This is a genomic window from Azospirillum sp. OGB3, from assembly GCF_014192915.1.
GTDB lineage: Bacteria > Pseudomonadota > Alphaproteobacteria > Azospirillales > Azospirillaceae > Azospirillum.
Window position 1 is genome coordinate 506,182 of the sequence record NZ_JACHYN010000003.1, and the last position, 56,101, is coordinate 562,282.

General features: G+C 69.6%; 52 protein-coding genes (2 of these 52 running past the window's edge). 13 read left to right on the forward strand and 39 right to left on the reverse strand.

All coding sequences use genetic code 11. The features are described 5' to 3' along the window. Nucleotides 1-788, forward strand: partial view of a DMT family transporter gene (locus FHW79_RS09810; RefSeq protein WP_183178730.1) — the 3' portion only. The gene continues 184 nt to the left of window position 1, outside the view; only the last 788 of its 972 coding nucleotides appear in the window; its start codon lies off the left edge, out of view; its stop codon occupies nt 786-788. On the opposite strand, the gene hutU is transcribed toward FHW79_RS09810, so the two are convergent. Genes hutU through hutI form a run of 4 tightly spaced genes read right to left on the reverse strand, consistent with a single transcriptional unit; the run spans nt 766 to nt 4,424 of the window. Next, entirely contained in the window at nt 766-2,466 is a 1,701-nt protein-coding gene (gene hutU, locus FHW79_RS09815; protein WP_183178731.1) for a urocanate hydratase, read from the reverse strand. The genes FHW79_RS09810 and hutU overlap by 23 nt on opposite strands. 43 nt (nt 2,467-2,509) lie before the next feature. After that, nucleotides 2,510-2,938: a type II toxin-antitoxin system VapC family toxin gene (locus tag FHW79_RS09820; protein ID WP_183178732.1), complete on the reverse strand. Its 429-nt coding sequence runs from the start codon at nt 2,936-2,938 to the stop codon at nt 2,510-2,512. Then, complete coding sequence (locus tag FHW79_RS09825) at nt 2,935-3,171, reverse strand: Arc family DNA-binding protein (RefSeq protein WP_183178733.1); 237 nt, start codon at nt 3,169-3,171, stop codon at nt 2,935-2,937. The genes FHW79_RS09820 and FHW79_RS09825 overlap by 4 nt, the downstream gene beginning before the upstream one ends. A gap of 38 nt (nt 3,172-3,209) precedes the next feature. Continuing rightward, on the reverse strand, nt 3,210-4,424 hold the full coding sequence (gene hutI, locus FHW79_RS09830) for an imidazolonepropionase (protein WP_183178843.1): 1,215 nt from the start codon (nt 4,422-4,424) through the stop codon (nt 3,210-3,212). Between the two features lie 49 nt (nt 4,425-4,473). On the opposite strand from hutI, the gene FHW79_RS09835 reads away from it, so the two are divergent. Beyond that, complete coding sequence (locus FHW79_RS09835; protein ID WP_183178734.1) at nt 4,474-5,349, forward strand: ChbG/HpnK family deacetylase; 876 nt, start codon at nt 4,474-4,476, stop codon at nt 5,347-5,349. Between the two features lie 181 nt (nt 5,350-5,530). Next, nucleotides 5,531-6,328 (forward strand): class I SAM-dependent methyltransferase, encoded by a 798-nt coding sequence (locus FHW79_RS09840; RefSeq protein WP_183178735.1) that lies wholly within the window; start codon nt 5,531-5,533, stop codon nt 6,326-6,328. Here FHW79_RS09840 and FHW79_RS09845 read toward each other — a convergent pair. The 4 genes from FHW79_RS09845 to FHW79_RS09860 all read right to left on the reverse strand — a co-directional run bounded on the left by FHW79_RS09845 (nt 6,292) and on the right by FHW79_RS09860 (nt 9,624). Next, nucleotides 6,292-6,720 carry a GtrA family protein gene (locus tag FHW79_RS09845; protein ID WP_247884253.1) on the reverse strand — a complete coding sequence of 143 codons (429 nt, stop codon included), beginning with the start codon at nt 6,718-6,720 and terminating at the stop codon, nt 6,292-6,294. The two genes, FHW79_RS09840 and FHW79_RS09845, sit on opposite strands and share 37 nt — an antisense overlap. Further along, nucleotides 6,717-8,354 (reverse strand): AMP-binding protein, encoded by a 1,638-nt coding sequence (locus tag FHW79_RS09850; RefSeq protein WP_183178737.1) that lies wholly within the window; start codon nt 8,352-8,354, stop codon nt 6,717-6,719. The genes FHW79_RS09845 and FHW79_RS09850 overlap by 4 nt, the downstream gene beginning before the upstream one ends. Further along, entirely contained in the window at nt 8,351-8,884 is a 534-nt protein-coding gene (locus FHW79_RS32600) for a MarR family transcriptional regulator (RefSeq protein ID WP_183178738.1), read from the reverse strand. Before FHW79_RS32600 ends, FHW79_RS09850 begins: the two co-directional genes overlap by 4 nt. 176 nt (nt 8,885-9,060) lie before the next feature. Next, the gene (locus FHW79_RS09860; protein WP_183178844.1) at nt 9,061-9,624 is read right to left on the reverse strand and encodes a hypothetical protein; all 564 of its coding nucleotides are present in this window, start codon (nt 9,622-9,624) and stop codon (nt 9,061-9,063) included. 580 nt (nt 9,625-10,204) lie between these two features. Here FHW79_RS09860 and FHW79_RS09865 point away from each other — a divergent pair. Next, nucleotides 10,205-10,999 (forward strand): response regulator, encoded by a 795-nt coding sequence (locus FHW79_RS09865; RefSeq protein WP_183178739.1) that lies wholly within the window; start codon nt 10,205-10,207, stop codon nt 10,997-10,999. A 34-nt stretch (nt 11,000-11,033) separates the two neighbouring features. On the opposite strand, the gene purU is transcribed toward FHW79_RS09865, so the two are convergent. Then, entirely contained in the window at nt 11,034-11,900 is an 867-nt protein-coding gene (gene purU, locus FHW79_RS09870; protein WP_183178740.1) for a formyltetrahydrofolate deformylase, read from the reverse strand. A 169-nt stretch (nt 11,901-12,069) separates the two neighbouring features. Between purU and FHW79_RS09875 the strand changes: the two genes are divergently transcribed. Beyond that, nucleotides 12,070-12,456 carry a hypothetical protein gene (locus FHW79_RS09875; protein ID WP_114860930.1) on the forward strand — a complete coding sequence of 129 codons (387 nt, stop codon included), beginning with the start codon at nt 12,070-12,072 and terminating at the stop codon, nt 12,454-12,456. 44 nt (nt 12,457-12,500) lie between these two features. On the opposite strand, the gene FHW79_RS09880 is transcribed toward FHW79_RS09875, so the two are convergent. From FHW79_RS09880 to FHW79_RS09895, 4 genes are all read right to left on the reverse strand, one after another. Next, a complete protein-coding gene (locus tag FHW79_RS09880; protein WP_183178741.1) occupies nt 12,501-13,022 on the reverse strand; it encodes a hypothetical protein in 522 nt (173 codons plus the stop codon). Beyond that, nucleotides 13,019-13,630, reverse strand: a complete 612-nt coding sequence (locus FHW79_RS09885; RefSeq protein ID WP_183178742.1) for a hypothetical protein — start codon at nt 13,628-13,630, stop codon at nt 13,019-13,021. The genes FHW79_RS09880 and FHW79_RS09885 overlap by 4 nt, the downstream gene beginning before the upstream one ends. Further along, nucleotides 13,617-14,360: a MotA/TolQ/ExbB proton channel family protein gene (locus FHW79_RS32605; protein WP_247884254.1), complete on the reverse strand. Its 744-nt coding sequence runs from the start codon at nt 14,358-14,360 to the stop codon at nt 13,617-13,619. Before FHW79_RS32605 ends, FHW79_RS09885 begins: the two co-directional genes overlap by 14 nt. A 428-nt stretch (nt 14,361-14,788) precedes the next feature. Next, on the reverse strand, nt 14,789-14,941 hold the full coding sequence (locus FHW79_RS09895) for a hypothetical protein (RefSeq protein ID WP_162473411.1): 153 nt from the start codon (nt 14,939-14,941) through the stop codon (nt 14,789-14,791). Between the two features lie 307 nt (nt 14,942-15,248). On the opposite strand from FHW79_RS09895, the gene FHW79_RS09900 reads away from it, so the two are divergent. From FHW79_RS09900 to FHW79_RS09910, 3 genes are all read left to right on the forward strand, one after another. After that, nucleotides 15,249-16,046: an N-acetylmuramoyl-L-alanine amidase gene (locus FHW79_RS09900; RefSeq protein WP_183178743.1), complete on the forward strand. Its 798-nt coding sequence runs from the start codon at nt 15,249-15,251 to the stop codon at nt 16,044-16,046. A 201-nt stretch (nt 16,047-16,247) separates the two neighbouring features. Further along, nucleotides 16,248-16,796 (forward strand): BON domain-containing protein, encoded by a 549-nt coding sequence (locus FHW79_RS09905; protein ID WP_247884255.1) that lies wholly within the window; start codon nt 16,248-16,250, stop codon nt 16,794-16,796. Between the two features lie 23 nt (nt 16,797-16,819). Beyond that, entirely contained in the window at nt 16,820-18,205 is a 1,386-nt protein-coding gene (locus FHW79_RS09910; protein ID WP_183178745.1) for a hypothetical protein, read from the forward strand. Nucleotides 18,206-18,223: 18 nt separating this feature from the next. Here FHW79_RS09910 and FHW79_RS09915 read toward each other — a convergent pair whose 3' ends face one another. Next, entirely contained in the window at nt 18,224-19,513 is a 1,290-nt protein-coding gene (locus FHW79_RS09915; RefSeq protein ID WP_183178746.1) for a methyltransferase, read from the reverse strand. Between the two features lie 153 nt (nt 19,514-19,666). Between FHW79_RS09915 and FHW79_RS09920 the strand changes: the two genes are divergently transcribed. Beyond that, on the forward strand, nt 19,667-23,227 hold the full coding sequence (locus tag FHW79_RS09920; RefSeq protein WP_183178747.1) for a tetratricopeptide repeat protein: 3,561 nt from the start codon (nt 19,667-19,669) through the stop codon (nt 23,225-23,227). Nucleotides 23,228-23,461: 234 nt separating this feature from the next. Further along, nucleotides 23,462-23,644: a YdcH family protein gene (locus tag FHW79_RS09925; RefSeq protein ID WP_014198642.1), complete on the forward strand. Its 183-nt coding sequence runs from the start codon at nt 23,462-23,464 to the stop codon at nt 23,642-23,644. 64 nt (nt 23,645-23,708) lie between these two features. On the opposite strand, the gene FHW79_RS09930 is transcribed toward FHW79_RS09925, so the two are convergent. The 17 genes from FHW79_RS09930 to FHW79_RS10015 form a co-directional block, all read right to left on the reverse strand. Further along, nucleotides 23,709-29,693 carry a tetratricopeptide repeat protein gene (locus tag FHW79_RS09930; RefSeq protein WP_348984100.1) on the reverse strand — a complete coding sequence of 1,995 codons (5,985 nt, stop codon included), beginning with the start codon at nt 29,691-29,693 and terminating at the stop codon, nt 23,709-23,711. Continuing rightward, the gene (locus FHW79_RS09940) at nt 29,690-30,130 is read right to left on the reverse strand and encodes a flagellar biosynthesis repressor FlbT (protein WP_183178748.1); all 441 of its coding nucleotides are present in this window, start codon (nt 30,128-30,130) and stop codon (nt 29,690-29,692) included. Before FHW79_RS09940 ends, FHW79_RS09930 begins: the two co-directional genes overlap by 4 nt. A 132-nt stretch (nt 30,131-30,262) precedes the next feature. Then, nucleotides 30,263-32,128, reverse strand: a complete 1,866-nt coding sequence (locus FHW79_RS09945; RefSeq protein ID WP_183178749.1) for a flagellin — start codon at nt 32,126-32,128, stop codon at nt 30,263-30,265. Between the two features lie 142 nt (nt 32,129-32,270). Beyond that, entirely contained in the window at nt 32,271-33,383 is a 1,113-nt protein-coding gene (locus FHW79_RS09950) for a ketoacyl-ACP synthase III (protein WP_183178750.1), read from the reverse strand. 16 nt (nt 33,384-33,399) lie between these two features. Further along, the gene (locus tag FHW79_RS09955; protein ID WP_183178751.1) at nt 33,400-34,131 is read right to left on the reverse strand and encodes an SDR family NAD(P)-dependent oxidoreductase; all 732 of its coding nucleotides are present in this window, start codon (nt 34,129-34,131) and stop codon (nt 33,400-33,402) included. Next, entirely contained in the window at nt 34,128-35,324 is a 1,197-nt protein-coding gene (locus FHW79_RS09960) for an AMP-binding protein (RefSeq protein ID WP_183178752.1), read from the reverse strand. Before FHW79_RS09960 ends, FHW79_RS09955 begins: the two co-directional genes overlap by 4 nt. Next, nucleotides 35,321-35,599, reverse strand: a complete 279-nt coding sequence (locus tag FHW79_RS09965; protein WP_183178753.1) for an acyl carrier protein — start codon at nt 35,597-35,599, stop codon at nt 35,321-35,323. The genes FHW79_RS09960 and FHW79_RS09965 overlap by 4 nt, the downstream gene beginning before the upstream one ends. Continuing rightward, complete coding sequence (locus tag FHW79_RS09970; RefSeq protein ID WP_183178754.1) at nt 35,596-36,414, reverse strand: alpha/beta fold hydrolase; 819 nt, start codon at nt 36,412-36,414, stop codon at nt 35,596-35,598. The genes FHW79_RS09965 and FHW79_RS09970 overlap by 4 nt, the downstream gene beginning before the upstream one ends. Before the next feature lie 7 nt (nt 36,415-36,421). Next, nucleotides 36,422-36,655, reverse strand: a complete 234-nt coding sequence (locus FHW79_RS09975; protein WP_183178755.1) for an acyl carrier protein — start codon at nt 36,653-36,655, stop codon at nt 36,422-36,424. A gap of 15 nt (nt 36,656-36,670) precedes the next feature. Beyond that, complete coding sequence (locus FHW79_RS09980) at nt 36,671-37,429, reverse strand: glycosyltransferase family protein (RefSeq protein WP_183178756.1); 759 nt, start codon at nt 37,427-37,429, stop codon at nt 36,671-36,673. Next, entirely contained in the window at nt 37,426-38,478 is a 1,053-nt protein-coding gene (gene pseI, locus FHW79_RS09985) for a pseudaminic acid synthase (RefSeq protein ID WP_183178757.1), read from the reverse strand. The genes FHW79_RS09980 and pseI overlap by 4 nt, the downstream gene beginning before the upstream one ends. 30 nt (nt 38,479-38,508) lie before the next feature. Then, nucleotides 38,509-40,128, reverse strand: a complete 1,620-nt coding sequence (locus FHW79_RS09990) for a glycosyltransferase (RefSeq protein ID WP_183178758.1) — start codon at nt 40,126-40,128, stop codon at nt 38,509-38,511. Between the two features lie 65 nt (nt 40,129-40,193). Then, nucleotides 40,194-42,143: a tetratricopeptide repeat protein gene (locus FHW79_RS09995; RefSeq protein WP_183178759.1), complete on the reverse strand. Its 1,950-nt coding sequence runs from the start codon at nt 42,141-42,143 to the stop codon at nt 40,194-40,196. A gap of 14 nt (nt 42,144-42,157) precedes the next feature. Continuing rightward, the gene (locus FHW79_RS10000) at nt 42,158-42,865 is read right to left on the reverse strand and encodes a sugar phosphate nucleotidyltransferase (RefSeq protein WP_236778230.1); all 708 of its coding nucleotides are present in this window, start codon (nt 42,863-42,865) and stop codon (nt 42,158-42,160) included. Between the two features lie 163 nt (nt 42,866-43,028). Next, nucleotides 43,029-43,580: a GNAT family N-acetyltransferase gene (locus FHW79_RS10005; protein ID WP_183178760.1), complete on the reverse strand. Its 552-nt coding sequence runs from the start codon at nt 43,578-43,580 to the stop codon at nt 43,029-43,031. Between the two features lie 29 nt (nt 43,581-43,609). Next, nucleotides 43,610-44,380, reverse strand: coding sequence for an SDR family oxidoreductase (locus tag FHW79_RS10010; RefSeq protein WP_183178761.1), 771 nt, complete (start codon nt 44,378-44,380; stop codon nt 43,610-43,612). Nucleotides 44,381-44,388: 8 nt separating this feature from the next. Further along, a complete protein-coding gene (locus tag FHW79_RS10015; RefSeq protein WP_183178762.1) occupies nt 44,389-45,516 on the reverse strand; it encodes an SRPBCC family protein in 1,128 nt (375 codons plus the stop codon). Nucleotides 45,517-45,634: 118 nt separating this feature from the next. On the opposite strand from FHW79_RS10015, the gene FHW79_RS32610 reads away from it, so the two are divergent. Together FHW79_RS32610 and FHW79_RS10025 are read left to right on the forward strand one after the other, a co-directional pair. After that, on the forward strand, nt 45,635-46,717 hold the full coding sequence (locus FHW79_RS32610; RefSeq protein WP_183178763.1) for a ketoacyl-ACP synthase III: 1,083 nt from the start codon (nt 45,635-45,637) through the stop codon (nt 46,715-46,717). A gap of 11 nt (nt 46,718-46,728) precedes the next feature. Beyond that, nucleotides 46,729-47,499 carry an SDR family oxidoreductase gene (locus FHW79_RS10025; protein ID WP_183178764.1) on the forward strand — a complete coding sequence of 257 codons (771 nt, stop codon included), beginning with the start codon at nt 46,729-46,731 and terminating at the stop codon, nt 47,497-47,499. Here the strand turns inward: FHW79_RS10025 and pseG are convergent. The 4 genes from pseG to FHW79_RS10045 all read right to left on the reverse strand — a co-directional run bounded on the left by pseG (nt 47,486) and on the right by FHW79_RS10045 (nt 51,715). Further along, nucleotides 47,486-48,529 carry a UDP-2,4-diacetamido-2,4,6-trideoxy-beta-L-altropyranose hydrolase gene (gene pseG / locus FHW79_RS10030; protein WP_183178765.1) on the reverse strand — a complete coding sequence of 348 codons (1,044 nt, stop codon included), beginning with the start codon at nt 48,527-48,529 and terminating at the stop codon, nt 47,486-47,488. The two genes, FHW79_RS10025 and pseG, sit on opposite strands and share 14 nt — an antisense overlap. A gap of 17 nt (nt 48,530-48,546) precedes the next feature. Next, nucleotides 48,547-49,221, reverse strand: a complete 675-nt coding sequence (locus FHW79_RS10035; RefSeq protein WP_183178766.1) for a hypothetical protein — start codon at nt 49,219-49,221, stop codon at nt 48,547-48,549. 71 nt (nt 49,222-49,292) lie between these two features. Next, nucleotides 49,293-50,300 carry a cytochrome d ubiquinol oxidase subunit II gene (gene cydB, locus FHW79_RS10040; protein ID WP_040134234.1) on the reverse strand — a complete coding sequence of 336 codons (1,008 nt, stop codon included), beginning with the start codon at nt 50,298-50,300 and terminating at the stop codon, nt 49,293-49,295. 5 nt (nt 50,301-50,305) lie between these two features. Then, entirely contained in the window at nt 50,306-51,715 is a 1,410-nt protein-coding gene (locus tag FHW79_RS10045; RefSeq protein WP_183178767.1) for a cytochrome ubiquinol oxidase subunit I, read from the reverse strand. Nucleotides 51,716-52,015: 300 nt separating this feature from the next. On the opposite strand from FHW79_RS10045, the gene rpoH reads away from it, so the two are divergent. Beyond that, nucleotides 52,016-52,915: an RNA polymerase sigma factor RpoH gene (rpoH, locus tag FHW79_RS10050; protein ID WP_183178768.1), complete on the forward strand. Its 900-nt coding sequence runs from the start codon at nt 52,016-52,018 to the stop codon at nt 52,913-52,915. A 146-nt stretch (nt 52,916-53,061) separates the two neighbouring features. On the opposite strand, the gene FHW79_RS10055 is transcribed toward rpoH, so the two are convergent. From FHW79_RS10055 to FHW79_RS10070, 4 genes are all read right to left on the reverse strand, one after another. Next, a complete protein-coding gene (locus FHW79_RS10055; protein ID WP_183178769.1) occupies nt 53,062-53,823 on the reverse strand; it encodes a hypothetical protein in 762 nt (253 codons plus the stop codon). An 81-nt stretch (nt 53,824-53,904) separates the two neighbouring features. Further along, nucleotides 53,905-54,570, reverse strand: a complete 666-nt coding sequence (locus FHW79_RS10060) for an ABC-type transport auxiliary lipoprotein family protein (RefSeq protein WP_183178770.1) — start codon at nt 54,568-54,570, stop codon at nt 53,905-53,907. 11 nt (nt 54,571-54,581) lie between these two features. Beyond that, the gene (locus FHW79_RS10065) at nt 54,582-55,541 is read right to left on the reverse strand and encodes an MlaD family protein (protein ID WP_183178771.1); all 960 of its coding nucleotides are present in this window, start codon (nt 55,539-55,541) and stop codon (nt 54,582-54,584) included. Between the two features lie 9 nt (nt 55,542-55,550). Next, nucleotides 55,551-56,101 carry the 3' portion of an ABC transporter ATP-binding protein gene (locus tag FHW79_RS10070; protein WP_183178772.1) on the reverse strand. The gene runs 244 nt beyond the window's last position, so the window shows 551 of its 795 coding nt (coding positions 245-795); the start codon falls outside the window, past its right edge; its stop codon occupies nt 55,551-55,553.

Here is a 56,101-nt window from a genome sequence, read left to right on the forward strand (position 1 = left end):
TGATGATCCTGCCGCTGGCCCTGCCCGGCCTGATCCAGCACCGCCACGTCCTGCGTGCCTCGTGGAAGCGCTTCCTTCTGCTGGGCGCTCTGGCCCAGGGCGTGTGCGGCGCCGTCGTCTATATGGGGCTGGAGCGCACCAGCGCGACCAACGCCGCGCTGATCTACGCCACGAGCCCGGTCATCATTCTGATGATCGCCGCCCTGTGGCTGCGCGAAAAGGTGACGCCGAGGCAGGCCGCGGGAATCGCCGTCGCCATGGCCGGCGTGCTGGTGATCCTGACCCGCGGCGACGCGCAGGCGCTGCTGCACCTGTCCTTCAACGCCGGCGACCTGCTGATCCTGGTGGGGTCGGCGACCTGGGCGGTCTACACGGTGCTGCTGCGCCAGACCCGCAGTTCGCTGCCGGTAGTGACGGTGTTCGCAGCCAACGCGCTGGCCGGCGTTGTCGTGCTCGCCCCCTTCTACGCGTGGGAGACTCTGGCCCTCCGCCCCGTCCCGCTGAGCCTGGACGCCGCCCTCCGCATCGCCGGGGTGGCGCTGTTCGCCTCCGTCCTGGCCTTCCTGACCTATCAGAAGACGATCAACCTGATGGGGCCGGCGCGGGCCGGCACCTCGCTCTACGTCATGCCGCTTTGGGCGGCGGTGGCGGCATGGGCGCTCCTGGGGGAGCAGTTCCAGATGTTCCACCTGCTGGGCGTCCTGCTGGTGCTGCCGGGGGTGGCGCTGGCGACCCTGCCGCCGCGCGCCGCCCCCGCCAATCCCATCAGCCGATCATCGGAAGCGTGAGCCCCTGCTCCTTGGCGCAGTCCTTCGCGATGTCGTAGCCGGCGTCGGCGTGGCGCATCACGCCGGTGCCCGGATCGTTGGTCAGCACCCGCTCCAGCCGCTTGGCCGCGGCGTCCGTCCCGTCGGCGACGATGACCATGCCGGAATGCTGGCTGAAGCCCATGCCGACGCCGCCGCCATGGTGCAGCGACACCCAGGTCGCCCCCGAGGCGCAGTTCAGCAGCGCGTTCAGCAGCGGCCAGTCGGAGACCGCGTCGGACCCGTCGATCATCCCCTCCGTCTCGCGGTTCGGGCTGGCGACCGAGCCGCTGTCGAGATGGTCGCGCCCGATGACGATGGGGGCCTTCAGTTCGCCCTTCGCCACCATCTCGTTGAAGGCGAGGCCGAGCCGCGCCCGGTCGCCCAGACCCACCCAGCAGATGCGCGCCGGCAGGCCCTGGAAGCGGATGCGCTCGCGCGCCATGTCCAGCCAGTTGTGCAGGTGCGGGTTGTCGGGGATCAGCTCCTTCACCTTGGCGTCGGTGCGGTAGATGTCCTCCGGGTCGCCGGACAGGGCGGCCCAGCGGAAGGGGCCGATGCCGCGGCAGAACAGCGGCCGGATGTAGGCCGGAACGAAACCGGGGAAGGCGAAGGCGTCGGCCACCCCCTCGTCCTTGGCGACCTGCCGGATGTTGTTGCCGTAATCCAGCGTCGGCACGCCCATGGCGTGGAAGTCCAGCATGGCGCGGACATGGACCGCCATCGACGCCTTGGCCGCCGCGACCACAGCCGCCGGGTCGCTGCGGCGCTTCGTCTCGGCCTCCTCCATCGTCCAGCCGGCGGGCAGATAGCCGTTCAGCGGGTCGTGGGCGCTGGTCTGGTCGGTCACCGCGTCGGGGCGGAAGCGCGGGTCGGTCTTGGCGCGGCGCACCAGCTCCGGGAACACCTCCGCGGCGTTGCCGAGCAGACCGACCGACACCGCCGTGCCGGCGGCCTGGGCCTCCCAGAGGATCGCCATGGCCTCGTCGAGACTGGTGGCCGAGCGGTCGAGATACTTGGTCTCCAGCCGCCGCTCGATGCTGCGGGCGGAGCATTCCACGGCCAGCATCGACGCCCCGGCCATGGTCGCGGCCAGCGGCTGCGCGCCGCCCATGCCGCCCAGACCGCCGGTCAGAATCCAGCGGCCCTTGAGGTCGCCGCCGTAATGCCGCCGCCCGACCTCCACGAAGGTTTCGTAGGTGCCCTGGACGATGCCCTGGCTGCCGATGTAGATCCAGGACCCGGCGGTCATCTGGCCGTACATCATCAGGCCCTTGGCGTCCAGTTCCCGGAAATGGTCCCAGGTCGCCCAATGCGGCACGAGGTTGGAGTTGGCGATCAGCACACGCGGCGCGTCCGCGTGGGTGCGGAAGACGCCGACCGGCTTGCCCGACTGGACCAGCAGCGTCTCGTCCTCGTTCAGGGTCTTCAGCGACGCCACGATGGCGTCGAAACAATCCCAGTTCCGCGCCGCCCGTCCGATGCCGCCATAGACCACCAACTCGTCCGGGTTCTCCGCCACGTCGGGGTCGAGGTTGTTCATCAGCATGCGCAGCGGCGCCTCGGTCAGCCAGGACTTGGCGGACAGGTCGGTGCCGTGCGGCGCCCGGATGACGCGGCGGTTGGCCGGCTGCCCGGCCGGCGGCTTGGTGTCGGACATGTGACTCGTCCCTCTCGAATTCTGCTTGATGCGTTTGTTGTTTTCAGACGGGAACAGTGCCGCCGCCCAGGAGAACGGTCAACGTTTCCCAAGGGGTGGAGCGGGTGCGGGCGTGCAGACGCTTGTCCAACGTGACGAGCGGCGCGCCACGCGATTCAGCAAGCGCCAGATAGGCGCAGTCATACACTGGATGATCCAGTTGACGGGCGATGCGAAGCGCCTGTGACCATACGACGGTCGGCGAAACCAGTTCGGTCAGGGCGCGCGGAATGCGCTCCACAATGCCTTCGGCCTGCTCTCCCTGGATACCGCCGCGCCGCGCGATCTTCCAGACGGCGTTGGCGACCTCGATCAAGATGAAGTCCGGAGCGATCAAGGGCCGTGATGACAGGAGAAGGGCTTCCGCCACTTCTGCCAAGGGGTCTTCGACGCCCCATAGAACCGCGACGCTGGCATCCACCACCAGAGTCATCGCTCGCGTCCCTCGCGAATCACGGCGGCGACGTCGATGGACGCGCCGGGTGGCGTCAGCGCGCGGATGCGCCGGAACTCCTCGACCAGCGCCCTGCGTTCAGGAGGGGGCACCGCCGTCGCCTCCTCGACGATCCGACCGATCTCCTCTTCGACGGACCGGCCGGCGATGCTGGCCCGCATCTTCAAGCGGTCGAGCACGTCTTCCTCGATCCTGAGCGTGATCTCCCCCATCGCCGGCTCACCTCCGTCCGCGTTGCCCCGATGTTAGCCTACCCTTGGAGCGATTTCACCAGCCGCCCGTCCCGCACCACCGCCGCGCAGGGGGTGGCGCCCAGCCAGTAGCACAGCTCCGCCGGGTCGCCGACGTCCCACACCGCCAGATCGGCGGCCTTGCCGGGCTCCAGCGTGCCGTGGGTGGCGGCCATGCCGAGCGCCTGGGCGGCGTTGCGGGTGACCCCGGCCAGCGCCTCCTGCGGGGTCAGGCGGAACAGGGTGCAGGCCATGTTCAGCATCAGCAGCAGCGACACGGCGGGCGAGGTGCCGGGGTTGCAGTCGGTGGACACCGCCATCGGCACGCCGTGGCGCCGGAACAGCGCGATGGGCGGCAGCTTGGTCTCGCGCAGCGTGTAGAAGGCGCCGGGCAGCAGCACGGCCACCGTCCCCGCCGCAGCCATCGCCCGCGCGCCCTCCTCGCCGGTGTGCTCCACATGGTCGGCGGACAGCGCCTTGTAGCGCGCGGCCAGCGCGGCCCCGCCGCCGTCCGAGAGCTGGTCGGCGTGCAGCTTCACCGGCAGGCCGAGCCGCCGCGCGGTGTCGAACACGCGGGCCGTCTGCTCCGGCGAGAAGGCGATGCGCTCACAGAAGGCATCGACCGCGTCGAGCAGGCCCTCCGCGGCCAGGGTGGGCAGGATCTCATCGCAGACCAGCGCGATGTAGTCGTCCGCCCGCCCGGCGAATTCCGGCGGCAGGGCGTGGGCGGCCAGCCCGGTCGTCCGCACCGTGACGGGGAAGCGCTCGCCCAGCGCCCGCGCCGCGCGCAGCATCCGCCGCTCCGTGGCGAGGTCGAGGCCGTAGCCGGATTTCACCTCCACCACCGTCACGCCCTCGGCCAGCAGCCGTTGCAGCCGGACGGCGGCGCTGGCGATCAGCCCGTCCTCGTCGGCGGCGCGGGTCGCGGCGACGGTGGAGGCGATGCCCCCGCCGGCCCGCGCGATCTCCTCGTAGGTCGCCCCTTCCAGCCGCATCTCGAACTCGCGGGCGCGGTTGCCGCCGAAAACCAGATGGGTGTGGCAGTCGATCAGCCCTGGCGTGACCCAGCGCCCGCCCAGGTCATGCTCCTCGGCGGCGCGGCCGGCGGGCCGGTCCTTGGCGGCGCCGATCCAGGCGATCCGTCCGTCCTTCACGGCGATCACCGCGTCCCGAACCGGGCCCGCCGGCCCCATGGTGGCCGCATGACCGTTGAACCACAGGCTGTCCCACTCCATCATCCCCTCCCCGGCTTCGCGCCGCTGTCCACCCCACCTTACCATCGCCATGCCCGACACCGACACCACCCCAGCCCCGCGTTCCGCGCATCCGGTCCTGCTCTGCGCCGATGACTACGGCCTGTCGCCGGGGGTCAACGAGGCCATCCGCGACCTCATCGCCGCCGGACGGCTGACCGCCACCTCGGCCATGACGCTCTGCCCCTACTGGGCGGAGGGAGCGGCGCCGCTGAAGGAGCTGTCCGACAAGGCCGACGTCGGGCTGCATTTCACGTTGACCGACCAGCCGCCGCTGGGATCCCTGCCCAGGCTGGCGCCGGACGGAAAGCTGCCTCCCCTGGGACGGCTGATGAAACTGGCCTACAGCGGCGGCCTCGACCCCCGGGAAATCCGGGCGGAGCTGGCCCGGCAGATCGACGCCTTCGCCGCGGCCTGGGGCGGACCACCCGCCTACATCGATGGTCACCAGCACGTTCACCAGCTTCCCACCGTGCGCGAGGCGGTGGCCGACGCCCTGGCCGCCCTGCCCGGCGCCTATGTCCGCCTGTGCGGGGAGCCAATGGGAGCCGTCCTGCGCCGCGGCGTGGCGGTGCCGAAGACCTTGCTGATCGGCGGGCTCGGCGGCGGGCTGGCGCGGCTGGCGCGGGCGCGCGGCATTCCCGCCAACGACCGCTTCGCCGGGGTCTACGACTTCTCCGGACGCCAGCCCTTCCCGGATCTTATGGCGCGCTTCCTCGACCGTCCCGCCGGACGGCTGCTGGTGATGGTCCATCCCGGAGTCCCGGACGAGGCCTTGCGCCGCGCCGACCCGCTGGTGGACCAGCGCAAGGTGGAGCACGACTTTTTGAGGAGCCCGGCCTTCGCCGCCCTGCTCGCCGAGAAGAACATCCGGCTCGCCCGCTTCGCCGGGTTCCCGGCGCCCTGACACAACCTCCCGCTTCTCCGCCCCCTCCGGCGGCATAGTCTCGCCGGTCATTCTTGACCGCTGCAATTGTTCGCCCCTACCATCGTTACGACACGGCCGGATCGAGGGGACTCTTCCTGGCGAAGAGACGAACAACAAGATCCCCTCGACGGGAAACGGCCTTCAAAAAGGGATGCGGGACATGTTGAACGACGGGCAAAACAACGGGATGTCGTCCGGGCCACCGGGCGGCCAGAGTTCCAGCGGATGGGTCGATTTCTGGAACCGCCCCAACGCCATCTACGCGAACCAGCGCAATCTGGAAGCGCATTTCGCCTGCCTGCAGAACGACCTCGACGCCCATCTTCCGGCAGGGGGGACCGTCCTGGATTTCGGCTGCGGCGATGCGCTGGCGGCGGAAGCGATGGCGAAGCGCTGCCGGAACGTCTGGCTGTACGACGCAGCCCCCGCGGTGCGGGAACGCCTGCGCGAGCGGCTGTCCGGCCATCCCGGAATCCGCATTCTCGACGACGACGACCTCGCCGCCCTGCCGACGGGCAGCGTCGATCTGGTGCTGGCCGTCTCCGTGCTGCAGTACATCCCGCGCGAGAAACTGGAAGGCGTCCTTCACCGGTGGCGCCACCTGATCGGCGCGCGGGGGCATATCCTCATCGCCGATGTGGTGGAACCCGACACGCCGATGCTGCGCGACATCGCCAGCCAGCTCAGCATGGCGCGCCGGCACGGCTTCCTGATGGCGGCGCTGATGGGTCTGGGGCGCATGGCCCTGTCCGACTACCGCCGCATCCGGCGCGAGGCCGGCTTTTCCACCTACACGCCGGCGGAACTCCAGGCCCGGCTGTCCGCCGCCGGGCTGCGCAGCGATCGTCTTCCGAAGAACATCGGCCCGACACCGCACCGCCATTCCTTTGTCGCCCGCCCCCATGGCGAGCCGACCGGCGCTCAGCCGGCGGATGATCCGTCCCTGAAAGTCCAGTAGCGGTTCGCGCCGAAGCTCCACAGCATCACCAGCGCTGTCGCGGTGAGCTGGGCCGGCAGGTAATGCAGGCCCAGCCGCTGCGCCAAGGCCCACATGATGGCGCTGTTGAGGCACAGCCCAACGGCTGCAACGGCGACGAACTTCGTCGCCGTGGGCAGATGCTCCTGCTCGCTGCGGAAGACATGGCCGTAGTTCAGCAGGTAGCTGATGACGCCACCGACGAGGAAGCCCGCCGCCGAGGCCAGAACCGGCGGGGCCGCCGCCAGCTCCGACAGGGCGATCAGCACGCCGTAATGGCCGACCGCCGCCGCGCAGCCGACCACCGCGAAGAGCAGGAATTGGACCAGCGGTGCGTGCGCCGCCCGGCCCCCGGTGAATCTTGCCCCGGTCAATCCTCGTTCTCGACCCATTCCCTCTGCCGCAGCTTGTAGCGCTGGATCTTGCCCGTCTCCGTCCGCGGCAACTGCTCCAGGAACTCCACCGCGCGGGGGTACTTGTAGGGGGCGATCCGGTCCTTGACGTAGCATTGCAGCCGTTCCGCCAGATCGTCGCTGGGCCGCACGCCGTCGCGGGTGACGATGAAGGCCTTGGGGATGGAGCCGCGCAGCGGATCGGGCGCCGCGATGACCGCGCACTCCTCCACCGCCTCGTGGCCGAGCAGGACGTCCTCCACCTCCAGGCCGGAAATCTTGTAGCCGGCGGAGACGATCAGGTCGTCGGTCCGCGCGTGATACCAGAAATAGCCGTCCTCATCCATGCGGAAGGCGTCGCCGGTCAGGTTCCAGCCGCCCTGCACGTAGTTCTCCTGGCGCGGGTCGTCCAGATAGATGCAGCCGGTCGGGCCGCGCACGGCCAGCCGCCCGATCTGGCCGGGAGGCAGCGGGGTCAGGCTGTCATCGACCACGCGGGCCTCGTACCCCGGAACCACCGTCCCGGTGGCGCCGGGCCGGACGGCGCCGGGCGGCGAATGCAGGACGGCGTTCAGCATCTCCGTGGTGCCGAAGCTGTCGAGGATCTCCATCCCCGTCACCGCCTGCCAACCCTCCAGCGTGGTGGCGGGCAGCGGCTCCCCCGCCGAGACGCAGGCGCGCAACGTGCGCAGCCCCTCGGCCAGGGACGGATCCTCCTCGATCCGCGCGGTCATGGCGCGGTAGACGGTCGGCACGGTGAACATCACCGTCGCCTTGTGCTTCGCGGTCACTTCCAGCAGCCGTTCCGGCGTGGCCCGGTCCAGCAGCACGACCGACGCCCCCACCCGCAGCGGGAACAGCAGCATTCCCCCCTGCCCGTAGGCGAAGGCGAGCGACGGGGTCCCGCAGAACACGTCGTCGCCGCCGGTCTTCAGCAGCGACTGCGGCGACAGGTCGGCCACCGCCAGGAGGTCACGGTGGAAATGCGCGGTCGCCTTGGGCTTGCCCGTGGTTCCGGAGGTGAAGGCGATCAGCGCCACGTCGTCGGCGGCGGTGTCCACCGCGGCGAAGCCGGCTTCGATTTCCTCCAGCCGCACTTCGAGGTCGCCGCCGTTGAAGGTCACGACGGGCATCCCCCCACCCATGGCCTCCGCCGCGGCGTTCAGATCCTTGGCGAAGCGCGCGTCGCACAGCGCCAGCGAGACGGCGGCGCGGTCGAGGATGCTTTCCAGCTCCGTCGCGCGCAGCAGCGGCATGGTCGGCACCACGACCGCACCGGCCTTCAGCACCGCCAGCCAGCAGGCGGCGAGCATCGGCGTGTTGGTCCCGCGCACCAGCACCCGATTGCCTGGAACGATGCCGAACCGCTCGGTCAGCAGGCGGGCGATGCGGTCCACCGTGTCGCGGAAGCGGCCATAGCTCCACACGTCGCCGTTGCCGATGACGCAGGGCCTTTCGTCCCAGCCGCGCTCGCGCCAGACGTCAAGCAGGGCCGCGGCGGCGTTCAGACGCTCGGGATAGGTGAGTTCGGGGCGGTCGTAGGAGAAATCGGGCATCTGCTCCGGCGGCGGCAGCCGGTCGCGCGTGAAACTGTCGATGTGACCGGACCGAATCATCCCCTGACGCCTCCGCCGCGCACCGTGTTCTTGAGCTTTCCCAACAAACCCAACAGCTGGACCACATCCCCGTGGGGCATTCCCGCCGTCAATTCGGCCAGCCAGCGGCGTTGCGCCGCCGCGATGGCCTGTGCCAGCGCGCTGCCTTCAGGGGTGATCCGGACAAACTGCATGCGCCGGTCGTTCGACGCCGCGGCGCGCGTGACCAGCCCGTCGACAGACAGCCGTTCTACAATGCCGGTGACGTTGCCGTTGGTGACCATCATGCGCTTCGACAGCTCGCCCATGGTCAGCCCTTCCGGCTGACGATCGAGCAGGCTCAGCAGGTCGAAACGCGGCTGCGTGGTTTTGAACTCGTCGCGCAAACGGCTGCGCAACCGGGCGCCGATCAGAACGGCGCACGCCGAAAGACGCAACCAGAGGCGCATCTCCGGGGAGGCAGCAAGGTCAGCCGCAGCCTCCACATCGACCGACACGTCCCCCTGCGCCTCGGCCGATGTCTCGGCCGCTGCGGTGGCGGGTCCCTTCACGGTCTGTCTCCACTCCCGGTGGGAGGCATCCGCCGCAGCGCCGCCTCTTCTTTGTTCGAAGGCTTACTGTAGTTGGACGCTCGGCCTTTGAGCCATGCAAGGAAGGAATGCTTGGTGCACAAGCAATAATCATCTGCGCAGAGATCGGGCGCTTTTTTCGGTGAGCGCCGCAGCGGTTACTCGGCGCTCAGATACAGGTCGATTTCGCCCTGTTCCATGACGTGGGCGGTGCCGTGGATGATGCCGTTGGCGACCTGGATGATTCGATGGATCATCGCGACCGAGGTTTGACAGTCCAGCCGCAGCTTGTCGCTTGCCCCATCCTGGATATCGACGGACACGCGCTCCAGCGTGTGACGGACCACTTGGTGCGCCTGGGCGATGGTGTCCTCGAACGGCCGCTTGAACTTGGCGGGGACGTGGCCGTACGCCTCGATGGCAAGGTCCCTGTCCGAGAATCCGCTGTCGCGGAAATGCTCCGGATAGCTCTTGGGCTGCCAGATCAGGCATTCCTCCAGCATGTCCGGCATGTCCGGAATCATCTCGATCAGCATCACAATCTCGTTGAAGTGATTGAGATAATCGGTGGCGAGCAGGGTCTTGTCGGAAATGTTGGTGCCGACCACGCGCTGACGCCAAGCGTGGAAATCCGCCAATTCGTCCGGCGGAACACCTTCGGTCACCGACGGTTCGGATTCGGGCGGATCAGAGTCTGCCGGGTCGAAATCTGGTTCGGTCATTCGCGACTCTGGCATGCGCGGCTCTGGCATACGCGGTTCGACAGGCACGGGTCTGGCGAGACGGTGCCGGGCGGCTTCCAAGCCGTTCCGCCACCGGTGCGCGACGCCGGGGACAGTCAGTAATATCGCACTCATCCCTGTGCAAGCCCACCGGCGCGCTTTTTTGTGATGCCGTGCAAAAAAAACGCCGCCGGCGCGTCCCCGGTGGGACAAGCGCTGCGGCGGCAGTGACTGGCGGTTCAGGGAGGAATCACACCATTGCCACTTCCAACAACCGCCGCTTGCCGATTGTTCCGCCACCCCCGCAGGTGCAGCGAAGCGAAGGGTGCCGGTGCGCCCGGAAGGATCGAGAGCCCAAGCGGACGAAGTATCACCTGGCCCGATCGGCGACGCGACTTAACCCGTTCAAGCTATCCCGAATAACCCTTTCGTCGTCACTCCAGATACGGCGCGAACTGCGCCATATGAAATTAACTTTGTAAGCGATCGGACGGGAACATTCGGCAAAGTCCGGGAAACGCGGCAGGCAAGCCAGCACCTCGCGGCGGTCCGCACTGGCTGGAGGTACGGGGAAAACGTCATGGATCAGAACACCCGCCACCTGATGGAACATCTGCCTTACCTGCGACGCTACGCGCGGGCCTTGACCGGCACGTCGACGCAGGGAGATGCCCTGGTGACGCGCACTTTGGAATGGTACCTGGATGGTCCTGGAGGATCGGCGGCGGTGGTCCTGTCGCGCGCCTCGCTCTACCGGTACCTGAACCAATTGCAGGACAGTTCCGGCGCCAGGGCAGGCGCCGCCGGCGCCCATCCGGTCGAAGCCGCGCTGCACAGCCTGGACGAAATGGACCGCCGCCTCTACCTGCTGGTCAACCTTGAGGATCTGCCGGTCGCCGACGCCGCCACTGTGTTGGGAATAGCCCCGGAGGACGCCGTGGAACGGCTGAACTTCGCGCGCGAACGGGTGCGGTCGAAACTGACGGCGACGATCCTGATCGTCGAGGACGACGCCATCATCGCTTTCGATCTGGCGGAGACGGTGCGCGGCATGGGCCACACCGTCTGCGGCAACGCCGCCACCATGGACCAAGCGCTGAGCCTGGCCTCCCGCCACGCGCCGACACTGGCGCTGATGGACATCCGTCTGGCCGAGGGCGACAACGGAATCGAGGTGGCGCGGGAACTTCGCCGCCAGCGCTTCCTGCCGGTGATCTTCGTCACCGCCTTCCCCAACGAGTTGGCCAAGCAAGGGCTGGAGCATCTGGGCCCGGTGATCCCCAAGCCCTTCACCCGCGAGCAGATCGAACAGGCGATCACCCGCGCCGTCTTCACCCCCCACCCCGAGGAAGCCTCGCTCGCAATGAAGCACTGAGGTTCCGCGGAAGGGAAGAGCGGAGCAGCCCGCTTTACTTGAACACCACGGTGCGCCCGCCGTTCAGCAGGACGCGGTGTTCGACATGATAGCGGACCGCCCGAGCCAGCACGATGTTCTCGATGTCGCGCCCGATGGCCACCAGGTCGTCGGGCGTCATCGTGTGATCGACGCGCTCCGCCTCCTGCTCGATGATCGGACCCTCGTCCAGGTTCGAGGTGACGTAGTGGGCGGTGGCGCCGATCAGCTTCACGCCGCGGGCGTGCGCCTGGTGGTACGGCTTGGCGCCCTTGAAGCTGGGCAGGAAGGAATGGTGGATGTTGATGACCCGCCCGGCCATCCGCTCGCACAGGGCCGGGGACAGCACCTGCATGTAGCGGGCGAGCACGACCAGATCGATCTTTTCCTGCTCCGCGATCTCCAGCAGCCGGGCCTCCTGCTGGGCCTTGCTGTCGTTGGTCACCGGCAGGTAATGGAACGGGATGTTGTGCCACGCCGCCAGCTGGTAGAAGTCGCGGTGGTTGGAGACGATGGCCGGGATCTCGATCGGCAGATAGCCGGTGCGGTAGCGGTACAGCAGGTCGTTCAGGCAATGGCCGAACTTCGAGACCATGATCAGCACGCGCTGGCGCCGTCCGGCGTCGTGCAGTTTCCAGGTCATGCCGAAGCGCTCGGCCACCTGCTCGGCGAAGGCCGCCTGAAGCTCCGCCTGCGACGGCCCCGACGCCTCGGCGGAGAAATGGATGCGCAGGAAGAACAGATTGGTCCCGCGGTCGCCGAACTGCGCGCTGTCGATGATGTTGCACGACCGCTCGGCCAGGAATCCCGACACGGCGTAGACGATGCCCACGGCATCGGGGCACGAGACGGTGAGGATGTATTCAGAAGCGGTGCCGGACATGCGCGCCTACCGTTGCGACCTGGAATCGAGGGCGGATTCCCTAGCACGATCGTCCGCGGGATGCATCGTGCAATGTGGGAATACCGGAACGCCCTTCCGGCAGCATTTGGTAAGGATTCCCATGCGATGATGAGCCGTTTCGGCATCGGGCCGACCGCGGAGGCGAACCATGGGCATGGGCGGCAAGATCATCGGCGAATACGCCAAGGGCAAGGTTGACAAGCTGCTGACGCCGGAAGCGGCGGAAAGCACCTCGCGGCACCGGATCATGCACTTCCTGGAGAACATGGAAGCGGCGGTGCTGGAGGCGAACTGCGAGGTGATGGGACGGGAACTGCCCAACCTCGACCAGACCTCCTTCCTGCGGATGGCCGTGCGGGTGGCGGAGCTGCGGGCCGACTATCTGCGCGCCGGGCTGAAGGTGGCGGATCACCGGCACCCCAACGCCGCCGCCATCGACGAGCTGGCCCGCGTCCGCCGCGCCTACGAGGAGATGCAGGCGGTCTTCGAAGCGGCGGAGCGGGTGATCGAGCGGGGCTACGTGAAGCTGGGCTGAGGGAGCCTCCTTCCCAGCGTCACGGCCCGGTCGATGCCAGGATATCAGGCGTCCATGCCGGGGTGGCGGTAGACCATCGGCCCCGGCCCGCCCTCCTCGCCGTTCTTCTCCGGAAGCTGGGGCTGCGGCAGGGCGTAGAATTTCGGCTTGTCGGGGTCCAGCGTCTTCTCGAAAGGCAGCGTCATCGCCATGCCGGAGCGGTTCCTCTCCGCCTCGCGCATCGCCTGCTGGAGCTGTTCGGCCAGCTTCTGGTCCCAGGCCAGCTTGTAATAGCGCGGCTCGGCCCCGCCATCGAGCTGGAGCCACAGGTAGATCCCCTGCCCCTCCTTGATCTGGGCGCCCAGGATGGTGGCCTGGGCGGTGGCGCTCTGCGCCCATTCCATGCGGACCGGCTTCGGCTTGCTCAGCAGGTCGGCCATGCCGGCGTAGGCGACGGGCATGAAGCCGATGGAGACGGCGACCGCCGACACCTTCACCCACAGCCGGCGCGGCGCCCAGATGGCGATGGTGGCGAGCGTGGCGGCCAGGGCGACCGCGGCGACCTGGAAGTCGAGCAGTTGGGTCATGATTTCCTTCCGCTGCGCAGGGGCTTGTGGAGGCTGTGCACGCTGTCGCCGACCAGCTCGCCGGCCTCCGTCAGCTTGAAGCGGAAGACGGTCAGCTCCTGCCCCTCCCGGTCGAGCTGGACGGTGGTGGCGAGGAGCTGGCGCGCGTTGTCGCCGTCCGGCCGTTTGGCGCTGACCACCACGGTGACCGGCACCGGGAAGAGCGCCGCCTTGTTCCGGTAGAGATGCAGGTTCACCGCGTATTCGCCCGGCGGGATGCCGCGGCTGTAGCTGGCCTCGTAGTTCAGCTTCGTCGGGTCGGCGTTGCGGCCGAGATCGTCGCGCAGCAGGTTGAAGATCACGCCCGACTTGTTGGAATAGCCGACCGGCACGTCGCCCGGCGCCTCCACCCACAGGTCCACGTCGGCGTCCAGCTCGTCGGGCCAGCGGGCCTCGATCATGACGTTGCCGGGTGCCGCAACGCCCGCCGTGTCGGCCTGCTTGGCCTCCGGCCGAATGTGCGGAAGCAGCAGGATGACCACCGCCACGAAGCCGCAGAGCGCCAGCGTGATGACGTCGCGGAAGACGGTGCCGGCATCGTCCTCCTCGAACTGGTCAAGGGCCTGCATGGCGTTCCCCCACGGCGACGATCTCGGTGATCAGGTTCACCGTGGCGCCGGACAGCAGGCCGATGTTGACGTTCAGCCAGATGTTCAGGACGCCGCCGACCAGCGTGGTGTAAAGCGCGACGGCCATACCCTCGATCAGCTTCGACACCATCGGGCCGATAGCGGCGACGTCGCCGGCCTTCTCCGGATCGACGCCCGACAGGGCCATGATGAAGCCGATGACGGTGCCGATCAGCCCGAGGATCACCAGGGTCGAGGAAATCTGCCGCACCGTGCCGATGCGCGCCGACAGCTTGAACTTCAGGGACGATGCGGCGATCGACCGCGCCCCGGAATCCCGTCCGCGCACCTCCGCCAGATAGCGCGCGGCGCGCGACGGGACGGAGGGGTCGAATTCCTTGGCGCGGTTCAATTCGCGGCTGGTGCGCAGGATGCGCTGCGCCGACAGCCCCATTCCGGCCAGGAAGACCAGGAAGATCAGCAAGCACAGATGCGTGCTGTCGGTGGCGACGATGGGGTCGATCAGCCCCTCCGCCCAGGCGGCGGCGAGAAGGGCGAGACCGGCGGCGTTGACGACCGCGAAACGCAGAAGCAGCAGGTAGCGTTGCGACACCAGCGACAGGCCGGCGGTCAGCTGGCCGCCACGGCGGCGGCGCACGGTGGGCACGAGGGAATGAGCGGGGACGTTCTGGGCGTCTTCGGCCATGGCGTCCGAAACAGCGTCCGACATCGGGCAACCCTCCATCCAGGGAGCAGGGAGCGTTCAGGGCGGCACTCCGCAACCGGCGTGCCAGCGGTACTTCGTCGGTCTCGCCCAATCCCGCAGCCTGCCGCCCCGGCCTGTTCATGTGCTTGGCCGGATGGGATAAATCGCCCCTGTGACAAACAGGCTACCCCGGAAGTCTGTCCGGCATCGCCGCAGCCCCCATTGCTTTGGATCAACGGGTTCCACGATTTCGGTCGGCCCTGTGATTAAATTCTGGTCAAAGCCCAGGATCCGACCCATTCATTGCTTATGAAATAAGCAAAGTTATGCTGCGTCGCAGCATTGAAGTGTTGCATTGCCATAGGTGCCGAGAACGCGCGCGAATACAGAAAACCCCTTTCCCGCCATTGCGGAAAAGGGGTTTGCGGATGGATTCGTTCGTATTCGTGCGATCAGGCGTCGCGGTAATGTTCCAATTCGCGCCGAAGGTCGGTAACTTCGCGCTGCAACGCAACCACCCGGCCGACGTCGGGAGCCGTGCGGCGCTCTTCCTTTTCGAGTTCGTCTTCGACCTCGCGCTGCTCCTGCCGGATGATGTTGAACAAGGCTTTCCTCAACATCGCCACCTCCCGAGCTTATTTCTAAAATTTTAGCGCTTTCGGCCATCATCATCAAGGAATTCTTGGGAAGAGTCGAATCTTCATCGGGTGCCGTCTCCCTCCATGATGGCTTGGCCGCGACAATTGGCGGAGCTAACCCGGCCGGCCTTGACAACCCTTTTGCGCGTCCCCATTGGTTAACGCTCACACCTTGGGCTCAACCTCAGGCCTGTTCGGGCCGGACGCCGCCTTTCCGACTGCGCTCAGGACTTTTGGTTTCGGCGGCCCCAACTCCTTGCGGAATCAGGGGCGAATGGAACGCAGACGTCTTCTCCAGTTGGCGCTGACCGCCCCCCTCGCCGGGGCCGGCGCCTTGCTGTTCCCGCACGCCGCGGGCGCCCAGAGCAAGCCCCGCCCGGCGGCGCGGCCGCGCATGGTGGTGCTCGACCCCGGCCATGGCGGCATCGACCCGGGCGCCATCGGCGCCCGCGGCACGCAGGAAAAAGAGATCACCCTGCACATCGCGCAGGAGGTTGGGCGGCTGCTGTCCCGGCAGCACAAGCTGGGGGTGACTCTGACCCGCGACGGCGACCGCTTCCTGGCGCTGGGCGAGCGGGTGGACGCCGCGCGCGCGGCGCGGGCCGACCTGTTCGTGTCCATCCACGCCGACAGCGCGCCCAACCGCGAGGCCCGCGGCCTGTCCGCCTACACCCTGTCCGAGAAGAGCTCCGACTCCTTCGCCGCGGCGCTGGCGCACAAGGAGAACGCGGTGGACCGGCTGGGTGGCGTCGACGTGAAGGACGCCAAGAAGGCCGTGAAGGAGATCCTGCTCGACCTGACGGCGCGCCACACCAAGCACGCGGCGCTGGTGGCCCGGCACGCGATCGTGAAGGGGGCGGGGAAGGATATGCTGCTGCTGGACAACCCGATGCGCTCGGCCAACTTCGCGGTGCTCAAGGCGCCGGACATCCCGTCCGTTCTGCTGGAGACCGGCTTCCTGTCGAATCCGAAGGACGAGGCGATCCTGCGCGACCCCAAGGCGCGGCAGAAGATCGCCCGCGTTCTCGCGCGCGAAATCGCCGGGCTGGTGACGCGCGCGCCCTTCGCCTAGCCCGGATTCCTTCGCGCTCGCAGCGAGTGAAACATTCGTGCATCACCCCGGGACAAAACCACGATGAAGCCTGACACCCCCAAGATTCCCCATTGCCAACGCACCTGCGGCATGACTTTTTCCGCCCGCCCGTTCTTTCGGCGGGCCGGGGATCGGAGGCAGAGCGTGTCGGGGTTTGGCCGCCTTTGGGCGCTGGTCGGGATGGCCGCTGTCGCGGGTCTTGAGTCTGGCTGCGCGCCCGTCGTGCTGGGCGCCGCCGGGGGCACCGCCGTCGTCGCGGCCAGCGAGCACCGGGGCCTGTCCGGCTTCGCCTCGGACACCGAGATCAAGGCCCGCATCAACCATCTGTGGTTCCAGCATTCGCTGGAAATGCACAGCCGCATCGGCCTGACGGTCGACCAGGGCCGCGTGCTGCTGACCGGACGCGCCACCGACGCCCAGATGCGCCTCGACGCCGTGCGCCTGTGCTGGCAGGTGGAGGGCGTCAAGGAAGTCATCAACGAGATCCAGGTGGACACCGACTCGGGCATCATGGACAGCGCCCGCGACACCTGGATCACCACGCAGCTGCGCACCAAGCTGACCTTCGATTCACAAATTCATAGCCAGAATTTCAGCATCGATACCGTCAACGGCGTCGTCTATCTCATGGGTCTGGCCACCCACCAGGGCGAGCTCGACCGCGTGATCGAGCACGCCCGCACGCTGCCGAACGTCCAGCGTGTCGTCAATTACGCCCGCGTCCTCTAGCGCACCAGGGTCTCCGCACCGCCATGGCCATCCTGCCCGCCCCCGCCCGTCGTCTTGCCGCCTCCGCCGCCATGAGCCTGCTCATGGCGCTGGCGGCGTTCACCGTGGCGGTGGGGGCCGCCGGCACCCCGGCGATGGCGCAGCAGCAGCCGCAACCCGACCAGGGTCCGGCCAACCGCCTGTTCGTCCAGGCGATGCAGATGATCCGGCAGGCGGACAACACCTACGACATCGCCGAGGAAAGCCGCTTCCTGAAGGAGGCGGACCGGCTGCTGAACGAGATCGTCGTCAAGTATCCGGACAGCGCGCTGGCCGTCCAGCTCGTCACCAACCAGTTCGTCGGCGACTTCGACTTCTTCGAGTTCCGCTCGCGCATCCGCTCGCTGGTGTGCAACGAGCCGATGACCTCGCTGTGCTTCCTGCACCGGGTGGCTGAGATGCTGCCCCCGGTGGAGACGCCGATCACCGCCGCCCGCTGGGACTGGCTGTCGCTGGCCGTCGCCTACAACACCATCGGCGACACCGCGCGCGCCAAGGAGATCATCGCCCCCTTCGTCAGCGCGGTGCGCCGCGGGGCGGCGGCCGACGGAGCCGGCCAGGACCTGTTCGTCGCCCGCGCCCTCGCCCTGATGGGGCAGAACCAGCTCGCGCTCGACATCACCCGGCAGATCCCGGAATGCTCGACCCGCATCTACAACCTCGCCGACATCGCCAAAGCGGCGGCGTGGCGCGGCGACATGGCGCTGGCCGGCCAGCTCGCCGATGAGGCCAAAGCCTACGCCACCGCCCGCAACTGCAGCTGGGAACTCGGTCTGGTCGCCCAGACGCTGCTGCGCGCCGGCAAGGAAGGCGCGGCCCGCACGCTGTTCCTGAACACGGTGGAGACGCAGTTCTCCAAGTTCCGCGAGACCAAGACGGACTGCTGCCCGCCGGAGCTGGCCGTCGCCGCGGCGGAGCTGGGCGACACCAATCTGGCCTTGGGCCTGCTGCGCACGGTGCAGGACGAGAATCCCTGGACGATCCCGGCGGTGCTGGGCCGCATCGCCCGCCGCTCCGACGCCTCGGTGGCGCTGTCCTACGCCGAGCAGGTGCAGGACCTCGACATCCGCGGCGAGGCACTGGCCGAGCTGATCGAGGCGGCGCTGAAGCGCGGCGACCCGACCAGCGCCAACGAGCTGATGAAGCGGCTGACCCGTCTGGTGGACGATTCCGCCGGCCGCCGCCCCGGCCTGCTCGCCCAGAAGGCCAAGGCGGAGAAGGTGATGTACGGCGACGACCGCTGGCGCAAAAGCTTCCAGGGCTCGCTCAACGCCGCCGACCGGGCGAGCAACTTCGTCCGCCGCGACATCGGCGCTCCCCTGCTCGCCGCCCTGGTGCGGATCGAGACCGGCCTGCCCATGCTTGACTGAGGCTGGCTGGCGGCCCCGTCAGGGCCGCGCCGCCAGCACCACCAGCCCGGCCACCGGCGCGCCGCTCTCGTGGCGCAGGGTATCCGGGGCGAGGCGCAGGACGGTCAGCCCCGCCGCGGTCAGGCCGTCCCGCACATGGCCCTCCGTATGGGCGTAGCGGCCGTGCGGACCAACCCGCCAGGGCGCACCACCGTCCCCCAGCCGCTCCACCGTGAAGGCCAGCCGCCCGCCGGGCCGCAACGCCGCGGCGGCCCGCGCCAGCACCCTGTCCAGCGCGCCGAAATAGCACAGCACGTCGGCGGCCGCGATCAGGTCGAAGGCCGCCGGTCGGGCCTCCAGGAAGGCGCCGAGTTCGGCCTCCTCCAGCGCGTCGTACAGGCCGCGGGCGGCGGCGCGCTCCAACATGCCCGGGGACAGGTCCACCCCGACCAGACTCCGCGCCGTCCCGCGCAGGAAGGGACCGCACAGGCCGGTGCCGCAACCGGCGTCCAGAACCTCCAGCGTCCCGTCCGCGGCGATCCCGGCGTCGGCCAAGGCCGCGGCGAGCAGCGTCGGCGCGCGGTAGCCCAGCTCGCCGAGCAGCTTGTCGTCGAACTCCCCGGCGAACAGGTCGAACACCTGCCGGACATAGGCGTCGGACGCCCGTTCCCCGGCGTCCAGCCCGGCGACGGCGGCGCCGATGTGGCGGGCCACCGGATGGCCGGGATGATCGCGCAGCCAGAGCCGGGCGAAGCACGCCGCCTCCTCATGCCGTCCCGCCTCGTGAAGCAGGTAGAGGGCGCCGGACAGGTTGTCGTGCGCCTCATCCCAGCCGGGCCGCAAGGCCAGCGCGCGGCGGTAGGCCGTGGCGGACTCGGTCAGCCGGTCGCCGTCGCGCAGCAGGTTGGCGAAGTTGTTGAAGGCTTCCGCATAGGCCGGCTCCTCGACCAGCGCCCGGCGGAAATGCCGCTCCGCCGGCCCAGCGTCGCCCGCTGCCTTCAGGGCCGAGGCCAGATTGTAGTGGACCAGTGGATGGTCGAGGCCGCAGGCCAGCGCCTCACGGTAGGCCACCACCGCCTCCTCCGCGCGGCCCAGGGCACGCAGCACGTTGCCCAGGTTGTTGTGCGCCTCCGCAAAGCGCGGGTTCAATCCGAGCGTGCGGCGGTAGGCGGCCTCCGCCTCCGCGGCCAGCCCGTTCGCGGCCAGGGCGTTGGCCTCGGCGTAGAGGCGCATGGCCTGAGCGGCCAATCCACCCAGCCTCCCCATGCCACGGGCGAGCAGACCCGGACGCGACGGCGGGGGGCGGGGCGGATCGCTCGGCTCGGACACGGAACAGCTCCTGAATGGGGCATGGGCTAACAGCATCTTTACCGGGAACCAGTGAACATGGCACTCCCTTCCGGCAACAGACCGGCGGCAACAGACCGGCGGAATGCCCCGCGACCCGGGGCCGGATCGGGCAGACGGAAAAGGCGACCCCCAATGAACCAGCGCCCCGATCAGGCTTCGCCGACCTCACCGGACGACCTCTCCGCCCGTCTCGGCCGTGCCGTCGCCCACCATCGGGCGGGGCGGCTGGCCGATGCGGAACGCGACTACCGCGCCGTACTCGCGGCCGACCCGAGCCACCCCGACGCGCTGCACCTTCTGGGCGTGCTGGCGCTCCAGGCCGGGCATCCCGGCCCCGCTGTCGAGCTGATCGAAGAGGCCATCCGGCAGGCCGCCGGCGTCGCCGACTACCACGACAATCTGGGAAGCGCGCTCGCCGCTCTGGACCGTCACGCCGAGGCGGCGGACGCGCACCGCGTGGCCGCCGCGCTGAACCCGCTGGCGGCCCGGCCGCGCCACAATCTGGGCAATGCCTTCCAGGCGCAGGCGCTGCCGGGTCTGGCGGCGCTGGCATTCACGGCGGCGGTGGAGCTCGATCCGGGCTACGCGAAGGCCTGGTGCAATCTCGGCGGCGCGCTCCGCGCCCAGAACCGCCTCGCCGACGCCCTGCGCGCCTTCGCCCGCGCCACGGTGCTCACGCCCGCGATGGTCGAGGCCCACATCAACCTCAGCGACGCGCTGTCCACCGCCGGGCGGCTGGACGAGGCGCTGGCCCAGGCCCGTGCCGCGTTGCGCCTGCGGCCGGACGACGCGAAGGCCCATCATACGCTCGGCGCCGCCCTGCAGCGCAAAGGCGCCTACGAGAGCGCGGAAATCGCCTACCGCGAGGCACTGAAGCGCGCGCCCGACAACCCGGTGACGCTGAACGATCTGGGCAGCGTGCTTCTCAAGCTGGGACGCCCCACCCAGGCCGAGTGGTGCTTCCGCAAGGCGCTGAGCCGGAATCCGCACGCCGTCGAGGCCATCCACCACCTCGGCAAGGCGCTTCAGGCGCAGGGGCGGTACGCCAAGGCGGAAGCCTGCTATGAGGAGGCGCTGGCCCACGCCCCGAACCTCGCCGCCGCCAGCGACGACCTCGCCATCATCGCTCTTCTGCACGGGCGGCTGGAGCGCGGCTGGGAAGGCCACGAGCGGCGCTTCGCCGCCGGACGGGTCCGGCCCGACCGGCGGATCGACGCGCCCCGATGGCGGGGCGAGGGGCTGCGCCGGCGCCGCCTGTTGGTCTGGCGGGAGCAAGGGGTCGGGGACGAGATCCTGTTCGCCTCCTGCTACAACGACGTGATCGCCTGGGGCGGCGGGCCGGTGACCATCGAGGCCGACCCGCGGCTTGTAAGCCTGTTCGCCCGCTCCTTCCCGCGCGCGACGGTGCGGGCGGAAACGCTGGACGCCGACGGGCGGGAGACGGTGGTCCCCCCGGACGCCGATCTCCAGCTGCCGGCGGGCAGCTTGCCCGCCCTGCTGCGGGGATCGCTGGAGTCTTTCGACCAATTCACGCCCTGGCTGAAGCCCGATCCAGCCCGCACCGCCCTGTGGCGGGAGCGGCTGGACGCGCTGGGTCCGGGCCTGAAGGTCGGCATCGCGTGGCGCAGCCAGCTGGTCACGCTCGAGCACAAGGGCGCCTACACCACACTGGACCAGTGGGCGCCGCTGTTCGCCCTGCCGGGGTTGGTGTTCGTCAATCTGCAATATGGAGATTGCGCGGCGGAGATCGCCGCGGCGGAGGCGCGGTTCGGCGTGACCATCCATCGCTGGGACGACCTGGATCTGAAGGATGATTTCGAAGCCGCGGCGGCCCTGACGTCCAATCTGGATCTCGTCATCGCCCCGGCGATGGCGGCGGGCGAACTGGCCGGCGCCCTGGGCGTGCCGGTGTGGCGGTTCGGGCACCGCGACTGGACCCAACTCGGCACCGGCATTCGCCCCTGGTTCCCGACCATGCGCCTGTTCCAACCGCACCCCGGCGAAACCTTCGACGATGTCCTCTCCAACATGGCGCGCCGCCTTGCCGCGATGCGGCCGGCTCAGGTCCGCTTGGCCGCTCCCCCGCGGGTGCCCCTTCCCGCCGATCCGGAAGCCATTCTGAACGACGCCATCGCCCTGCACCGGTCCGGACAGTTGGACGCCGCCATGGCGGCCTATCGCTCGGTGCTCGATCTGGCACCACGCCACAGCGACGCGCTTCATCTCCTCGGCCTGACCCAGCATCAGGCGGGCCATCACGCGGAGGCGGAGCGCCACATCACGGCGGCGCTCCGGACCGATCCGGATTTCCCCACCGCCTGGAACCATCTGGGCCTTGTCCAGCAGTCGCTGGACCGCCCGGAGCACGCCCTCGCCTGTTTCCGCCGGGCGATCGCCCTGCGCCCGGACTTCCCCGAGGCGATGACCCACCTGGGGCTGAGCCTGAACCGGCCGGACCGGTTGGCCGAGGCCAAGCGCTGGCACCGCCGGTCCATCCTTATCGCACCGGCCAACCCGGCGGCCCACACCAACCTGGGCTTCGCCTGCGAGGTGGAAGGCCGCTTCGACGCCGCCGAGGTTCATTACTGGCGCGCGCTGACCCTGCGGCCGGACTCCGCCGACACTCTGAACAACCTGGGCACCCTTGCCAAGATGGCGAACCGGCCGGCCCTCTGCCGGCACTTCCTCGACCGTGCCCTGCGGGTGGCCCCCGGGCTGGCCCTTGCCGCCTGGAACCTTGGGCTGCTGGCTCTGGCGGACGGCGACCTGATCACCGGCTGGGCCGGCTACGGGCGGCGTTTCTCCGCCCGCCAGCTTCAGCGGGCGCGCCGCATCGCGCTGCCCATGTGGAACGGCGAGCCTCTGCGCGGGCGCCGCCTGCTGGTCTGGCCGGAGCAGGGGCTGGGCGACGAGATCCTTTTCGCTTCCGTTTTCGGCGACCTGAAGGACAGCGGCGGAACCGTGGTGCTGGAATGCGACCCGCGGCTGGTGACCCTGTACGCCCGCGCCTTCCCCTGGGCGATCGTGCGGGCGGAATCCGTCACCGCCGATGGGTGGGAACAATTCGATCCGCCCGATTGCGACCTGCAGATCGCCGCCGGCTCCCTGCCCGCCCTGCGGCGCGACCGGCTGGAGCGCTTCCCCGCCCGTCCGGCCTTCCTGCAGCCCGATACGGAGCGGGCCGCCCTCTGGCGGGAGCGGGTGGACGCGCTCGGCCCCGGCCTGAAGGTGGGCATCAGCTGGCGCAGCCAGATCATCACGGCTCACCGTGAGGGCGCCTACACCCGCATCACCGACTGGCTGCCGTTGCTGGAGGTGCCGAGTGTCCGGGTCGTGAACCTGCAATATGGCGATTGCGCCGCCGAACTGGCCTCCATCGAGCCGGACGGCGTGCGGCGCGTCCATCGCTGGGACGATTTGGACCTCAAGAACGACCTGGAAGGGGTCGCTGCCCTGATGGCGGCGCTCGACCTCGTCATCCTGCCCGCCACAGCCGCCGGAGAACTGGCGGGCGCCCTGGGCGTGCCGGTCTGGCGGCTGGGCGGCCGGGACTGGACTTGGATGGGCAGCGGCGTCCGGCCCTGGTTTCCCACCCAAAGGCTGATCGCCCCACAGCCTGGCGAGGCCTCCGCCGACATGATCCGTCGGGTCGCCCGGATGCTGACCCGAATGGCGCCCGGCCATATCCTTTAAGAGGTACGACTGAGCAAGAATGCTCAATCTTTCGGTATAATCCCGCAACGAATGGCAAGGGGGAGGTCTATGCGGCGGATCGTCCTACCCCCCATCGTAAGGGGCGGACACACCTCGTCATTGGAGTACTAGGACAAAAGTTTGGGGTTGTTTGGCGGCACGGATGGGTAAACACTATGGTTTCCGGCCTGCCGGACTTGGCAGGAGCCGGTTCGATCTGACGGAGAGCAGCCCATGCACACTGATGCTCGCCTATCTTCCCTGCAGGAAAAGCACCTGCGTCTCGACCGCGCCATCCTCGACGAGGAGAAGCGTTCGTGGCCTGACGAAAGTGCCATCAAGCGGATGAAGCTTGAGAAGCTCCACCTCAAGGAAGAAATTGATCGTTTGGCCAGAACCAGTCACAGGGTGAATTAGCACCCTTCCGGATCGATCCGATTCGTAAAGCCGGGAGCGACGGACGGTTCGCTCCCGGCTTTCTTTATCCGCCGTTTGCGCGACCGGGTTCCGCCGCGGCGCGAAGCGCGGCCAAACGGCGCGCGATCGTCGGCAGGGCGCCGGACGCTGGCTCCCCCGGCGGCGCAGAAATCAACGCCATGCTCGGGAACCAGGGCCGCGCCCCGGTGCCGAGCGCCGTCCAATCCCCCTGCGGCCCGAACCGCCAGACCGGCACGCCCAGCGCCCCCGCCAACTCCCCCACCGAACTCGCCGGTGTGACGACGAGGTCGAGCGCGGTCATCAGGGCCGCCACACCGTCCAGATCGTCCTTGAGGTCCAGATCGTCCGGGCGGTGGATGGTCACCCTGAGCCGGCGCTCCGCCTCGGCGATTTCGGCGTCGCAATCGCCGTATTGCAGGGTGATGAAGACCACCCCCGGCACCGCGAAGACCGGTGCCCAGGCATCCAGCGGCGCATAGGCCCCGCGGCGCTCCGCGGTCATCAGCCCGCTGCGCCAAGCGATCCCCACCTTCAGGCCGGGGCCGAGCGCGTCCACCCGCTCCCGCCACTGGACGACCCGCTCCGGGTCGGCGACCAGGAAGGACGGGCGCGATGGAAAGCGGTCGAAGCGGGGCCGCAGCCAGCGCGGCAACGATCCCATCGCGACATGGCGGTCGATTCCGGCGCAGGGCGCTTCGGGGTTCGCCGGGGCCGGACGCCACTCCGCCCTGGGCAAGGACCGCGCGAACAGGGCCACCAGCCGCCGGTCACACTCCACCACCACGGCGGCGGCCCGCGCGATCAGTTCATCCAGGCAGCCCGCGAACAGGATCTCGTCCCCGATTCCCTGCTCCGCCCAGACCAGAAGGCGCAGGCCGGCGGGGTCCTCCCCTTCCCAGGCGGGGACGGCGACGGCGCGGGCGGCACCGGACAGTTCGCGGGCGCGGAAGCGGGCATCATAGCCAAGCCAACCCGACTCCAGTCTGCCGCGGGCGAGGTCCAGAAGACCGAGGTTGAAGGCGGCCGCCGGGTGTCCAGGTTCCACCGCCAGAGCGCGGCGGCACCGGCACTCCGCCGCCGCGGTCTCGCCCCGGTCGCGCAGCAGCCGTCCCAGATTGGCCAGCACATCCCCTTGCGCCGGCGCCAGGGCCAGCGCGAGCGCCAGAGCCCGCCTTGCTTCATCGAACCGCCCCGCCCGGCGCAGCACCACCGCCAGATTCAGCCATCCGTCCTCGCGGTCCGGGGCTAGGCGCAAAGCGTGGCGATGGCGCTCTTCAGCCGCCTCCAGCGCGCCGAGCCGGGTCAGCACCGCGCCCCAATTGTCGTGCGCCTCCGCCAGCGCGGGCTCGGCCAAGGTCGCCCGGCGGTGGGCCTCGGCGGCGGCGGTCAGGTCGTGCGCCGCCTCCAGCGCGTTGCCGAGGTTGGTCAGCGCCGCCGCGGCAACCGGCTGCAAGGCGAGAGCGAGACGGAAGCGGCGCACCGCCTCCGGCGCACGGCCGAGAGCCAGCAGCACGGTTCCCAGGCTCGCCTGGGCGGCGCCGTAAGCGGGCAGCGCGTCCAGGGAGCGGGCGATTCGCGCGGCCCCTGCGGCGGAATCGCCGGTTTGATGCGCCAGCAATCCCGACAGGTGAAGGGCGACCGGATGGTCCGTCCGGACTTTCAGAACACGCTCGTACAGGGGGGCCGCCTCGGCCAGCCGGCCGTCCCGATGATGGGCGACGGCTGTCTCCAACAGCGCGTCCGGATCGTCCGGAACGTCCTGCGGCAAGCCACCGGGCGGTGGGTCGTCATCCGTGGGCATGAGCCGACGCAGCGCGTTCGCCATCCGGCCCATGACCGCGTCCAGCCCTTCGCCGGGGCGCGGCTGGAAGAGGCGCATCGACGGGAACCACGGACGGGCGCCGGTGCCGAGTTGCGTCCAGTCGCGGTGCCCGAACCGCCACATGGGCACGCCCAGGGCGCCGGCCAGTTCGCCGGAGGAGACGGCGGGCGTGAGGACCAGATCCAGATTGGCGGTCAGGGCCGCCGCGCCTTCGAAATCGTCCTTCAGATCCAGGTCGTCCCAGCGATGGATGGTCACGCCGAACCGCGCCTCCGCCGCGGCGACCTCCGCCGCGCAATCCCCGTATTGAAGGTTGATGAAAACCACTCCCGCCAGCGCGAACAGCGGCGCGAAGGCATCCAGCGTGACGTAGGCGGCCCGGCGCTCGCCATCCATGACTTGGCTGCGCCACGCGATGCCGACCTTGAGCCCCGGCCCCAAAGCGGCCAGCCGGTTCCGCCAGCGCTCCAGGCGTCCGGGTTCGGGCACCAGCCAGGGCTGGGCCGGGAAGCGCTTCAAGTCCGACCGCAGCAACCGCGGCAGCGACGCGGCGGCAACCTGCACGTCCACGTCATGCGCCACCACCGTCGGCGGACGGACCGTGGCGCCGGGGAGCGAGCGGGCGAGCAACGACACCAGACGACGGTCACATTCAATCACCACATGACCGGCGCGGCGCAGCAGGTCGGGATAGCAGGAGGCGAACAGGATCTCGTCGCCCACCCCTTGCTCCCGCCAGACCAGCAGGCGGGCGGAGGAGATGTTCTCGCCGCGCCAGGGCCGGGCGGCGAAGCGCCGCTTCTGGTCACGGAATTGGGGGGTGTCGAACCGCCAGTCATGCTCCGCCCATCCGGAGCGAAGCTCGCCCTGCTCAAGCAGCAGGAGCGACAGGTTGTAATGAGCGGTCGGCAGCGCCGGATTGCACCGGATCGCTTGGCGATAGGCCGCGATCGCCTCCACCGGCCGCTGGCGCCGCGACCAGTGCATGGCGAGATTCGCCTGGGCCTCCGCCATCTCCGGCGCGCGGTCGACGGCGCGGCGGTGGCAGGCGAAGGCCTCGTCGACGCGGCCGAGCCGGTCGAGCGCGCTGCCCCGGTGGCTCCAGGCGGCGGCGGATTCGGGCGCAATCGTGGTGGCGCGGCGGAGCAGCCGCTCCGCCTCGGTGGGCTGGTCTGCGGTCAGACGGAGCGCACCGAGAGCCACCAGGGCGTCCACCTCCGCCGGCGTCAGGGCGAGCGCCCGCCGGTGGCTCCGCTCGGCTCCCGCCCGGTCCTCGCGCTCGGAGAGCAGGTGCCCCAGATGGACATGCGCGAGGCCGAGTGACGGGCGAATCCTCAGGGCGCGGCGCGCGCAGGCTTCCGCTTCCTCCGCCTCGCCCCTCCCCCGCAGGATGGCGGCACGGTTGAGCCAATGCTCCGCTCCGTCCGGACAGAGCAGGACGGCGTTGCGTTGAGCTGCCAAAGCCGCGTCCTGCCGGCCCGTCGCCCGGCAGGCATCGGCCAAGGCGGCGTGCGCGGCGGCATTGCCGGGATCGGCCTTGACCGCAAGGGACAGAGTGGCCGCCGCTGCCCCTGCGTCGCCCTGCCGAAGCCGCAGAATGCCCAGGAGATGAAGGGCCACCGGATGCTCCGGGGCGGCGGCCAGGGCCGTCCGGCAAGTGATGTCCGCTTCCCTCAGCGCCCCGGCGCGGTAGCGCGCGATGGCCTCGCCGATCAGAGGTGCGACATCGACGGGCGCCATGGGTGGACGGCTCGGCTCGGCTCGGACCGGCCGCGCCAGATCGCGCAGGGTTTGCGCGATGCGCGCCACGACGGACTCCAGCGCCTCGCCGGGACGAGGCTGGAACAGACGCATCGTTGGGTACCAAGGGCGGACACTGGTGCCGATCTGGGTCCAATCGCGGGCGCCGATGCGCCATACCGGCACGCCCAGCGCTCCGGCCAACTCGCCGGTGGACACGGCGGGCGCGATGACCAGATCGAGCGCGGCGGTCAGGGCGGCGGCACCCTCGAAATCATCCTTGAGGTTCAGGTCGCGCCAGCGATGGATGGTCACGCCGAAACGCGCCTCTGCCGCCGCGATCTCCGCCTCGCAATCGCCGTACTGGAGATTGACGAGACGCACTCCGGGGATGGTGAACAGCGGTGCGAAGGCGCCCAGGGTGATGTAGGCGGCCTTTCGTTCGGTCGTCATCAACTGGCTGCGCCAGGCGATGCCGATCGTCAGGCCCGCCCCGAGGGCGGCCAGCCGGTCCCGCCAGACGGCGAGGCGTTCCGGGTCGGGCACCAGCCAGGAATGGGGCGGGAAACTCGCCAGATCCGGCCGCAGGAGGCGCGGAAGAGCCCCGGCGGCGATCTGGGCGTCGCAGTCCGGAGGGACCAAGGTCTCGGTTCCGTCGGGAGTTGCGGTTTCCGCACGGACGGTGGCCCAGGGAAAGGAGCGGCTGAACAGGCTGACCAGCCGATGGTCGCACTCCAGGATTACCTGACCGATCCGGCCCGCCGCCGCGCGATCCGCCAGGGCGGGATAGCAGGACGCAAACATCAGTTCGTCCCCCACCCCCTGCTCGCGCCAGACCAGAAGACGGCGAACGACCGCTCCGTCGTCCCGCCAGAGCGGCGCCGCGATGGTGCGCTCCGGATGCTCCTTGGCTTTGAAGCGGTCCCGATAGGCCTCCCAGCCTTCCCGCAGATTGCCTGTCGCCAAGCTGACCAAGGCGAAGTTCAGCCGGGCGGCGGCCAACGTCGGGTCGATGCGCAGCGCCCAGCGCAGGACTTGCTCCGCCTTCGCCACGCGCATCGACTGCCAATGCAGCATGCCGAGGTTGGCATAGGCTTCCGCATGCCCCGGGTCGATGGACAGGGCGCGCCGGTGCGCGGCCTCCGCCTCCTCGTTCCGTCCCAGCACATTCAGAGCAAGACCGAAGGTGGTGACCGCGATGGCGCTTTGCGGTGCCAAGCGGACGGCGCGCCGGTGCAGGCGCAGCGCCTCCCGCCAGTCATCCCAATCCTTGAGAACGTTGCCGAGGTTGGTGTAGCTGTCGGGATAGTCGGGCTGAACGATCAGCGCCCGACGGTACAGCGCCGCGGCGGCTTCTGCCAAGCGCGCGCCCCGCCGGGAATTTCCGAGATTGTTCAAGGCCTTGCCATAGGCTGGCTGAATCGCCAGGGCCCGCTGGAAGACACGCGCCGCCTCCTTCGGGCGATCGATGCCATCAAGGCCGGTGCCCAGGTTGTTGAAGGCCACGGCATCGGCGGGATGCAGCGCGACGCACGCCCGCAGCGCGGTCACCGCGGCGGCATGGTCACCCAGGTCGAGCAGCGCCACGCCCAGATTGTTCCACCCCCCCGCCAGAAGCGGGTCCCGCGAGAGCGCGTGCCGGTAGCGGGCAACCGCTTCCGCCAACCGCCCATCCCCTTGAAGCGCGCTGCCCAGATGGAAGAGCAACCGTGCGTTCCGACCAGCGTCGGCATCGACCGCCGGAGCCAGAACCGCCGCCGCCTCGGCGAAGGCGCCACGCTCGTTCAGCAGGGTCCCCAGATCCCGCGCCACCTCGCGGTCGGTCGGATCGTCGGACAGGGCACGGCGCAGGCACAGTTCCGTGTCGGGATGGTTCAGGACGCGCAGGACCAGCGCCAGACTGCGCCACGCCCCCGCATGATCCGGCTTCGCCTGGACGACCTGGTAGAAGGCCAAGGCCGCCTCGTCGAGACGGCCTTGGCGGCGATAGAGAACCGCCAGATCGAAACGGGTCGTCGTGCGTCCGGGATCGGCGCGCAGCGCCTCTTCATAAACCGCGATGGCGTCGCCGATCCGCTCTTGTCCCTGCAGAAGGAGTCCGAGATTGCCGAGCGCCTCGGCATAGCCATCCTGAAGCGCGATGGCGCGGTGGTAGGCCCGGGCGGCTGCGTCCTGTTGGTCCCGATCGGCGAGGACATTACCCAGACCGTTGTAAGCCGGAGCGAAGGACGGATCGGTCGCCAGGACCATCCGAAAGCACGCCGCCGCCTGATCGGGCTGGCCGGCCTGATAAGCGGCGACGCCCGACAGGTGGCGGGCATCGGCGTGGGCTGGATCGGCGGACAGGATGCGGCGGTAGAGTTGCCGCGCCCCATCCAGGCTGCCCGCACGGTGCAAGGCGATGGCGTCGGTCAGAAGCGCGTCCGCCGAACAGCCATCCCCTCCTTCAACGGCCGTTTCGTTCACGGCGCCGGATCGGTAACCGGGCTTTCCGCCGCCCCTTCGGAGGCCCCTTCGGAGGTGTTGGGCGAGCCCTCGGAGCCGCCCTTGAACATTTTCCGACAGATTTTCAAGGCGCGGTAATAGTTGCGGGCCTCGACCAGCCGCTCGATCTCCTCGAGGTCGTCACGGCAATCCGGACGGGCATCGCGCGTCTCGGCCAATATCGCGGCGAAGCGCTGGAGGTTGAGCACAGCGTCTTCGGGGAAGATGTAGATGAGCTGTATGACGAAGTAGAGTTTCTTCTCGATGCAATCAATCTGTTCTTCTTTCAACACCTCTCGCCCACGAAGGAAGTTGGCGGTGTTGTAAAGAAAGAAGGAACCGGGACGATCACCGGCCCCGATGACCGCACCGTTGATGATGACCTTTTCATTGGGGCGGAGAACGAACTTCAGAGGCATGAAACGGACCCGGTCCTTGTCTCGGCGGCGCGCGGAAGCGGAATGCGATTGCCGGAAAGCGCCGCACCAAATGAAACGGGCGGCGGCTTGCGCCGCCGCCCGCCGGGCGTGATCCTACCCGAAGTCTCCGGCTTAGAACAGACGCAGGATCGACTGCTGCGACTGGTTGGCCAGCGAGAGGGCGATGGTGCCGAGCTGCTGACGGGTCTGCAGCATCAGCAGGTTCGCGCCTTCCTCGTTCTGGTCGGCCAGCGTCAGCTTGCTGGCGCCTTCCGTCAGCACGTCGCTGAACTCCTTGGTGAAGTTCTCACGGGTCGTGATGACGTTCAGGTTGGTCGACAGCGTCTGCGAGGCCGAACGCAGGTTCTGCTTCGCGTAGTCGATGCTGGCGACCGCCTTGTCGATGTCGGCGCGGTCGGTCCAGTCGTTCTGCGCGTAGTCCAGACGCAGGCCCTGGCCGCTGGTGGTCAGGTTCTGGGCCTTCACCGTGATCGCGTTGGTGTTGCGCTCGTTGAGCTGCACCGTCAGATCGTTCGCGGTGTTGGCGTCGGTCACCTGAACCGAGACCAAGTTGGCCGCCGAGTTGGCCGCCGCCGCCTGCTTGATGCTCTTCTGGTCGACGTTGAAGCGCACCGTGCCGGTGTCGAACGCGAAGGCGTTCTCGCCTTCCGACAGCTTGCCCTCGCCGCGCTTGGCCATGCCGTCGCGGGTCACCGTGGCGCCGCTCAGGTTGCTGACCTGGATCTGGATGTCGACCTTCTTCTCGATGGTCGAGATGCCGTTGCCGTTGTTGGAGGCCTGCTCCAGCAGCTTGCGATCCACCGTGAAGGACACGACGGTGCCCGACGCGAAGCTCTCGGAGATGCGCTTGGTCAGGGCGTTCTCGGCGGTGGCCTTGACCGTCATCTCGCGGGCGGCGTTGGTCGTCGTCGCGCCGGACAGCGTGATCGTGCCGGTCGTGCTGACCGTGACGGTCTGGACGTCCTTGCCGCTGAGGCGGCCGTTGGCGCCCAGCGCGCTGTTGATCGACGCCTTGAGCTGGTTGGCGATGTTGATGCGGGCGGTCTGGCCCGTCGCCACGTCGCCGGCGGTGGCGGTGTAGGTGAAGGTCTGGTCTTCGACGGTGATCGTGAAGCTGTCGCCCGCCTCGATCGTGCCGCCCATCGACACCTGGGTGACCTGCGCCGTGCCCGTCTTGGCCGGCGTCGTCGTGTTGGCGGCGATGGTCTGGCTGTTGTCGAAGTAGGTGATCGTGCGGGACTCGTTGCCGTCCGTGACGATGAAGGAGCGCTCGCGGCCCGTCGCGCCGCGGACTTCGATCTGCACGTCGGAGAAGCTGCCCGCCGTGGTGTTCATCGTGCCGGACAGCTTCAGGCCGACCAGGCCGTGGGCCATTTCGGCGCTGTTGATCTCGCCGGCCGCGCCCTCGATGGAGCCGTCGCCCTTGACGCGCACCGTGTAGGTGTCGGCCGACACCACGTTGGTGACGCGGGCGTTCTCGATGCCCTGGATGGTGTTGACGGCGCGGCGCGAGTCGCTGGTGGAGTCCATGCGCAGCCCGTTGCCGGCCAGCAGGTTCTTGCCACCGTAGGCGGAGTCACCGGCCAGCTTGTCGATCTGCTCCTTCAGCGCGTTGAACTGCGAGGCCAGCGACTTGCGGGTGGCGACGGAGCCGGCGTCGGTGCCGAGCGCGGAATAGGCGGCGGTGGTCAGGCCGCGCGCCTGCTCGATCATGTCGTCGATCGAGGTCAAGCCCTTGTCGGCGGCCTTGATGGTGCTGATGGCCTGCCCCATCGTGTCCTTCAGCGCGGTCAGGTCGCCGGCGCGCTGGGTCAGGTTCTTCGCGGCGAAGAACGACGTCGGGCCGTCGAGCGCCGAATTGATCTTGTTGCCGGTGGCGAGGATGTTCTGCTTCTTCGCGATCGAGTCCTGGACGCCCTGCAGCTGCAGCAGGTTCGTGCGCATCGACGACGAGAGGGAGATGTCGCTGGTAGCCATGGAGTCACTCCTTTTGGAGGATTTCATTCCGTACGACGGTGCGCGCACGGAGAGGGACTAATTCCCTCGGGCTACCAGTAGGCAATAAATGGGCCAGATCGAATTTGCCGCCCGAACGAGGAAAATCCTGCCTCTGGGCAAATCAGGGGTCGGCAATTTTTGCCGGTTGCCCGGCAAGAATTGCCGACCCCCCGGCACCCTTTGCCGGTTGCGTATCCGACCCGGCAGATTCTGCCGGGCTTGCAGGAAGCGTCATCACCTCGCAAACGGCGAGCGGACCGGCGGTCAGCGCCACGCTTCCCCAAGACCAGCCGACGCCGAATCCCGACAGGACGAGGCGCAGCGGTCCGTCGCACAACGCCGTCGCCAATTCGGAGGCCAGCGCCAGGGGAATGGAAGCGGAGCTGGTGTTGCCGAAGCCGGCGAGACCGACCACCGTTTGTTCGGGCGTGGCGCCAAGCTTCTGCGCGAGGTGACGGATCATTTGCGCGTTTGCCTGATGCAGGACCAGCCGTTCCACCGTCTCCATCGTCCAGCCGGCACGGTCCAGAACGGCGCGGATGTTGCTCGGCACTTCCCGCAGGGTGAAGGCGAAGACCTGGGTGCCGTCCATGAACAGGTGCGCAGGCTCGCCGGGGCGCCGAAGACCGCCGCCCGGGACGGCAAGGTAAGGGGCGCCGGCGCCGTCGCTGCCAAGCGCGAAGACCATGGGCGCGGCTCCATCCTCCGCCGCCAGCGCCGTCGCCGTGGCGGCGTCGCCGAACAGGGGCGCCACGGTGCGGTCGTCGGGGTCGAGCACGCGCGACGTGGTGTCCCCGGCGATCAGCAGAGCGCGCTGCCCGCCCGCCGCCTTCAGCATCGCCGACGCGGTCCATAAGCCATGCACGTAGCCCGAGCAGCCGAGCGTCAGGTCCAGCACCGCCGCGCTCTTGCCCAACCCCAGCCGATGGTGGAGCCGATAGCCCGAGGCCGGCAGGATATGGTCGTGGGTCTGGGTGACCATGACCAGCAGGTCGACGCTCTCCGCCGCCCAGCCCAGCCGGTCGAGCAGCCGCTGCGCCGCCGCCTCCGCCAGGTCGGAGGTGCATTGATGAGGCGGCACGAGGTGGCGGGCCTCGATGCCCGTCGCCTTGGCGATCCGGCGGGCGGAGTCCTCGCCGAAGCGCAAGGCCAGATCCTCCACCGTCTCGCGCCGCTCCGGAACGCAGGCAACGATTCCGCTCAGGCCAACGCCCGCGATTACGCTGGCCACCATGGCGCGTCTCCTTTCGTCAGCCGGTGATGCCGCCGTCCACGACGATGGTCTGGCCGGTCATGAAGCCCGCCCCGTCGCCCAGCAGGAAACGGACCACCGGCACCACGTCGTCCACCTCGCCGAGCCGGCCCAGCGGCGTGCGCCGCACGATCTGGTCGCGCTGCCCCTCGGCCAGCGTGCCGGACATTTCCGTGTCGAGATAGCCGGGCGCGACCGAGTTGACGGTGACCTGGAGCCGCCCGACCTCGCGGGCCAGGGCGCGGGTCAGCCCGTCAAGGCCCGCCTTCGACGCCGAATAGGCGGACAGGCCGGTATAGCCCCGCTGTCCGATGATCGAGGAGATGTTGACGATCCGCCCCGCCCCCCGCTTCACGAGCTTGGCCCGCAGGAAGGCGCGGGCGACCTGGATGGCGCCGGTCAGGTTGACCTGGACGACCTCCTCCACGTCGATCTCCGGGAAGGTCGCGAGCACGCCCTCGCGCGCGATGCCGGCGTTGTTGACCAGACCCCAGAGTGGCGACGCGCCGCCCCAGTCCAAGGCGGCCTCCATGAAGGCCCGCACCGATTCCCCGTCGCCGATGCGGCAAGCCTGCCAGAACAGGTCGGGGCCGGCCAGCCGCTCCAGCGCCGCGCTCGGCGCGCGGCTGCAGGTGGAAACGCGGTAGCCATCGGCCAGCAGCGCCTCGACGATGCCCAGACCCAGCCCGCGGCTGCCGCCGGTGACGATGACGTGCCGCTTGCCGTTCATGCCGTTCCCTTCCGCGTCTTCTTGCCCGCCGCACCCAGGGCAATGCTCCCGGTCATGGTCACCAGACGAGGCCGCGCGGCGGGCGGCAGGTCGGCGATGGCGGCGCGGATCGCGGCGCGCAGGGCCATGTCCTCCATCCCCGGCGCCGGGACCACCAGTGCGGTCAGAATATGGCCGGTCACCGGGTTGGCCGCCGCCTGGACCAGGGCGTCCCGCACGCCCGGCACGTCCAGCAGCACCTGCTCCACCACCTCCGGCGAGACCTTGACGCCGCCGACATTGACCCGCCCGTCGAGCCGCCCGGCGAACAAAGCACGGTCGCCGCGCAGATCCACGACGTCACCGGTGGACAGCCAGCCCCCCTCGTGACCGAGCATCGCGCGGGGGCTCTCCACCTCCAGCACGCCGTCGCGGACACGCAGGCCCACCCCGTCGATGCCGCCGTCCAGCCAGGCGGCCGGAAAGCCGGCCTTGCCGTCGCCCACCGCGAAAAGGGCCCCGGCCTCCGTCGAGGCGTAGATGTGCCGCAGCTTCGCCGTCGGGAATCGCTCCGCCAGCCGGTCGAGCAGCGGCTGGTCGGCCACCTCCCCCCCCAGCGTGACGGCGGCCAGCGGCGGTACCGCGCCGTCGAGCGCCAGCAGGAAGGCGCGCCAGAAACTGGGGGTCGCGCTGATGTGGGTGACCGCGTGCCGCACGGCGAGACGCGCCAGCTCCGCCGCCCCGGCGCCAGGCGCCGACACCAGGGTCGCCCCCGCCGCCAGCGCCGTCAGGATGACCTGGAGCCCGGCGAAGGCCGCCGGCTCATAGGCCAGCAGCCAGCGCGCGTCCGGATCGGCCGCACCGCGCAGCCGCCCGCGCAGGCGCTGGAAATCGTGCCGGATCAGCTTCGGCGTGCCGGTGGTGCCGGAGGTCTCCAGCAGCACCGCGAAGCCCGGCCCGTCGGGTGCACGCCCCGTCTCCATGACGTCGGTACGGCGCGAAAGATGCAATTCCACGCCGGCCCGCTCGGCGGCGACCAGGGCGGCGACAAGCGCCGGCACGCCTTGCGGCGGCAGGACCACCCGCCCGCCGGAGGCGCGAAACACCGTCTCAAAAGCGTCGGCCTGCACGGATATCTCCGCCCAACCGACACCGCGCTCCGCCTCGATCAGGCGAAGGCCGGGATGCAGCCAGGAGGGCGGCGGCAGGCTCATAGGGACCCGGCGGGCAGGCCTGGATGGCTATGGGCCGGACGGTAGAGGGCAGCCAGTTCCCCGACCGTGTTGAACTGGACGAAGCCGGCGCGGAAGGGGTCCTGGCCGGTGCGCTGCTCCAACACCACCAGCAGGGTGGCAAGGTCGAGGGAGTCGATCGGCAGATCCCCGCCGAGGAAGCGCGTATCCGGGCCGAGCACCGGCAGGGTCTCCCCCTTGTCGGCGGCAATGCGGGCAAGCTCTTCGGCGATCAGCGCAAACATGGAATTGGTCATTGGGGGTCGCATGCGGAAAGAAAGTCGCGGAGGGTGGCCGTGACGGGGGTGGCCGCCTCACTATGCGGCAAGTGCCCGGCCTTGTCGAAGAGATGAAGCGGTGCGCCGGGAGGCAGCCGCTCGGCAACGGGCACCGGGATGATGCGATCCTCGCGCCCCCACAGGAGCTGGATCGGCATCGGAAAGGCAGTCCAATCCACAGGGCCGGGCGACCGGCGCGCCTCCGCGAAGGAGCCGGCGATGATCCGCTCCAGGGCGGCGCGGCGGCGGGGGTCGGCGGCCTGGGCGTGCATCACCTCGCCGACGCGGCCCGCCAGCAGCCAGGGCCGGGCGAACAGGCGCGCGGCGCAGTCCCGCCCCTCCTCCACCGTCTCCAGCGCGGCGACCCGACGCAGGAACTCCAGGTCGAAGTCGGGGCCGAGACCGGCGCTGGCGACCAGCGACAGGCTCGCCACCCGCTTCGGGGCCAGCCGCGCCAGCTCCAGCGCGACGTAGCCGCCCATCGAATGGCCGACCGCGTGGACGCGCGGAATCTCCAGCGCGTCCAGCAGGCGCAGCAGCCAGGGCGCGAAGGCGCCGACCCGCCCATCCCCGACCTCCAGGGTCGAGGCGCCGTGGCCCGGCAGATCCACCGCCAGCACCCGCCGGTCGGCGGCCAGCGCCGCGGCGTTGAACTGCCACGTCAGCGAATCCCCGGCGAATCCGTGCAGCAGCAGAGCTGGAACGCCGCCCCGCCCCACCGACAAATAGGAAGCGGGACCACTCTCGATGTCGGCCCGTCCGCGCCGCGGAGAGCGCTCAACCTTCGACGTCACCGGAGCGTCAGGCCGTGACGGCGATGCCGGCCAGACCCAGCAGGTCGTCCACCGTCTTCGCCTTGACGAGCTTCTCCCCCTCCACGACGTGGCCGAGTCTCTCGTCAACCAGGGCGATGAAACTGATGACGGCCAGGGAATCCCAGCTGTCGATTGAATCGAGTTCTTCCGCGCCCGTCAGGGTGCCGGGGTCCAGTTCCAGCATCTCGTCGAGCGCGAGCAGGAAATCCTTGCGGTCCATGGTGGTGTCTCCGTTTCAATGGAGCGTGTTCTGACGCACGCTGCCGTTCAGGTCGGCCCATTCAGGGTGCCGGCGCAGAACTTTGCAACAATCCTGCCAGCCGAAGCCGGGATTTTCGGGGAGCAAGGCGCCCAGCAGGCGGCGCACCAGCTCAAGATCAGCGCCCTCGTCCACGCACCAGCGCTGGTCGAGGACGGTGCCGTCGTCCGGCGCCACAGGGGCGCCGATGCGGAAACGCTCCGGGCGGCGGTAGATATGGGCGGTGACGTGCTCGCGCTCCGCCGGCTCGACGGCACCGGCGGCCGCCGCGTCCAGGGCGGCGCGGGTGAAGACTTCCGCATCCAGCCCGCGCGGGAAGCGGGTGACGTCCAGGCTGAGATAATCCAGCGGCGGCGCCGACTCCAGGAAGGCGGTCACCACGCGGTCCACCAGCGCCGGGTCGATCAGCGGGCAATCGGCGGTGACCCGCACCACCACGTCCGCCCCGGCCATGGCCGCGGCCCCGGCGAAGCGCCCGAGCACGTCCTGCTCGTCGCCGCGGAAGACCGGCACGCCGAGCGATCCCGCCAGTTCCGCCACCGGGTCGTCGGTGCCGTTCACCGTGGTCGCCAGCACCAGCGCGTCGAGCGTCCGGCAGCGCGCCAGCCGGCCCAGATGATGCGCCAGCAGCGGCTGCCCCGCCGCCTCCATCAGCACCTTGCCGGGCAGGCGGGTCGAGGTCATGCGGGCCTGCGAGATGCAGACGACGCGCGGCTTGGCCATGGCGGCGCTCATTTCTCTCCAGGGGCCAGCATATCCCAGCGCAGCGGCTCGCCGCGCTTCAGGGCGCGGGCGGCGCGGCGGCCGAGCACGGCGGGGAGGTGCTTCGGCTCCAGGCCGAAGCCGGGGCGGATGGAGCGGACGTTACCGGCGCTCAGCGCCTCGCCCGCCGCCACGTCCGCGGTGACGTAGAGGGACCGGCGGTAGTCGCGCCCGCCCGCCTCGCTCGGCTTCACCCCGTAATGGATGCGGCCCAGAGCCGCCCAGGCGGTGCGGACGGCCTCGGCCATCGCCCTGAACTCCGCCGGCTCCAGCGAAAAGGCGCTGTCCACCCCGCCGTCGGCTCGGGACAGGGTGAAGTGCTTCTCGATCACCACCGCCCCCAGCGCCGCCGCGGCGACCGGCACCGCCGCTCCGTGGGTGTGGTCGGACAGACCGGCGGCCACCCCGAAGGCCTGCGCCAGATGCGGGATGGTGCGCAGGTTGCAGTCCCCGGGCGGCGTCGGGTAGCCGCTGACGCAGTGGAGCAGCACAATCGGCGCGTCGCCCGCCGCCTCCACCGCCTCCGCGATCTCGCCCAGCGTGGCGAGGCCGGTGGACAGGATCAACGGCTTGCCAGAGCGGGCGGCGCGGCGGATCAGCGGCAGGTCGTTCAGCTCGAAGGAGGCGATCTTGAAAGCCGGAGCGTCCAGCCGCTCCAGAAGCTCGACCGCCGTGTCGTCGAAGGGCGAACTGAAGATGGTCAGGCCGAGGGCGCCCGCGCGCTCGAACAGCGGGCCGTGCCACTCCCAGGGGGTGTGGGCCTCGCGGTAGAGGTCGTGCAGGGTGCGGCCCTTCCATAGCCCGCCCTCCAGCAGGAAGCCCGGCCCGTCATGGTCGATGGTCAGCGTATCGGCGGTGTAGGTCTGCAGCTTCACCGCGTCGGCGCCGGCCTCCTTGGCGGCGTCGACCAGGGCCAGCGCCCGGTTCAGGTCGCCCTTGTGGTTTCCCGACATCTCGGCGATCAGATAGGGCGGCTGGCCGGGGCCGATCGGGCGGCCGTTGATGATGACGTCGCGCGGCACGGGGAACGGTCTCGCTGTGATGGTCGGGTTTCACTCTGCCACGGAAGCGGACGGCGGGTCTTCCTTTTGTGCGCCCGCCTTGATCGCCGCCCGCACAAGGCCCCGCGCCTCCTCGCCATAGGCCAGCAGCCGTTCAGCGCAACGGTGGCGGTCGCCGACGGTCTGGAAGCGGACACGCGACAGCTCCGCCTGCCGCTCGCACAGAGCGGGGTCGGCGACCAGGGCGGCGGCGCGCTCCACATAGGCGGCGGCGTCCGGCACGGGGATGCCCGCCCCCGCGACGCTCGCCACGTCGCCCCAGGCCAGCGTGACCACCGGCAGTCCCTCGGCGATGGCGTAGGCGGCGCTGCCGCCGCCGCCCTGGCGCGAGGGGTTGAGGTAGGCATGGCAGCGCCGATAGAAGGCGCGGATGTCCTTGAGGTGGCCCAGGCTGCGCATCCGCGCTCCGTTGCGCGCCGCCGCCAGCCGGGCCGGCAACCGCTCCACCTCCCCGGCGAAGACGATCACGGCACCGGGGCAGCGGTCGAGGATGGAATCGGCCAGCGCGAGGAACTCCGCCGTCACCTCAAGATCCAGGCGGGTGCCGACAACCGCGAAGACGAAGGCCGCATCGCCCAAGTCGAGCGCACCCCCGCCCCCCGCCGTGGGGGGCGGGGAGAAGCCCAGCGTGAAGGGCCGGAAGCGCCGCGCGAAGGGAGCGCGGTAGAGCGCCGGCAGGGCGTCGGTGTGGTTCCCTTCCTCGTAGCCCAGCACGAGATGGGCCAGCGAGATGGTCATGCCCGAGGTGGTGGGCAGGCAGACCACCGGCCGCGCCCCGGTCACCGCGAACAGGTCGCCCACCACGTTGGCCCCGCCGAAGGTGACCAGCAGGTCGGGGTCGTAGCCGTCGATGGCGCCGACGATGGTGGACAGCTTCTCCTTGGAGAAGGCGCGGTCGGTGAAGGAGGCCATCTTCACCTGCCGCCCGAACATCTTGAGCGCGAAGACGCCCTCGTAATCGGCGACCAATTCCGCGACCATCGGCGGCACGAACAGGCTCTCGGCCCGCAGCGGCATGGTGTTGCAATTGATGATGGCGACGTCGAGCCCGAAGTCGTCCTGGAGCCGGCTGGCGTAGTCGAAGCAGTCGCGCGAGGGCTGGTGCTGGTCGTTGGTGAACTGGTTGGTCAGCACGGCCACCCGGCGGGTCGGCCCGTCACGCGGCACATGGCGCGGCGGAACGACGCCCCAGCGCTGCGCCACCGCCAGCACCAGCTCCTCATAGAAGCGGAACAGGTCGCAGGGGCCGAAGGCGCCCAGCTTCTCCGGCGCAGACGCGGCCAGGAACAGCTGCCGCGCGATGCACCAGTAGGTGTAGTGCATGAGCTGCGGCCCAACCCGCTCCCCGCCCAGCAGCAGGTAATGGAGAATGCGCTCGTAGTGGTAGAGGTCGCCGGTGAGCTGGAACAGCACGGAGTGGAGCAGCACCGTCTCCCCGGTCGGCGGGTCGCGGCGCAGCGCCTCGGCGATGGACAGGCGAACGTCCCGATCCAGTTCGCAGCGCATCCGCTCGCAATGGGCCGTCAGGGTGTTGAGGCGGTCGGCGTTGAACTGGCGCTCGGCCAGCAGGGCCTTCAGCGTGGCGGTTTGGTCCCCGGCGATGTCGGACATGCTGTTCCCCCAACCGGCGCGTGTCGCGCGCTTCGCCTCCTGATAGCCCCGGCGAGGTTAAGGTTTCAAGAACGCGCCGCGGTTCGCTCGGCCAGCGCCGCCGCGGCCTCCGCCGCCACCGCGGCCCAATCGCCGGGACGGGGCTGGCGGAACAGGCGGGCGGTCGGATACCAGGGGCTGTCGGCGCGGTCGAGCAGCCAGCGCCAGTCCGGCGCGTGGGACAGCAGCACCCACAGAGGAACGCCCAGCGCCCCGGCCAGATGGGCGGGCGCGGTGCAGGAGGACACCACGAGGTCCAGAGACGCCATGATCGCCGCGGTGTCGGCGAAGTCGCGGATCTCCGGCGCCAGATCGGTGAAGGCGGACGGCATCGCCCGCCCCGCCAGATCGTCGTGTCCAGGGCCGAGTTGCAGCCCGAAGAACCGGCAGCCCGGCACCGCCAGCAGCGGGATCAACGCCGCCAGCCCCGGCGACCGTTTCCGGTCGCCGGCGAACTGCGGATTGCCGGCCCAGACCAGCCCGACCGCAAGGCCGCCGCCGGCCAGCCGCTCCCGCCACGCCGCGGCGCGCGCCGGATCGGCGGTCAGGTAGGGGACGGTGGCGGGGATGGTCTCCAGCCGGGTGGCGAAGGCCCGCGGCAGGCTGAGCAGCGGGCACTGCCAGTCGAAGGCCGGCAAGGGCTCGCCGCGCGCGACGACCCGCTCCACCCCCGGCAGGCCGCGGAACAGCGGCACCAGATCGGCCCCGACCTCCAGCAGCACGCGGGCGCCGCGGGCGGCGACCAGCGGGGCGTAGCGGACGAACTGGATGGCGTCGCCACGGCCCTGTTCCTCATGCAGCAGGATGGTCCGACCCGCGATGTCCTCGCCGCACCATAGCGGCTGCGGCAGGCCGCGCGGCTTTGTCGGGAAATCGGCCACGCCCCAGCGCGCCTCGTAATCCTCCCAACCGCCCGGCAGGTCGCCGGCGAGGAGCCGGGCTAGGGAGCGGTTCCAGCGCGCCTCGGCGCTGGCCGGCTCAAGGCGGACGGCGCGATCGTGCAGGCGCAGCGAGGCGGCGATCTCCCTCTGGTCGCGCAACCGGTTCGCCAGACCGCTCAAAGCGTTGCGGTGATCCGGCTGAAGGGCCAGCGCGCGGCGGAGCGCCCCCGGGGCGCCGGGTTCGGCAAGCGACAGCGCGTACCAGCCGTTCGCCGCGTCCGGACGCAGCCGCAGCAGACGGCGCAAAGCCGTCACGGCCTCCCCCTCCCCGCCCACCTTGTGCCGGGCGGCGGCGAGAAGCTCCAGCGCGCCGTCGTTCGCCGGGTCGAGCGCCAACGCGCCGCGCAGGGCCGCTGCGGCGGCGCCCCACCGCCCCGCGTCGTAATGGGCGCGGCCGAGATTGAGCCGGGGCGTCGCGTCCTCCGGCAGCAGAGCCACGGCCTGTGCCAGCGCCGTCGCCGCGTCCGGGCCTCCGATCCGCTGGAGCGCCACGCCAAGATGGTGCCACGCCTCCCCATGGTCGGGGCGCAGCCGGACGGCGCGGCGCAGGGCGGACGCCGCCTCGCCTGTCCGTCCCGCGTAGCGCAGCAGGATGCCGGCCTGGACCATCGGCTCGGCAAGATCGGGCTGGATCAGGATGGTGCGGCGATAGGCCGCCAGGGCGAGCCCGCTCTGCCCCGCCTGCCGTGCCGCTCCGGCCAGCGGGAAGGCGAGCGCCGCCGAATCGGGGCAAAGGCGCAAGGCGGCGCGGTATTCCTCGGCCGCGGCGGCGGGGTTGCCGCGGGCCTGATGCAGCATCGCAAGGTTGGCGCGGTATTCGGGCAGGCCGGGGCGCAGCGCCACCGCCTTTTCCAGCAGCCCGGCGGCCTGCTCCAGCCGCCCGCCCTGGGCGCAGAGGAGGCCATAGAGATGAAGGGCGTTCGGCTCGCCCGGAACGGCGTCGAGAATGCGCCCGTAGAGGGTTTCCGCCTCGTCCGTCCGCCCGGCGGTGTGGAGGTCGAGCGCGATGGTCAGCGCCTCGTCCAGCGTCGCCATGGCGCCCGCTCCGCTCAGGTCTCGCGGCCGCCGATCACGCTGGCGGCGACCGCCAGACTTTCCGGCGTGCCCATGTCGATGAAGCGGGCCTTGGCAACGTGGCCGTGCAGCGTTCCCGGCGGCATCTTGTGCAGCACGTCGCGGGTCAGCGAACTGGCCCCGGAGGCTGCGATGCGGTCGAGGAAAGCCGCGGAGAAGAGATAGACCCCGGCGTTGATGACGCCGCGCCCCGGCGCCTTGTCGAGGAATTGGCGGACCCGGCTGTCCGGCCCGACTTCCACCCGGCCGAAGCGGGCGGCGTCCTCCACCTCCACGCACAGGACCGACGCCTCGGCGCCCGACAGGCGGTGCGAGGCGACGAAGGCGCGCAGATCGGCGTCGAGGAAGGTGTCGCCGCTCATCACCAGGACGGTGCCGGCCTTCAGGTCCTTGCGGATGTAGGCGAGCGCCGCGGCGGAGCCCATCTGGCTTGGCTCGATCTGGCAGACGACGTCCAGCGACCGGTTGGTGTCGCCCTGGGCCAGCCACGCCGTCACCCGGTCCGCCAGATGGCCCAGGCACAGCACGACCCGGCGCGCGCCGTAGGCCGCCAGATGGTCCAGAAGATGTCCGAGAAAGGCGCGTCCCGCGATGGGCGCCAGCACCTTGGGCGTGTCGCCCGAGACGCCCCGCATGCGCGAGCCGAGACCACCGGCGAGCAGCGTGACGTCGATGTCCGTCAAGGCTTCCTCAGGCCGCACCGTGCTTCCCCTCATGCTCTCGGCGCCGCAGCGCCGCCCCCACCCCCGCCGCATACCGCGTCGGCGGTGGATTGGTCAAACATTCGGTGGGGGTGACGGCGAACTTTCCCGGCCGACCGCCCAACGTAAGCCCCCGCCGCATGGCCTATTCCGCGAAGGCTGCCAGCGTGGTTTCGCGCGGGAAGATATGGGGGTGACCCTCCCAATCGCTGCGCAGCGTCTCGAAAACATGGACATCGTGGAAACGGCCATATTTGTGGACATGTTGACGCAGAACCCCGACCTCGCGCGCTTTCACAACCTTCTGGATGCGGATGACCGTGTCGTTGCCCTCCATGAAATAATTGAAGAGCTTGTTCATCCCCAAACCGTAGAAGCAATAGTCCATGATGAAGCAGTGCAGGAAGCCGGCGAGCTTCCTCCTGTCCTTCTCCTCCACGATGTACGAGCCGGAGGAGCAGCGCAGATGCACCCGGTCGATGTCATAGTAGGAAAGATAGCCGACCGGGCGGCCCTCATGCTCGATGATGAAATGGCGGAAGTCCGCACGGGCGTCCATCGCGGTCAGCCAAGCGCGCTGCCGGTCCACGTCCGGGGTCTCCAGATCGGTGAACATGAAGCGGGTGATCGACGGCTCGGTGCGCCAGCGCAGCAGCATCTCGGCATCGTCGGTCGTCGGTCGGCGGAAGCGGAACATGAACCCTTATCCTTCGAACGCGTGCGGCGTCACGTCGCCAGATAGCCGCCGTCCACCGGCAGCATCACCCCGTTGATCCAGCCGCTGGCCGGCGACAGCAGGAAGGCGATGGCCGAGGCCACGTCCTCCGGCTTGCCGAAGCCCATGGGATGGGCGGCGCGGATCGCCTCGAACTGCTCCGCCGTGGTGGTGCGGCGGAAGCGCTCCATCATCTCCGTCTCGACCATCGCCGGGGCGACGCAGTTGACGCGGATGCCGTCGCGCAGGAACTCCATGGCCAGCCCGCGGGTGGCCGAGACCAGCCCGCCCTTGGCCGCCGAATAGACCACGTTGCCCGGCTGCCCGATCTCCGCCGCGACGGAGGACACCAGCACCAGCGCCGCCGGTTCGGCGTGGCAGCCCTTCTGCCGCAGGCCGCGGGCCAGCGCCAGCGCGCTCAGCAGGTTGGCGTGCAGGATGCCGTCGAAGAAGGCGCGGTCGACGCCGCGCACCGGCTTGCCGACCTGCACCCCGGCGCAATGGGCCAGCCCGGCGATGGGGCCGCCGGCCTCCGCCTGCGCCTTGACCCAGCCGGGGATGGCGTCGCTGTCCGACAGGTCGAAGGCGGCCGTCCGGTGCCCCTCCCCCGGCAGAAGCGCCAGAGTCTCGCCCAGCCGACCGGCATCGCGCCCGTTGAGCGTAACCCGCGCGCCGAGCCTCGCGGCCAGCGCTGCCGTCGCCCGCCCGATCCCGGCGGAGGCACCGGTGACCAGGACGTGCCGTCCCGTGAGATCGACGAGCGGGCTTATGTCCCTGGTCATGTCACGGCTCATTCGGCGGCCATGCGGGCAAGCCAGACCCGGTGGAAGGCGGCGATCCGCTCCTCGCAGGAACCGAGGACGGCGGGGGCCTGGACCTGCTTCAGCCCCTTGTGGGTGGATTCGGCGACGCGCTGGTCCTCGCCCAGGATGGTGCGGTTGAAACCGGAGACGTTGGCCTCCACCGCCTTGCGGGCGGCCCCGCCCTTGGTCTGCGGCTTGGACGTCTCGCCCAGGAACAGGCGGTAATGCAATTCGCAGCGGTCCGGCCCAATGGGATCGTAGGTCTGGACGCTCATCAGCGCGCCGTGGGAGACGCCGATGGCAAGGTTGGGGAAGATCAGATAATGGTCGTAGCTTTCCAGCCGATCGCTGCGCGGCAGCCCCATCTTCTGGCTCACCCCGTCCCACCAGCGCGCCGAACCGTCGGACAGCTGGCTGATGCCCCGTGAATGCTCGCCCTCGTAGGAGCAGATCCACACCTTCTTCACGTAGCTTTTGAAGGTTTCCGGGTGGGTGGCGTCGACGTGGTAGACTTCCAGGGCGGTTTCCAGCGCCGCCTTCCAGTTGGCATTCCAGGGCAGCACGCCCTCGTCGATGCGGTCGGTGAACAGCTCCGACAGATGGTCGAGAACGGCGCCATAGGCACCAAGCTGCTCGTCCAGCCCCGGCCCGGCCGGCTCCAGCCGGACAAAGACGAAGCGGCCCCGCACCGCCACCTCGAAGCGCCGCAGGGCGAGGCGTTTCTTCGCCGCGTCGTCCAGGCCGAAATGCTCGCGGTTGCCGGGGATGCCGACCGGGACGCCGTCGCGGTTGAAGACCCAGCCGTGATAGGGGCAGACCGGCTTGCCGTTGCCACAGGGCCGCAGGTGGATCAGCGAATAGCGGTGCGTGCAGACATTGTGATAGGCCCGAAGTTCCCCGTCGAAGTTCTGGACCAGAACCGAGGTGCCGGCGATGTCGGCGGTGATGAAGTCGTTGTCGTTGCGCAGGTCGTCCGTAAATCCAACGAACATCCAGCAACGGCGGAAGATTCGCGCCGCCTCTTCGGCGTGATTGGCCTCGCCGGAGTAACGCTGCGGCGGGATCACCATGTCGGGCGGGGGTGAAAGCCGGCTTTGCTGAACCCGGTCATCCATGGCAGATCCCATTTATCGGTTCGTTAATCATTCGACCCTAGCGTTCTTTCGGTTAATAGTCTCCGAATTCGCTCAAGTCCAGGACGGACGGAAAAGCGGCGGAGAGAGGGAGCAGCCGGTGAAGGCCATCATCGAGGGCGTGCGCATCGCGGGATTCCGGGCCGCCGTGCCGCCGCACCGCCATTCCTTCCTGGAGGACCACTCCCTCTTCACGGCGGAGGAGGCGGAGAAGCTGTTCGCCACCACCGGCGTGTACGAGCGGCGCATCGCCCCGCCGCACATCTGCGCATCGGATATGTGCGTCGCGGCGGCCGAAGGGCTGCTTGCCCAGCTCGGCTGGGACCCGGCCAGCGTCGACGTGCTGGTCTTCGTGTCGCAGGACCCCGACTACAACGTGCCGGCGACCTCCTGCGTCATGCAGAAGCGGCTTGGGCTGGCGACCGGGGCGGCCTGCTTCGACGTCAACCTGGGCTGCTCCGGCTTCGTCTATGGGTTGTGGATGGCCGGGCGCCTGCTTGGCGGATCGACGGGCCGGCGGGCGATCGTGCTGTGCGGCGACACCAGTTCGCGCCACCTCGTGCCGGGCGACCGCTCCACCCTGCCGCTGTTCGGCGACGGGGGCGGGGCCGTGGCGCTGGAGGTCAGCCAGGGGGCCGCGCCGATCCATGTCGTCGTCGGCACCGACGGCGGCGGAGCCAAGAACATCTGGGTCAAGGCCGGCGGGCGCCGCAACTCGCTGGTGCCCGGACGCGAGCCCTGGCCGGCGGAGAAGCAGGAGCGGATGTTCACCGACTCGCGCCTGTCGCTGAACGGGGCGGAGGTCTTCGCCTTCACGCTGCGCGCCGTGCCGCCGCTGGTGCGGGAGACGCTGGAGTTCGCCGGCGTCGGGGTCGAGGACATCGACCTCTGCGTGATGCACCAGGCCAATGCCTTCATGCTGGAGCATCTGCGCAAGAAGACCAAGTTCCCGCCGGAAAAATTCCTCGTGGACATGCACGACTTCGGCAACACCAGCTCGGCCTCCATCCCTCTGGCGGTCAGCCACCGGCTGGGCGAAGCGCTGTCCACCGGCACGCGCAAGATGCTGCTGGCCGGCTTCGGCGTCGGCTGGTCCTGGGGTGCGGTGGTGGCCGACGTCGGGCCGATCCCCGCGCCGGAAGTGCAGGAGATCCCCGACGACTTCCCTCTGCTGACCCCTTGAGCCGCCGGACCATGCGCAACCCGCTCGACCTCACGGGACGGCGCCTGCTGGTGACCGGGGCCTCCGCCGACAGCGACATCGGGCGGGAGATTTGCCGCACGCTGGCCGATCTGGGCGCGGCCCTCACGCTGGTCGGCCGACGCGCCGACGCGCTGGAGGCCACCCGCGCCCTGCTGGATGGGCCGGAGCGGCACAGCATCGCCCCCATCGACCTGACCGACCTCGACGCCATCCCCGGTTGGATGAAGGGTCTGGCGGAGGCGGGCGGCCCCTTCGCCGGGCTGGTCCATTCCGCGTCGGAGCAGGGATACTCCGTGCTGCGGCAGGTCAACCGGGCGCAGTTCGACCGCTATTTCACGCTGAACGTCGGGGCGTCGCTGATGCTGGCGCGCGGCTTCCACCAGAGGGGCGTGTTCGCGCCGGGCGGCGGGGCGATCGTCTATGTCGGCTCGGTCGCCGGGCTGAAGGGCCAGAAGGGCCGTTCGCTCTACGCGGCGAGCAAGGCGGCGCTGGTCTCGGTGGCGCAATCGCTGGCGCTGGAACTGGCCGACAAGCGCATCCGCGTCAATGTGGTGGCCCCGGCGGTGGTGCTGGGCGCCAAGGCGGAGAAGCAGTTCGCCATGCTGCCGGCGGAGCAGAACGCCGCGCTGGCCGCCGCCCACCCGCTGGGCTACGGCGCGCCGCAGGACGTGGCCGACGCGGTGGCCTATCTGCTGGCCGACAGCGGGCGCTGGGTGACCGGGACGGTGCTGCCCGTGGACGGCGGCTTTACCGCGGGGTGATCGCCTCCGCCAGCGCCCGCGCGATGCGCAGGGCGCCCTGGCCATCGACGATTCCGGCCAGCTTGCCCGCCATGGTCCGCCGCCGCGCCGGATCGGCCCAAAGCTCCAGCGCCACGTCGGCGATCCGCTCGGCCGCCCCTTCGGTCTGTCCGGCCACCAGGGCGCACCAGCCCAGAGCCTCCGACTGGCGGGCGGCCTCCAACTGGTTGTCGGCGATGGTGACCAGGACGGCGGGCGTGCCGATGGCCGCCAGTTCGCCGGTCGTGGTGCCCGCCGCCGAGACGGCCAGCCCCGCCTGCGCCATCAGGCGCCCCATGCGCGGCGTGTCGCGGTGCAGCCGCACGCTGTCTTTGCAACACGCCGCCGCGGCCTCCACCGCCGCCGCGTCGCGCACCGCCCCGCCGACCGCCACATCCAGCCGGACGTCCGGCGGCAGGCGGGGGGCGAGGCGTTCGATCACCGGGGCCGTCAGCCCCAGCGGGTCGGAGCCGCCGAAGGTCACCAGCAGGCCGCGGCGTTCCTCCAACGGCGGCTTGGCCGCCGCCGCGGCCTCCCGCACCTCCCGACGCAACGGCGCGTGGGCCGGGCCGAGCAGCAGACAGGCGTCGGGATTGCCCTTGCCGTAGGGCAGCGACGCGGCGTCCGGCGCGGCGTTGACGATCAGCCCGGCATGGATCGGCTCCCCCGTTCCGGCATCGTCGAAGGCCAGGATGCACAGCCCCGTCCCGGCCAGCCCGGCCCGCCATTCCCCATCGAAGGCATAGCCGTCCAGCACGATGGCGTCGGCACCGGCTTCGGCCGCGATGGCGCGCGTCGCGGCAAGGTCGGCGGCACTGCCGGAAGCCGCGTCGATCCGGTGAACGGCCATGCCGGCAGCGCGCAGACGTTCCTCCAAAGCCGGGGGCAGGCTCGCCGCGGCGAACAGGGCATTGCCTCCCAGTTCCTGCACAGCCTCCGCCACCGCGAGGCAGCGCATGACATGCCCGGCCCCGATGAAGGCCCCGGCGTCGGCGCGGAACAGCACCCTCACGGGCCGTCTCCCCGCGTTCAATGCAGGGTCGGGGCGTTCGGCCCGGTGGGGCGCAGCCGCGTGCGGGCCGAGGACAGGCAGAAGGCGTGCCAGTAGAGCGCGACCAGGGCGCCCGGCATGCTGTCCAGTTCATGCCCCGGCAAAGCGGTGATGTTCGCCGCGTGGGCCATGGCGGCGTTGGCGGCGTTGAGGCTGTGCTGCGCCGCCGGACCGATCAGCGCCAGAGTCTCCGCCAGCGCGCGGGCGTCGAGGCGCAGGGTCGCCGGGGCGACGGTCACCTGGGCGGTGCCGTCGCGCAGGCGCCCGATGGCGATGTAGGCCTCCAGAAGGTCCGGCCGGTCCTCCGGACGAATCACCGCGGCGACCACGCGGTTGCCGGTCAGCGGGCCGGTGCCGTCGAACTCGAACACCACGGCGCGCTCGGCCTGCCGGGCCTCGGCCAGGGCGGCGGCGCGCTCCCCGGCGGAAACCCCGGCCAGCCGCATCGCCTCCTCGAACATCTCGGGCCGCCCGCCGCCCTCGGCGTGGACGACCAGCGGCGCGTCCATCGTCGCTGCGATGGCGAGACGGCGCGCCATGATGTTCACGGCCTCCTCCGCCGCGTCGTCCGAAGGGGTGTCCTGCAGCAGTTCCGCGCCCTTGCGCAGCATCACCTCGGCGAAGCTGATGTCCGGGGCGGTGTCTGGGGTCATGGCGCGGTCTCCGTCGAAAGGGGTCGGCTGTTGTACGCCAGCGTCGGGCGGGTTCTCAATGATCGCCGACATCAATGATAACCAATGGCGCCCGTTACCTTGCCGCGGAAAACCCAGTAGCTGTAGGCGGTGTAGATCAGGATCGTCGGAATCAGGAAGGCCATGCCGATCAACAGGAAGACCTGGGTTTCCGGTGGGGCCGCCGCCTGCCACACGGTGATCCCCGGCGGGATCAGCACCGGCCACAGGCTGATCGCCAGCCCCAGGTAGGACAGCGCGAACAAGCCCATGGCGAAGGCGAAGGGCAGCACCTCGCGCCCCTCGTCCAGCGCCCGCCACAGGCCGAAGGCGAGGAATCCGACCATCAGCGGCACCGGCGACAGCAGCAGGATGTTGGGCACCGAGAACCAGCGCGCGGCGATGGAGGCGTCCAGGAAGGGCGTCCACAGGCTGACCGCCGCGACCAGAACCAGCACCACGATGAGCAGCCGCCGCGCCACGCGGAAGCACCAGTCCTGCAGAATGCCGATGGTCCGCCAGATCAGCCACGTGCTCCCCAGCAGCGCGTAGCCGGCAATCAGCGCCACGCCGCAGAACAGGCTGAAGGGGGTCAGCCAGTCCAGCATGGTCCCGGCGAAGTTGCGCCCCTCCACCTCGATCCCCTGGATGAAGGAGCCGAGAACCACCCCTTGCGCGAAGGTGGCGAGCAGCGAGCCCAGGAAGAAGGCCTTGTTCCACAAATGGCGGCTGCTCCGCGCCTTGAAGCGGAACTCGAAGGCGACGCCGCGGAAGATCAGCGCGATCAGCATCAGCAGAAGCGGCAGATACATGGCCGGCAGGACGATGGCGTAGGCGATGGGAAAGGCCGCGAACAGCCCCGCCCCGCCGAGGATCAGCCACGTCTCGTTGAAGTCCCAGACCGGCGCCACCGAGTTCATCATGACGTCCCGCGCCTCCTCGCTGGGGGCGAAGGGGTAGAGGATGCCGATGCCGAGGTCGAAGCCGTCCATCAGCACATACATGAAGACGGCGAAACCGACGATGGCGACCCAGGCGAGGGTCAGCAGGCTGCCTTCCATGGACGTCACTCCGCGGGTTCGATGGATTCGCCGGGCACCGACAGGGGCCGCTTCGGTTGATGGCCCTGCGCCACCGCCGGGACCTCCAGATCCTCGTCGTTCAGCCGCGCCGGCCCGATGGTCAGCAAGCGGAACAGGTAATAGGTCCCGGCCCCGTAGATGATCGCGTAGACCACCATGAACACGATCAGCGAGGTCAGCACCGCCCCGCCGGTCAGGGCCGGAGTCACCGCGTCCGCGGTGCGGATCATCCCGTAGACCACCCAGGGCTGGCGCCCGATCTCGGTGGTGAACCAGCCGGCGAGGATGGCGACGAAGCCCAGCGGCATGCAGCCGACCAGGACCTTGTGGAACCAGTGCGGGCTGTAGAGCTTTCCACGCACCCGCTGCACCAGATGGATCAGCGCCACCGTCAGCATGATCATGCCGATCCCCACCATGATGCGGAAGGTCCAGAACAGGATTTCCGGGTTGGGCCGGTCCGCCACCGGGAAGTTCTTCAGGCCGGGGACCACCCCGTCCCACTCGTGGGTCAGGATCAGGCTCGACAGGGCGGGAATGGCGATTTCCGCGTGGTTGGTCTCCGCCTCGTTGTCGGGGATGGCGAACAGGATCAGCGGCGCCCGCGCCCCGCCTTCCCAATGGCCCTCCATCGCGGCGATCTTGGCCGGCTGGTGCTCCAGCGTGTTCAGCCCGTGCAGGTCGCCGAGGAAGATCTGCAGGGGCGCCAGGACGGTGATGAGCGCCAGCGACATGCTGAGGCCGACCCGCGCGTGCTCCAAAAAGCGGTTGCGCAGCAGGTAGAAGGCGCTGATGCCCGCCACCACGAACCCGGTGGTCAGGAACATCGCCGTCAGCATGTGGGCGAGCCGGTAGGGGAAGGAGGGGTTGAAGACCACCGCCCACCAGTCGGTGACGAAGAACCGCCCGTCGCGCAGTTCCGCCCCCGCCGGGGTGTGCATCCAGCTGTTCGCCGACAGGATCCAGAAGGAGGAGAGGACCGTCCCCGTCGCCACCAGCACCGCCGCCAGGAAATGGATGCCCCGCGGCACGCGGTCCCGCCCGAACAGGAGGATGCCGAGGAAGGCGGCCTCCAGGAAGAAGGCGGTCACCACCTCGTACTGGATCAGCGGCCCCAGAACGTTGCCGACAATGTCGGACCAGCGGCTCCAGTTCGTGCCGAACTGGTAGGTCATCACGATTCCCGAGACCACGCCCATGCCGAAGGAAATGGCGAAGATCCGCGTCCAGAATTCCGACAGGCTGCGATACAGCGCCTTGCCGGTGATCAGCCACCGCGCCTCCAGAACCGCGATCCAGCAGGCCAGCCCCACCGTAAAAGAGGGGAAAAGAATGTGAAAAGAAATCACGAAAGCGAACTGGATTCGTGACAGAAGCAGCGGATCGAGGTCCATGGCCGCGGCCCTCCGTTGACGGTCACCGAGGCCGGTTCCAGCCGACCCGACCGACCCCCAACGCGGTCGGTCCCAGGGAGTTCCCGTTTTCCGTCTGCGGATACTTTCTTTCCCCCCACCCCTTGAACCGCGGCGGCGACCTCTTATTTCTAAGCTCTTGCCGACATCCACACATTTGCGGCCGGCCCTGGGCCACAGCCGATCCCACCCCGCTCCGATGGCCCCGCCGGCCAGCCGGGCCGGGGGCCATCGGTCCATTGCAGGGTGTTTCCCGAGGATGCCGGAATCAGGAGAAGCTCTTTGACGGAACTGGCAGTTTCTGGCGAACCCCTCACCCTCTTTCTAAAAGAAACCCGCAAGTACGACTACCTCACCCCCGAGCAGGAACGCGACCTCGCCATCCGCTGGCGGGAGCGGCAGGACCGCCGCGCCCTCGACAAGCTGATCGGCAGCCACCTCCGGCTCGTTTTCAAAATGGCCCGCGGCTATCAGGGCTACGGGTTGCCGCTGTCCGACCTGATCGCCGAAGGCAACGTCGGCGTCATGCAGGCGGCGCAGAAGTTCGACCCCGACAAGGGATTCCGCTTCGCCACCTACGCGTCCTGGTGGATCCGGGCGGCGATCCAGGAATATGTGCTGCACAACTGGTCGCTGGTGAAGATCGGCACCACGGCGGCCCAGAAGAAGCTGTTCTTCAGCCTGCGCCGGCTGAAGGCGCAGTTGCAGGACGCCGACAACGGCACCTTCGGCGGCGACCTGTCTCCGGAGGCGGTGGAAAGCATCGCGACGGAACTGGACGTCTCCAAGGCCGACGTGATCGAGATGAACCGCCGGCTGGGCACCGACCGCTCGCTGAACGCCACGCTCGCCGAGGACGGTGACAGCGAATGGCTGGACCTGCTCGCCGACGAGAGCCCCGACCAGGAGGCGATCCTGGCCGGCGCGCAGGAGCGCAAGCGCCGCCAGCAGTTCCTCAAGCTGGGGTTGGGCGTTCTCGACGACCGCGAGCGGCAGATCCTGGTGGCCCGCCGCCTGCGCGACGAGCCGCTGACCCTGGAGGAGCTGAGCCAGCACTTCCACGTCTCGCGTGAGCGCGTGCGGCAGCTCGAGGTGCGCGCCTTCGAGAAGGTCCAGAAGGCGGTGATGGCCCAGGCCCGGCAGGTTCCGGGCACCACGGGCAAGGCGCTGCTGCCGGTGTGAGGAAAGCCCTCTCCCGTCCCGGGAGAGGGTGGCGCCGGGTGAGGGTCGCGCAAGGATCAAGGCGCTGGCCCGTTGCAGGCACCCTCACCCTTCCCACGCTGATGCGTGGGTCCCTTCCCTCTCCCGGGGCGGGAGAGGGAATATTATCAAGGCGTGACGAAGCGCGGCGGTTCCGGCAGCACGGGGGACCGCCGCCGCACGCCGCGCAACGCGTGCTCCACCGTCGCGATCTGCTCTTCCACCGAGATCAGGATCTGCGACGTCACTTCCAGCGACCGGTCCTCGTAGACCCAGACGTCGGGATGGCGGTCGCTCCAGGCGGCGACCGTCCGGTCGCGTTCCTGCAGCAGCCTGACAATCTGCGGCCGGAACAGCCGAATCATCGCGGTGATCCAGCGGTTCGCCGGCCAGGACGGCCGGGCGTGGTCAACCGTGAAACTGTCGAGCATGCGGATCACGTCGTCCGCCGCGTACCACGTCTCCCCGGTCACCCAACGGTTCGTCGTGAACAGGCGCACCGGCTGCCCCGCCACGTCCATGGCGATCCCCACCAGATGCGACAGGGCGTCGTTGGGGTTGTCCGGCTCCTCGTAGTCCTTCAGCGGCACCGGCTCCATGCCCGGCGGCATGCCCAGCGGGCGCAGGAAGGTGTGGAAGTGCCCATGCTCGCCGTCGGGTCGCTCGTCCTCGGGGTGGCAGTGGTAATAGTATTGGGCGTGGTATTCGGCGTCGTAGACGTCGCCCGGCGGATAATGGCGCCATTCGTAGAGGGTGCCGTGCCCGCGCAGCAGCTCCCCCACTACCGTGTCGCCGGTCTTGGCGAGCACCCGCTGGCACAGCCGGACCTCCCGCGCGGCCTCCGACATCGCCTGCAACTCGTCGCGCGAAAGCTCCGCAAGCTCCATCATCGGATGCTCTGCCCCGTCAGCCCCTGCCCGTCCCAGATCCCTATTACGTATGAGGCTTTGTACGCATAGCAAGCGCTTTCCTCAACGAAGGCCCGCCGAACCCGGACGGCCGGCTTCGGCGCGGAACACCGCCTCGCCCCGCCGCAGGGTCCAGTCCACCAACGCGCCTTCCACCTGCCCCAAGGCCATGTTGAACGCGGCGATCACGTCGCTGAAGTCCGACCCGCGCACCGGCACCACGGCGTCGAAGGTCTCGCCCGCCTCGATGGTCCGGTTGGGCATGGCGACCAGCTTGGCCGACAGCCGCACCCGCACCCGGTCCGGCGCCGCGGCGTTGGGATCGGTGAATTCCGCCTGGAAATCGCGCAGTTCGGTCTTCAACAGGAAGTCGGAGCGCAGCCCCGCCGAATCCCGCCCGACCGAGACGATCCGCCGGCTGTCCTCGAAGGACTGGACGATCAGCCCCTGCACCATGTTCGGCGCCCGGTCGGCCCAGGACACCCCGGCGAAGTAGTCGAGCGCGGTGGCCGAACGTGTGACCGCGATGCGCGGCGTGTCGATGCCGGCGCTGGCCGCCGGCGGCTCCACCAGCAACTGCCAGCGCACCGGTGGCGAACCGGATTCGGCCACCGTCCCCGGCGTCAGCGTGTAGAGGCTGGGCGCGGTGGGGTTCAGCGCCGCGCAGCCGGTCATCAGGCCGAGCGCCAGAAGCCCCGCCGCCGTCGCCTTCATCAAACGGCCCGTCATCAAAAGGCTTGTCATCGTCCACGCACCTCCACGCCCTGGCGGGTTCCGCCGAACAGGAAGTTCGACGGGTCGTTCTCGATCCGCGTCACGACGCGGGACAATTGCCCCGAAAGGTCGCGCAACTGCGAGATCAGCAAGGTCAGCTCATACAGCCCGCCGCCGGTGAAGTCGCGGATCGCCCCGCGGTTCTCGCCGATCATGGCGTTGAGCTGGTTGGCGGTCTTGTTCAGCGACCCGGCCAGCGTGTTCAGGTCGCCGGTCAGCGTCTTGGTGCCGCTCTCCACCGCGGCCAGCGTGCGCTGCGCCTGTTCCATCGTCTGGCCGAGCTGCGGCCCGACCGTCTCGAAGCCCTGGAGCGTGCGGTTGGCCTGGGCGAGGGTCGTGTCCAGCCCCTGGCTGGCGCGGGCCAGCTCGCCGGTCAACGTGCGCGTGTTGGCCAGGATCTCGGCGATGGCCGCCTGGTTCTGCGGGGTCAGCAGGTCGGCCACCCGGTTGGTCAGGTCGAGCGCGCGGTTCAGGAGCTGCGGGGCGGCGTCGACGAAGACCGTCAGCGACGACGGGCGCGACGGGATCACCGGGATGCCGCCGTCATGCGCGGTGCGTAGAAGCTCGCTCATCTCCGTGCCGCCGGAAATCTGGACATAGGCACCGCCGGTGATGCCCTGCACCTCCAGCGAGGCGATGGAGTCGGTCTTGATCGGCGTGCCTTCCTGCACCTCGATCCGCACGCGCACGCGGCTGACGTCGTTGGGGTCCAGGCGGATGTCGGTCGCCGTGCCCACGGGGATGCCGCGGTACCGCACCGGGCTGCCCTCCTGCAGACCCGTCACCGAACCGGTGAAATAGATGTAATAGGGCTGGCGCGTCTCCTCCAATTGGATCTTGGCGACCCAGACCGTGAAGACGAAGAGGCCGGCGAGCAAGGCCAACACGAAGCTGCCCACGAGGATGTAGCTGGTGCGGGTTTCCATGGCGTCCGGTCAGCTTTCTGCATGGCGCGCGGCGCGGCCGCGCGGTCCGTGGAAATAGTCGTGAATCCAGGGATGCGGGTCGCGGAGATGCTCCTCCAGCGTGCCCACGCGAATCTTCTTGTCGACCAGCACCGCGATGCGGTCGCAGATCGAGGTCAGGCTGTCCAGGTCGTGGGTGACCATGAAGACGGTCAACCCCAGGCTGCGCTGAAGGTTGCGGATCAGCTGGTCGAAGGCGGCGGCGCCGATGGGGTCCAGACCGGCGGTCGGCTCGTCCAAAAACAGGATGTCGGGGTCGAGCGCCAGGGCGCGGGCCAGCCCGGCGCGCTTGATCATGCCGCCCGACAGCTCCGACGGGAACTTCGCCCCGGCGTTGGCCGGCAGGCCGGACATGGCGATCTTGACCCGCGCGATCTCCGCCGACAGCGCCGCCGACAGGTCGGTGTGCTCGCGCAGCGGGACCATGACGTTCTGCGCCACGGTCATCGAACTGAACAGCGCGCCGTTCTGGAACAGCACGCCGGTGCGCGCCTGGAGCGCCACCCGCTCGCGCTCCGGCA

What these genes read in the sequence shown, in the direction of transcription:
- FHW79_RS09900 (WP_183178743.1), top strand. Translation starts at nt 15,249, where the DNA reads ATGGAACGCAGACGTCTTCTCCAGTTGGCGCTGACCGCCCCCCTCGCC.
- FHW79_RS09975 (WP_183178755.1), bottom strand. Translation starts at nt 36,655, where the DNA reads ATGGACCGCAAGGATTTCCTGCTCGCGCTCGACGAGATGCTGGAACTG.
- FHW79_RS10005 (WP_183178760.1), bottom strand. Translation starts at nt 43,580, where the DNA reads ATGTTCCGCTTCCGCCGACCGACGACCGACGATGCCGAGATGCTGCTG.
- FHW79_RS09865 (WP_183178739.1), top strand. Translation starts at nt 10,205, where the DNA reads ATGGATCAGAACACCCGCCACCTGATGGAACATCTGCCTTACCTGCGA.
- FHW79_RS09925 (WP_014198642.1), top strand. Translation starts at nt 23,462, where the DNA reads ATGCACACTGATGCTCGCCTATCTTCCCTGCAGGAAAAGCACCTGCGT.
- FHW79_RS09955 (WP_183178751.1), bottom strand. Translation starts at nt 34,131, where the DNA reads ATGAACGGCAAGCGGCACGTCATCGTCACCGGCGGCAGCCGCGGGCTG.
- FHW79_RS09885 (WP_183178742.1), bottom strand. Translation starts at nt 13,630, where the DNA reads ATGCAGGCCCTTGACCAGTTCGAGGAGGACGATGCCGGCACCGTCTTC.
- FHW79_RS09875 (WP_114860930.1), top strand. Translation starts at nt 12,070, where the DNA reads ATGGGCATGGGCGGCAAGATCATCGGCGAATACGCCAAGGGCAAGGTT.
- cydB (WP_040134234.1), bottom strand. Translation starts at nt 50,300, where the DNA reads ATGGAAGGCAGCCTGCTGACCCTCGCCTGGGTCGCCATCGTCGGTTTC.
- FHW79_RS09920 (WP_183178747.1), top strand. Translation starts at nt 19,667, where the DNA reads ATGAACCAGCGCCCCGATCAGGCTTCGCCGACCTCACCGGACGACCTC.
- FHW79_RS09860 (WP_183178844.1), bottom strand. Translation starts at nt 9,624, where the DNA reads ATGACCGAACCAGATTTCGACCCGGCAGACTCTGATCCGCCCGAATCC.
- FHW79_RS10055 (WP_183178769.1), bottom strand. Translation starts at nt 53,823, where the DNA reads ATGATGGAGCTTGCGGAGCTTTCGCGCGACGAGTTGCAGGCGATGTCG.
- FHW79_RS09990 (WP_183178758.1), bottom strand. Translation starts at nt 40,128, where the DNA reads ATGTCCGACATCGCCGGGGACCAAACCGCCACGCTGAAGGCCCTGCTG.
- FHW79_RS10035 (WP_183178766.1), bottom strand. Translation starts at nt 49,221, where the DNA reads ATGACCCCAGACACCGCCCCGGACATCAGCTTCGCCGAGGTGATGCTG.
- FHW79_RS09825 (WP_183178733.1), bottom strand. Translation starts at nt 3,171, where the DNA reads ATGGGGGAGATCACGCTCAGGATCGAGGAAGACGTGCTCGACCGCTTG.
- FHW79_RS09980 (WP_183178756.1), bottom strand. Translation starts at nt 37,429, where the DNA reads ATGAGCGCCGCCATGGCCAAGCCGCGCGTCGTCTGCATCTCGCAGGCC.
- FHW79_RS09950 (WP_183178750.1), bottom strand. Translation starts at nt 33,383, where the DNA reads ATGGTGGCCAGCGTAATCGCGGGCGTTGGCCTGAGCGGAATCGTTGCC.
- FHW79_RS09880 (WP_183178741.1), bottom strand. Translation starts at nt 13,022, where the DNA reads ATGACCCAACTGCTCGACTTCCAGGTCGCCGCGGTCGCCCTGGCCGCC.
- FHW79_RS09905 (WP_247884255.1), top strand. Translation starts at nt 16,248, where the DNA reads ATGGCCGCTGTCGCGGGTCTTGAGTCTGGCTGCGCGCCCGTCGTGCTG.
- FHW79_RS09945 (WP_183178749.1), bottom strand. Translation starts at nt 32,128, where the DNA reads ATGGCTACCAGCGACATCTCCCTCTCGTCGTCGATGCGCACGAACCTG.
- FHW79_RS10015 (WP_183178762.1), bottom strand. Translation starts at nt 45,516, where the DNA reads ATGGATGACCGGGTTCAGCAAAGCCGGCTTTCACCCCCGCCCGACATG.
- FHW79_RS10060 (WP_183178770.1), bottom strand. Translation starts at nt 54,570, where the DNA reads ATGACGGGCCGTTTGATGAAGGCGACGGCGGCGGGGCTTCTGGCGCTC.
- FHW79_RS09965 (WP_183178753.1), bottom strand. Translation starts at nt 35,599, where the DNA reads ATGACCAATTCCATGTTTGCGCTGATCGCCGAAGAGCTTGCCCGCATT.
- FHW79_RS10010 (WP_183178761.1), bottom strand. Translation starts at nt 44,380, where the DNA reads ATGACCAGGGACATAAGCCCGCTCGTCGATCTCACGGGACGGCACGTC.
- FHW79_RS09835 (WP_183178734.1), top strand. Translation starts at nt 4,474, where the DNA reads ATGCCCGACACCGACACCACCCCAGCCCCGCGTTCCGCGCATCCGGTC.
- FHW79_RS09840 (WP_183178735.1), top strand. Translation starts at nt 5,531, where the DNA reads ATGTTGAACGACGGGCAAAACAACGGGATGTCGTCCGGGCCACCGGGC.
- FHW79_RS09850 (WP_183178737.1), bottom strand. Translation starts at nt 8,354, where the DNA reads ATGATTCGGTCCGGTCACATCGACAGTTTCACGCGCGACCGGCTGCCG.
- FHW79_RS10025 (WP_183178764.1), top strand. Translation starts at nt 46,729, where the DNA reads ATGCGCAACCCGCTCGACCTCACGGGACGGCGCCTGCTGGTGACCGGG.
- FHW79_RS09940 (WP_183178748.1), bottom strand. Translation starts at nt 30,130, where the DNA reads ATGCCTCTGAAGTTCGTTCTCCGCCCCAATGAAAAGGTCATCATCAAC.
- hutU (WP_183178731.1), bottom strand. Translation starts at nt 2,466, where the DNA reads ATGTCCGACACCAAGCCGCCGGCCGGGCAGCCGGCCAACCGCCGCGTC.
- FHW79_RS10065 (WP_183178771.1), bottom strand. Translation starts at nt 55,541, where the DNA reads ATGGAAACCCGCACCAGCTACATCCTCGTGGGCAGCTTCGTGTTGGCC.
- purU (WP_183178740.1), bottom strand. Translation starts at nt 11,900, where the DNA reads ATGTCCGGCACCGCTTCTGAATACATCCTCACCGTCTCGTGCCCCGAT.
- FHW79_RS09820 (WP_183178732.1), bottom strand. Translation starts at nt 2,938, where the DNA reads ATGACTCTGGTGGTGGATGCCAGCGTCGCGGTTCTATGGGGCGTCGAA.
- FHW79_RS09995 (WP_183178759.1), bottom strand. Translation starts at nt 42,143, where the DNA reads ATGGCGACGCTGGACGAGGCGCTGACCATCGCGCTCGACCTCCACACC.
- hutI (WP_183178843.1), bottom strand. Translation starts at nt 4,424, where the DNA reads ATGGAGTGGGACAGCCTGTGGTTCAACGGTCATGCGGCCACCATGGGG.
- FHW79_RS32605 (WP_247884254.1), bottom strand. Translation starts at nt 14,360, where the DNA reads ATGTCGGACGCTGTTTCGGACGCCATGGCCGAAGACGCCCAGAACGTC.
- FHW79_RS09960 (WP_183178752.1), bottom strand. Translation starts at nt 35,324, where the DNA reads ATGAGCCTGCCGCCGCCCTCCTGGCTGCATCCCGGCCTTCGCCTGATC.
- FHW79_RS10045 (WP_183178767.1), bottom strand. Translation starts at nt 51,715, where the DNA reads ATGGACCTCGATCCGCTGCTTCTGTCACGAATCCAGTTCGCTTTCGTG.
- FHW79_RS09910 (WP_183178745.1), top strand. Translation starts at nt 16,820, where the DNA reads ATGGCCATCCTGCCCGCCCCCGCCCGTCGTCTTGCCGCCTCCGCCGCC.